50 protein-coding genes and 1 pseudogene (2 of these 51 only partly in view) are annotated in these 56,533 nt (G+C 72.2%); 26 read left to right on the top strand and 25 right to left on the bottom strand.

What is annotated here, in order from left to right:
- The 4 genes from ACFWWR_RS24635 to ACFWWR_RS24650 form a co-directional block, all read left to right on the top strand.
- Positions 1-578, top strand: the 3' portion of a protein-coding gene (locus ACFWWR_RS24635) for a PHP domain-containing protein (RefSeq protein ID WP_384305320.1). 460 nt of this gene lie to the left of the window's left edge; the window shows 578 of its 1,038 coding nt (coding positions 461-1,038); the start codon falls outside the window, past its left edge; its stop codon occupies positions 576-578.
- Between the two features lie 46 nt (positions 579-624).
- Positions 625-1,281, top strand: coding sequence for an HAD family hydrolase (locus ACFWWR_RS24640; RefSeq protein WP_383863232.1), 657 nt, complete (start codon positions 625-627; stop codon positions 1,279-1,281).
- Between the two features lie 45 nt (positions 1,282-1,326).
- A complete protein-coding gene (locus ACFWWR_RS24645; RefSeq protein ID WP_383863081.1) occupies positions 1,327-2,505 on the top strand; it encodes an aromatic acid exporter family protein in 1,179 nt (392 codons plus the stop codon).
- A 429-nt stretch (positions 2,506-2,934) separates the two neighbouring features.
- A complete protein-coding gene (locus ACFWWR_RS24650; protein WP_384305323.1) occupies positions 2,935-3,963 on the top strand; it encodes an SDR family oxidoreductase in 1,029 nt (342 codons plus the stop codon).
- Positions 3,964-4,068: 105 nt separating this feature from the next.
- On the opposite strand, the gene ACFWWR_RS24655 is transcribed toward ACFWWR_RS24650, so the two are convergent.
- The 4 genes and pseudogenes from ACFWWR_RS24655 to ACFWWR_RS24670 form a co-directional block, all read right to left on the bottom strand.
- Positions 4,069-4,350 (bottom strand): hypothetical protein, encoded by a 282-nt coding sequence (locus ACFWWR_RS24655; RefSeq protein ID WP_383863086.1) that lies wholly within the window; start codon positions 4,348-4,350, stop codon positions 4,069-4,071.
- Between the two features lie 62 nt (positions 4,351-4,412).
- Positions 4,413-4,790: pseudogene (locus ACFWWR_RS24660) on the bottom strand (ROK family protein); the annotation flags it as partial.
- A 150-nt stretch (positions 4,791-4,940) separates the two neighbouring features.
- Positions 4,941-5,921, bottom strand: coding sequence for a phosphotransferase family protein (locus ACFWWR_RS24665; RefSeq protein WP_383863089.1), 981 nt, complete (start codon positions 5,919-5,921; stop codon positions 4,941-4,943).
- A gap of 35 nt (positions 5,922-5,956) precedes the next feature.
- Complete coding sequence (locus ACFWWR_RS24670; RefSeq protein WP_384305325.1) at positions 5,957-9,133, bottom strand: bifunctional cytochrome P450/NADPH--P450 reductase; 3,177 nt, start codon at positions 9,131-9,133, stop codon at positions 5,957-5,959.
- 150 nt (positions 9,134-9,283) lie between these two features.
- Here ACFWWR_RS24670 and ACFWWR_RS24675 point away from each other — a divergent pair, with 150 nt between their 5' ends.
- The 5 genes from ACFWWR_RS24675 (at position 9,284) to ACFWWR_RS24695 (ending at position 14,458) form a co-directional block, all read left to right on the top strand.
- Complete coding sequence (locus ACFWWR_RS24675; protein WP_384305327.1) at positions 9,284-9,931, top strand: PAS domain-containing protein; 648 nt, start codon at positions 9,284-9,286, stop codon at positions 9,929-9,931.
- 134 nt (positions 9,932-10,065) lie between these two features.
- Positions 10,066-10,560 carry an FBP domain-containing protein gene (locus ACFWWR_RS24680; RefSeq protein ID WP_384305330.1) on the top strand — a complete coding sequence of 165 codons (495 nt, stop codon included), beginning with the start codon at positions 10,066-10,068 and terminating at the stop codon, positions 10,558-10,560.
- A gap of 195 nt (positions 10,561-10,755) precedes the next feature.
- Positions 10,756-12,018, top strand: a complete 1,263-nt coding sequence (locus ACFWWR_RS24685) for an aromatic acid exporter family protein (protein WP_383863101.1) — start codon at positions 10,756-10,758, stop codon at positions 12,016-12,018.
- A 54-nt stretch (positions 12,019-12,072) separates the two neighbouring features.
- Positions 12,073-13,113, top strand: a complete 1,041-nt coding sequence (locus ACFWWR_RS24690; protein ID WP_384305334.1) for a hypothetical protein — start codon at positions 12,073-12,075, stop codon at positions 13,111-13,113.
- A gap of 136 nt (positions 13,114-13,249) precedes the next feature.
- The gene (locus ACFWWR_RS24695; protein ID WP_383863107.1) at positions 13,250-14,458 is read left to right on the top strand and encodes a lactonase family protein; all 1,209 of its coding nucleotides are present in this window, start codon (positions 13,250-13,252) and stop codon (positions 14,456-14,458) included.
- Here the strand turns inward: ACFWWR_RS24695 and ACFWWR_RS24700 are convergent.
- On the bottom strand, positions 14,426-15,151 hold the full coding sequence (locus tag ACFWWR_RS24700; RefSeq protein ID WP_383863110.1) for a DUF2470 domain-containing protein: 726 nt from the start codon (positions 15,149-15,151) through the stop codon (positions 14,426-14,428). The two genes, ACFWWR_RS24695 and ACFWWR_RS24700, sit on opposite strands and share 33 nt — an antisense overlap.
- Positions 15,152-15,262: 111 nt before the next feature.
- Positions 15,263-15,865 carry a TetR/AcrR family transcriptional regulator gene (locus ACFWWR_RS24705; protein WP_383863113.1) on the bottom strand — a complete coding sequence of 201 codons (603 nt, stop codon included), beginning with the start codon at positions 15,863-15,865 and terminating at the stop codon, positions 15,263-15,265.
- A 105-nt stretch (positions 15,866-15,970) separates the two neighbouring features.
- On the opposite strand from ACFWWR_RS24705, the gene ACFWWR_RS24710 reads away from it, so the two are divergent.
- The gene (locus ACFWWR_RS24710) at positions 15,971-17,491 is read left to right on the top strand and encodes a cytochrome P450 (RefSeq protein WP_384305337.1); all 1,521 of its coding nucleotides are present in this window, start codon (positions 15,971-15,973) and stop codon (positions 17,489-17,491) included.
- Here ACFWWR_RS24710 and ACFWWR_RS24715 read toward each other — a convergent pair.
- Positions 17,453-18,283, bottom strand: coding sequence for a pentapeptide repeat-containing protein (locus tag ACFWWR_RS24715; protein ID WP_383863119.1), 831 nt, complete (start codon positions 18,281-18,283; stop codon positions 17,453-17,455). The two genes, ACFWWR_RS24710 and ACFWWR_RS24715, sit on opposite strands and share 39 nt — an antisense overlap.
- A 201-nt stretch (positions 18,284-18,484) precedes the next feature.
- Between ACFWWR_RS24715 and ACFWWR_RS24720 the strand changes: the two genes are divergently transcribed.
- Positions 18,485-18,685 carry a DUF5999 family protein gene (locus ACFWWR_RS24720; RefSeq protein WP_383863122.1) on the top strand — a complete coding sequence of 67 codons (201 nt, stop codon included), beginning with the start codon at positions 18,485-18,487 and terminating at the stop codon, positions 18,683-18,685.
- 1 nt (position 18,686) lies between these two features.
- Here ACFWWR_RS24720 and sigJ read toward each other — a convergent pair whose 3' ends face one another.
- The 10 genes from sigJ to ACFWWR_RS24770 form a co-directional block, all read right to left on the bottom strand.
- The gene (gene sigJ, locus ACFWWR_RS24725; protein ID WP_383863125.1) at positions 18,687-19,580 is read right to left on the bottom strand and encodes an RNA polymerase sigma factor SigJ; all 894 of its coding nucleotides are present in this window, start codon (positions 19,578-19,580) and stop codon (positions 18,687-18,689) included.
- Positions 19,581-19,662: 82 nt separating this feature from the next.
- Positions 19,663-20,280 (bottom strand): FxLYD domain-containing protein, encoded by a 618-nt coding sequence (locus tag ACFWWR_RS24730; RefSeq protein ID WP_384305340.1) that lies wholly within the window; start codon positions 20,278-20,280, stop codon positions 19,663-19,665.
- Positions 20,281-20,359: 79 nt separating this feature from the next.
- A complete protein-coding gene (locus ACFWWR_RS24735; protein WP_383863129.1) occupies positions 20,360-21,661 on the bottom strand; it encodes an alpha/beta fold hydrolase in 1,302 nt (433 codons plus the stop codon).
- A gap of 101 nt (positions 21,662-21,762) precedes the next feature.
- Complete coding sequence (locus ACFWWR_RS24740; RefSeq protein ID WP_384305343.1) at positions 21,763-22,788, bottom strand: LacI family DNA-binding transcriptional regulator; 1,026 nt, start codon at positions 22,786-22,788, stop codon at positions 21,763-21,765.
- A gap of 86 nt (positions 22,789-22,874) precedes the next feature.
- Positions 22,875-24,299, bottom strand: coding sequence for a BNR repeat-containing protein (locus ACFWWR_RS24745; RefSeq protein ID WP_383863135.1), 1,425 nt, complete (start codon positions 24,297-24,299; stop codon positions 22,875-22,877).
- A 63-nt stretch (positions 24,300-24,362) separates the two neighbouring features.
- Positions 24,363-24,683 carry an L-rhamnose mutarotase gene (locus tag ACFWWR_RS24750; RefSeq protein WP_383863138.1) on the bottom strand — a complete coding sequence of 107 codons (321 nt, stop codon included), beginning with the start codon at positions 24,681-24,683 and terminating at the stop codon, positions 24,363-24,365.
- Between the two features lie 28 nt (positions 24,684-24,711).
- Positions 24,712-25,797, bottom strand: coding sequence for a rhamnose ABC transporter substrate-binding protein (gene rhaS / locus ACFWWR_RS24755; RefSeq protein ID WP_383863141.1), 1,086 nt, complete (start codon positions 25,795-25,797; stop codon positions 24,712-24,714).
- 13 nt (positions 25,798-25,810) lie between these two features.
- Positions 25,811-26,836: an ABC transporter permease gene (locus ACFWWR_RS24760; RefSeq protein ID WP_384305346.1), complete on the bottom strand. Its 1,026-nt coding sequence runs from the start codon at positions 26,834-26,836 to the stop codon at positions 25,811-25,813.
- On the bottom strand, positions 26,829-27,911 hold the full coding sequence (locus tag ACFWWR_RS24765) for an ABC transporter permease (protein WP_383863147.1): 1,083 nt from the start codon (positions 27,909-27,911) through the stop codon (positions 26,829-26,831). The genes ACFWWR_RS24760 and ACFWWR_RS24765 overlap by 8 nt, the downstream gene beginning before the upstream one ends.
- 40 nt (positions 27,912-27,951) lie before the next feature.
- A complete protein-coding gene (locus tag ACFWWR_RS24770; RefSeq protein WP_383863150.1) occupies positions 27,952-29,469 on the bottom strand; it encodes a sugar ABC transporter ATP-binding protein in 1,518 nt (505 codons plus the stop codon).
- 249 nt (positions 29,470-29,718) lie between these two features.
- On the opposite strand from ACFWWR_RS24770, the gene rhaI reads away from it, so the two are divergent.
- From rhaI to ACFWWR_RS24800, 6 genes are all read left to right on the top strand, one after another.
- Positions 29,719-30,888: an L-rhamnose isomerase gene (rhaI, locus tag ACFWWR_RS24775; protein ID WP_383863153.1), complete on the top strand. Its 1,170-nt coding sequence runs from the start codon at positions 29,719-29,721 to the stop codon at positions 30,886-30,888.
- A gap of 125 nt (positions 30,889-31,013) precedes the next feature.
- Positions 31,014-33,053, top strand: coding sequence for a bifunctional aldolase/short-chain dehydrogenase (locus tag ACFWWR_RS24780; protein ID WP_383863156.1), 2,040 nt, complete (start codon positions 31,014-31,016; stop codon positions 33,051-33,053).
- Positions 33,050-34,498, top strand: coding sequence for a rhamnulokinase family protein (locus tag ACFWWR_RS24785; protein ID WP_383863158.1), 1,449 nt, complete (start codon positions 33,050-33,052; stop codon positions 34,496-34,498). The genes ACFWWR_RS24780 and ACFWWR_RS24785 overlap by 4 nt, the downstream gene beginning before the upstream one ends.
- A gap of 73 nt (positions 34,499-34,571) precedes the next feature.
- Entirely contained in the window at positions 34,572-35,327 is a 756-nt protein-coding gene (locus tag ACFWWR_RS24790) for a (Fe-S)-binding protein (RefSeq protein WP_383863161.1), read from the top strand.
- A complete protein-coding gene (locus tag ACFWWR_RS24795) occupies positions 35,324-36,811 on the top strand; it encodes a LutB/LldF family L-lactate oxidation iron-sulfur protein (protein ID WP_383863164.1) in 1,488 nt (495 codons plus the stop codon). The genes ACFWWR_RS24790 and ACFWWR_RS24795 overlap by 4 nt, the downstream gene beginning before the upstream one ends.
- Positions 36,808-37,452: a lactate utilization protein C gene (locus tag ACFWWR_RS24800; protein ID WP_383863167.1), complete on the top strand. Its 645-nt coding sequence runs from the start codon at positions 36,808-36,810 to the stop codon at positions 37,450-37,452. Before ACFWWR_RS24795 ends, ACFWWR_RS24800 begins: the two co-directional genes overlap by 4 nt.
- A 74-nt stretch (positions 37,453-37,526) precedes the next feature.
- Here ACFWWR_RS24800 and ACFWWR_RS24805 read toward each other — a convergent pair whose 3' ends face one another.
- The gene (locus ACFWWR_RS24805; RefSeq protein WP_383863169.1) at positions 37,527-38,123 is read right to left on the bottom strand and encodes a hypothetical protein; all 597 of its coding nucleotides are present in this window, start codon (positions 38,121-38,123) and stop codon (positions 37,527-37,529) included.
- Between the two features lie 73 nt (positions 38,124-38,196).
- On the bottom strand, positions 38,197-38,832 hold the full coding sequence (locus ACFWWR_RS24810; protein ID WP_384305348.1) for a hypothetical protein: 636 nt from the start codon (positions 38,830-38,832) through the stop codon (positions 38,197-38,199).
- Positions 38,833-38,973: 141 nt separating this feature from the next.
- Between ACFWWR_RS24810 and ACFWWR_RS24815 the strand changes: the two genes are divergently transcribed.
- From ACFWWR_RS24815 to ACFWWR_RS24835, 5 genes are all read left to right on the top strand, one after another.
- Positions 38,974-39,759 (top strand): ABC transporter ATP-binding protein, encoded by a 786-nt coding sequence (locus tag ACFWWR_RS24815; protein WP_383863235.1) that lies wholly within the window; start codon positions 38,974-38,976, stop codon positions 39,757-39,759.
- A 3-nt stretch (positions 39,760-39,762) separates the two neighbouring features.
- Positions 39,763-41,073, top strand: coding sequence for an FtsX-like permease family protein (locus ACFWWR_RS24820; protein ID WP_383863174.1), 1,311 nt, complete (start codon positions 39,763-39,765; stop codon positions 41,071-41,073).
- 157 nt (positions 41,074-41,230) lie between these two features.
- Positions 41,231-42,088 carry an AAA family ATPase gene (locus ACFWWR_RS24825; RefSeq protein ID WP_383863177.1) on the top strand — a complete coding sequence of 286 codons (858 nt, stop codon included), beginning with the start codon at positions 41,231-41,233 and terminating at the stop codon, positions 42,086-42,088.
- Positions 42,085-43,446 carry a VWA domain-containing protein gene (locus ACFWWR_RS24830; protein WP_384305351.1) on the top strand — a complete coding sequence of 454 codons (1,362 nt, stop codon included), beginning with the start codon at positions 42,085-42,087 and terminating at the stop codon, positions 43,444-43,446. The genes ACFWWR_RS24825 and ACFWWR_RS24830 overlap by 4 nt, the downstream gene beginning before the upstream one ends.
- 122 nt (positions 43,447-43,568) lie before the next feature.
- On the top strand, positions 43,569-44,543 hold the full coding sequence (locus ACFWWR_RS24835; RefSeq protein WP_383863183.1) for an NAD(P)-dependent alcohol dehydrogenase: 975 nt from the start codon (positions 43,569-43,571) through the stop codon (positions 44,541-44,543).
- Between the two features lie 21 nt (positions 44,544-44,564).
- On the opposite strand, the gene ACFWWR_RS24840 is transcribed toward ACFWWR_RS24835, so the two are convergent.
- The 3 genes from ACFWWR_RS24840 to ACFWWR_RS24850 all read right to left on the bottom strand — a co-directional run bounded on the left by ACFWWR_RS24840 (position 44,565) and on the right by ACFWWR_RS24850 (position 46,786).
- A complete protein-coding gene (locus ACFWWR_RS24840; protein ID WP_383863186.1) occupies positions 44,565-44,924 on the bottom strand; it encodes a cupin domain-containing protein in 360 nt (119 codons plus the stop codon).
- A gap of 186 nt (positions 44,925-45,110) precedes the next feature.
- Positions 45,111-46,088 carry a pyridoxal-phosphate dependent enzyme gene (locus ACFWWR_RS24845; RefSeq protein ID WP_384305353.1) on the bottom strand — a complete coding sequence of 326 codons (978 nt, stop codon included), beginning with the start codon at positions 46,086-46,088 and terminating at the stop codon, positions 45,111-45,113.
- On the bottom strand, positions 46,085-46,786 hold the full coding sequence (locus ACFWWR_RS24850) for a transcriptional regulator (RefSeq protein WP_383863192.1): 702 nt from the start codon (positions 46,784-46,786) through the stop codon (positions 46,085-46,087). Before ACFWWR_RS24850 ends, ACFWWR_RS24845 begins: the two co-directional genes overlap by 4 nt.
- A 247-nt stretch (positions 46,787-47,033) precedes the next feature.
- On the opposite strand from ACFWWR_RS24850, the gene ACFWWR_RS24855 reads away from it, so the two are divergent.
- From ACFWWR_RS24855 to ACFWWR_RS24870, 4 genes are all read left to right on the top strand, one after another.
- Positions 47,034-48,152, top strand: coding sequence for an MFS transporter (locus ACFWWR_RS24855; protein ID WP_384305382.1), 1,119 nt, complete (start codon positions 47,034-47,036; stop codon positions 48,150-48,152).
- 56 nt (positions 48,153-48,208) lie between these two features.
- Positions 48,209-49,969, top strand: a complete 1,761-nt coding sequence (locus ACFWWR_RS24860; RefSeq protein ID WP_384305356.1) for a beta-galactosidase family protein — start codon at positions 48,209-48,211, stop codon at positions 49,967-49,969.
- Positions 49,969-52,356 (top strand): beta-galactosidase, encoded by a 2,388-nt coding sequence (locus tag ACFWWR_RS24865; RefSeq protein ID WP_384305359.1) that lies wholly within the window; start codon positions 49,969-49,971, stop codon positions 52,354-52,356. Before ACFWWR_RS24860 ends, ACFWWR_RS24865 begins: the two co-directional genes overlap by 1 nt.
- A gap of 114 nt (positions 52,357-52,470) precedes the next feature.
- The gene (locus ACFWWR_RS24870) at positions 52,471-53,535 is read left to right on the top strand and encodes a LacI family DNA-binding transcriptional regulator (protein WP_383863201.1); all 1,065 of its coding nucleotides are present in this window, start codon (positions 52,471-52,473) and stop codon (positions 53,533-53,535) included.
- A 5-nt stretch (positions 53,536-53,540) separates the two neighbouring features.
- Here ACFWWR_RS24870 and ACFWWR_RS24875 read toward each other — a convergent pair whose 3' ends face one another.
- From ACFWWR_RS24875 to ACFWWR_RS24885, 3 genes are all read right to left on the bottom strand, one after another.
- A complete protein-coding gene (locus tag ACFWWR_RS24875) occupies positions 53,541-55,205 on the bottom strand; it encodes a hypothetical protein (protein WP_383863204.1) in 1,665 nt (554 codons plus the stop codon).
- Between the two features lie 253 nt (positions 55,206-55,458).
- Positions 55,459-55,824 (bottom strand): DUF4333 domain-containing protein, encoded by a 366-nt coding sequence (locus ACFWWR_RS24880; protein WP_384305362.1) that lies wholly within the window; start codon positions 55,822-55,824, stop codon positions 55,459-55,461.
- Between the two features lie 342 nt (positions 55,825-56,166).
- Positions 56,167-56,533 carry the 3' end of a hypothetical protein gene (locus ACFWWR_RS24885; protein WP_384305364.1) on the bottom strand. The gene runs 2,564 nt beyond the window's last position, so 367 of the gene's 2,931 nt are visible here — the last part of the coding sequence; its start codon lies beyond the right edge, outside the window — the gene reads right to left on this strand; the stop codon is at positions 56,167-56,169.

Genomic DNA, 56,533 nt, shown 5'->3' on the forward strand with positions numbered 1-56,533 from the left:
AGCTGGAGGTGGTGGCGGAACTCAACGAGACGTGGGCGCCGTTCCGCCTCCTCACCGGCATCGAGTGCGACATCCTCGACGACGGCTCGCTCGACCAGGAGCCGGAGCTGCTGGAACGGCTGGACGTCGTGGTGGTGTCCGTGCACTCCAAGCTGCGGATGGACGCCCGCTCGATGACCCGCCGCATGGTGGCCGCCGTACGCGATCCGCACGCGGACGTCCTCGGGCACTGCACGGGGCGGCTGGTGACGGGACGGGGGCGGCCCGAGTCGCAGTTCGACGCGGACGAGGTGTTCGCCGCGTGCGCCGAGTCCGGTACGGCCGTCGAGATCAACAGCCGGCCCGAGCGGCTCGATCCGCCGCGGCGGCTGCTCAGCCGGGCCCTGGCCGCGGGCGTGCTGTTCTCCGTCGACACCGACGCGCACGCGCCCGGCCAGCTGGACTGGCAGATCCACGGGTGTGCGCGGGCGGAGGAGTGCGGGGTGCCCCCCGAGCGCGTGGTCACCACCTGGTCCATGGAGGAGCTGCTGGCCTGGAGCCGGGAGGACCGGGTACCGGACCGAGTGGCGATGCCCTGACGTGGTACTCGTGCGCCGACAGAGCACAGGAAGGGACGGACGAATGGTGGAACGGGCGGCCGTGTTCGACGTCGACGGGACCCTCGTCGACACCAATCACCTCCACGTCACGACCTGGTGGGAGGCCTTCCGCCAGACGGGCCACCGGGTGCCGATGCACGCCGTACACCGGGCCGTGGGACTCAGCTCCACCGACCTCATCGCCCATCTGCTCGGCGAGGACCGGGACAAGGACCGGGACGCGGAGCTGAGCGCCGCCCACAAGGCCCTGTACGGCCAGTACTTCGACCGGCTGCCCGCGCTCCAGGACGCCGGGCGGCTGCTGCGGCGACTGGACCAGCGGGGTTGGAGGGTGGTGCTCGCCACCTCGGCGAGCGGCGCGGAACTGGACGCCCTGCGGCGTGCGATCGGGGCGGACGACGCGATCGCCGCCACCGCGAGCGCCGACGACGTGGCGGAGGGCAAGCCCGCGCCCGAGCCCGTGGAACACGCCCTGGAACTGGCCGAAGTGCCCGCCGAAGGGGCCGTGTTCGTCGGCGACACGGTCTGGGACATGCGTGCGGGCACCAGGGCCGGGGTGCGCTGCGTGGGCGTCCTGTGCGGCGGCATTCCCCGTGCGGACCTGGAGGAGGCGGGTGCGACCGCGATCTACGCCGATCCCGCCGACCTGTTGGCATCGTTGGACCAGAGTCCCCTGGGCTGAGCCGCCCGGAGGTGAGAGGCCGGGCCACGCGGTTACTCACCCGGAATGATCCGTGTGACAGATGGCGTACGAGTGAGCTGCGCCCGCCCGGCCGACGCCCTGCGGCGGGAGGCACACGTCGTGGGGCAGGCGGTCCGGGCGGTCTGGCGAGGACCCGGGCGGGAACGTGATCTGGTCATCCAGTCGCTGAAGGCCGCGGCGGCGGCGCTGCTCGCCTGGTACGTGGCGAGCGACTGGATGGGCGATCCGATGGCCCTGATGGCGCCCTGGGTGGCGCTCGTGCTGGTGCAGGCCACGGTCTACAGCTCGCTCAGGCAGGCCGCGCAGCAGTTCACGGCGATCTGCGTCGGGGCGCTGCTGGCGTCGGCAGCCCAGTGGCTCACCGGCGACACGCTGGGTGCGCTGGCGCTGTGCGCGCCGGTGCTGATGCTGCTCTCGAACTGGCACCGCTTCGGCGACCAGGGCATCTACGGCGCGACCACCGCGGTGTTCACCCTCGCCACCGGTACGGTCACGGCGTCGGCGGTGGGGCACCGGGTGGGGCAGGCGGCGCTGGGCGCGGTCATCGGGGTCGCCGTCAACGCGCTCGTACTGCCGCCGATCCATCTGCGGAACGTACGGGAGAACCTGGCGGCGCTCGCCGCGGAGACGGGCGACCTGCTGCACAGCCTCGCCGGCGATCTGCGGGACAGCGAGTGGGACGCGCAGTCCGCCGCCGGCTGGTCGAGTGCCTCGTCGCGTCTGGAGCGACGGCTGGAGGCGTTGAGGTCGGCCCGCGGCTGGAGCCTCGAGAGCCTGCGCTTCACCTCCGGCCCGCTGCGGGCCCTGCACCGGGTGCCGCCGACCGTACCGCCCGTGGAGGAGGACGAGCGCTGGAGTCGTATCACCGGGCATGTCGGAGCGCTGACCCAGACCCTGGCGGTGGCGGCCGACGGCGACCGCACGCCCGCCCCGCCCGACGGCCCCGCGCTGTACTCGTACGCCCGTCTCCTGGAGCTGATCGGGGACGCGTGCCACGCGGAGAACCGGCGGCTGCTGGGTACCGACGAGGACACTCGCCCGGACGGCGAGGCCGACGCCAGGATGCGGAAGCTGCACGAGGAACTGCAGAGCGGGCTGCGGGAACACGCCGCGCAGGACGCGGGCAGGACGGCCGTTCTGGGGACTCTGCTGCTGCAGGCGGAGAACCTGTGGAACGAGACTCTGCCCGCTGACGCCCGGTGACCGTGACACGGAAGAGACCCTGCCCGCCGACGCCCGGTGACCGTGACACGGATCACCCCACGGGGCGTCAGACCGTGGAACATCCACAGGTGGTTGCCCGTTGAACAAACCGTGGGTGCGGATGGGACAGTGTCCCCGGGCCTCACCTTTTGCCCACAGGGACGATCGTTCGGCTGAAGCCCTGTGGAGCCGTTCGCCGAGAGGCGACCGCCATCCGCGCCCACACTGAGCCAGCCCCGACCGTGATTCCCCCGTCCGGTCGGGGCTTCCCCCTTTTCTGCCGGCACGTCTGCCCGCCCGGCAGGGCCACCGGTCACGCTCGACGTCGAGAGCACTCCCCTTCGCGCTCCCGAGCAGGGGGCCGCGTGCATCGCCGACGGCCGGGTACTCGGGCGGTCCCGTCGGACCCGCGGCCGAGAGGAGCCGAAGGTGAGCAGCACAACGGGCAGCAGGATCGTGGTCACGGGCGCCACCGGCAATGTCGGCACCAGCCTGGTGCGCCTCCTCTCCGAGGACGCGAAGGTCGAATCCGTGCGGGGGCTGGCCCGCCGGCTCCCCGACTGGGAGGCCCCGAAGACGGAGTGGTCGGCGGTCGACCTGGCGTCCGACCAGTCCGACCTGATCAAGGAGTTCGAGGGCGCGGACGCGGTGGTCCATCTAGCGTGGGCGTTCCAGCCGACGCACGACCCGGCGACGACCTGGCGCACGAACGTTCTCGGTTCCATCCGGGTGTTCGACGCGGTGGCCACGGCCGCCGTGCCGACCCTGGTGCACGCCTCGTCCGTCGGCGCGTACTCGCCGGGGCCGAAGGATCACGCGGTGGACGAGAACTGGCCGACGCACGGCTGGCCGGACGCCGCGTACTGCCGGGAGAAGGCCTATCTGGAGCGGGCCCTGGACACGTTCGAGCGCGACCACCCCGACATCCGGGTGGTGCGGATGCGACCAGCCTTCCTCTTCAAGCGGGAGTCGGCGAGCGAGCAGCGCCGCATCTTCGGCGGGCGCTTCCTGCCCGGCCAGCTGGCCCGACCGGACCTGCTGCCGTTCCTCCCCGACATCCCGGGCCTGCGCGTCCAGGCCCTGCACACCGACGACGCGGCCAAGGCGTACCGGCTCGCCGTGGGCACCAATGTCAACGGCCCCTTCAACCTCGCGGGCGAACCCCCCGTCGACGCGGAGCTGCTGGGTGAGATGCTCGGCGCCCGCCCGGTACGGCTGTCGCGCCCCGCGGCCCGCTCGGCGATCGCCGCCGCGTGGGGCCTGCACCTGCTGCCCGCCTCCCCGCACCTCTTCGACGCGGTCCTCCGGCTTCCCCTGATGGACTGCACCCGTGCCCGCACGGAACTCGGCTGGCACCCGGACCACACGGCCCCGGAGGTGCTGGAGGAGTTCCTGCTCGGCATGCAACAGGGGGCGGGCGCGAGGACGGAGCCCTTGCAGGGCCACAAGGTCGGCTGACCGGCCCGGCATCGGCTGATCTTGTGATCCTGATCGGCTGAGGGGCCCTGGGTTCGGCGGCAGTACGCGGCCGGGCCCAGGGCCCCTCAGCTCAGCGGATGCGGATCACGCGGATGGTTCGTCCGGTACCGGGTGTTCGGGGTGGACGGCGCCCGATCGCGGGGCGCCTCGCCTGCCCGTTCCCGACTCGTCCGTGTCGGGAACGTCGGCGGTGGGCTCGTCGGACTCCGCGGCGTCCGCGGCCTCGTCGGTGTCGAGGGTGTCGCCCCGGGCGCGACCGGCGCCGACCTCCCAGGGGTCCTCGCCGTCGTGCGCCTGCTGGTCCGGCAGGTCCCGGGGCAGGGGCGCCCCGTTCTCGCCGGGGCCTTCGTCGCGGTGCTCGGCCACGGTGTCCTCCCTTCGCGTGGTGCGGGCGCCACGCGAGTACCTCCCCGGTGACCGGCGAAACGTCAGGACGGAGTCCGCTCCTCCAGGGCCGTGCGCCAGGCCGGCGCCGGTCCCTCGGGCGCCGGCTCGGGGCGCCGGCTCGGGGCGCCGGCCTCCGCGGGCGAAGCAGTCGGCGAGCGGGAGGACCGCGGCGCCGACGGTGACCGCGTCGGGCCCGAGCCGGCCGAGCTCGACGGTGACCTTCTCGGCCGGTGGCGCAGGGCGTACGACACTGCGTGCCGTCGTACGGCGGGCAGGAACCGCGCGCCCATCTGGAGCCCGGCCCAGCCGCCGATGAGGATGCGCTCGGGCTGGAAGAGGTTGATCAGGTCGGGGGACAGGCCCGCGCCCAGGTACTCGGCGGTCTCCTCCAGCACGGCGACGGCGACCGGGTCGGCGTCGCCGTGCTGGAGGAGACCGGAAAGGCGGCGGCCTCGCGCCCCGCCATGTGGCTCCTCCCGAACCCTGCCCGACCTGCAACGCACCCGGCGGGACCACCGGACGGGCGTTTCCTCGCTGCTTGATGCACGACCTGAACCAAGCGTTCCGGCCTAGTGAGGGGCCAGTTCCTCGATCTCCTCCAGGGCCGCGACGAGTTCCGGGGCGACCGCCTCCTGGACCCAGCGCTCGCGGTCGGCGTCGACCGCCCGCGGAACCGTCTCGCTGAGCATGATCAGGTAGAGGTAGGCGCGGTAGGAGGCGAGACGGACCCGGGCCGGGGTGTCGAACTCGACCCGCCCGCCGGCTTCCCGGTAGCCCGCGAGGAACGCCTCGTCCTTCCTGATGTCGCCCAGCAGTGCGAGGGAGACGAAGTCCGCGAGGGGGTCGCCCCAGAACATGCGCTCGCCGTCGATGAGACCGCCGATACGGGGCTCCTTCCCCGCCGGACGGTCCAGGAGGATGTTCCCCTCCCACAGGTCGAAGTGGACCAGGCGGGGAACGGTGACCTCGTCGAGGGCGGGGAGGGCGGCCCCGATCGTCCGTGCCACCTCGTCGGCGGGCCGGGGCAGTCGGGCGCGGTAGCGGCGGGCGTCGTCCAGAACCGCCGCGACCATGGCGCCGAAGGCCGTCCGCCAGTCGGGGGCGAGCGGTCCGAGGGCGCCGGACGGATAGCCGAAGCCCGGCCCGGTCACGGTGTGCAGCCGAGCCACCTGGCGGCCCAACTCCGCGCGCAGAGGTGTGCGTTCGGATTCGGTGAGGGAACCGTTCCACGGTTCGCCGGGGCAGGCCGTCATCAGCAGATGCGGTACGGCGGTGTCGCCGCCGACCGCCACGACGTGCGGCGCCGTCACACCGGCCTCGGCGGCCGCCCGGTAGAACTCCGCCTCGGAGACCAACAGACGGCTCTCGTGCCGCAGGCCCGGCACGGTCGGCGCGGGGGGGACCTTCAGCACGTAACGGCTGCCGTCGGAGAGGAGGAGTTCCTCCACGGTGTTGTAGGTGCCCCCGGCCAGCGGGCGGACGCGGGTGAGGCGGCCGGCGGGCAGGCCCGCCTCCTCCAGAACGCGTCGGGCCCGTTCCCCGGTGTGCATCGAGTCCCCCACCGCACCCGCCCCTTTCCCCGCGCTCAGCCCGCCGCGTACACGTCCTCGACGTAACGCCCGTTCCGCACCAGTTCGTCGAGCCACTGTTCGGCGGCCGCCTCGTCGGCGTCCGGCGTGCGCTCCCGGTACAGGGTACGGAACGCGTCCCGCACGCCCGGCGCCATCCGCGTACCGTCGCCGCACACGTGGATCCGGGCGCCCGCGTCCAGCAGTTCCCCCACCTCGTCGGCCTCGGCGGCGATCCGGTGCTGCACGAAGGCCACCCCGCCCTCCGGGGCCGCGCTGAAGGCCGGGCGGAGCCGGACGGCACCGGCGGTCTCGGCGGCGCGCAGTTCGTCGGCGTGCAGGAAGTCGGCGTCCGGGGCGTCACAGCCGAAGTAGCAGATGGCGGGCGGGAGTTGTTCGCCGCGTGCCAGTGCGGCGACCCGGTCGGCGACAGCTCCGCGGAAGGGGGCCAGACCGGTGCCCGCCGCGATCATGACGACCGGCCGGGAGTGGTCGACGCGGAAGGCATCCCGGCAGGGCTGGACGCGGGCGAGGACGGTGTCCCCGGGCTGCACGCCGGCGAGGTACCCGGAGCCCACGCCCTGGTAGGTGCCCGCGCCGGAGCGCGAGGGCGCCTCCAGCAGGGAGACCATCAGGTCGATGCGGTCCGGGTCGGCCGCCGGGGACGAGGACACCGAATAGTGGCGCGGTCGCAGCGGCGCGAGGAGGTCGAGCAGGGCGGACCAGTCGAGGGCGCCGCGCAGGGCGGGGTACGACTCCAAGACCTCCACGAGGGTGCGCGGGTCGTCGGTGAGGGTGGCCAGCTGGGCGCGTTCCGGCGGGCAGGGGTTGGCGGCGGCCAGCGCGGACAGCTGGTCGGGCGTCGGCCGCTGCTGCAACTCGACGTGGTATGTGAGAAGTTGACGGACCGTCAAGGGTTGGTTCACGGCGAGGCCGTCGCGGCGCGGGCGGGTGGGGCGAATGTCCAGTACGGCGTCCAGGTCGACGCCGAGTGCGGCGGCGGCCCGCTCGACGAGGGCCTTGCCGTTGACCGGGAGGACACTGACGTGGTCGGCGGTCCGGTAGGTGGTGCCGGCGGGCAGGGCGAGCCGTACGAACCGCTTGAGGCGGGGGTGGCCGGGGGCGGTGAGGTCGTAGGACTCGGTCACGGTCATCGGGACCAGCTCGTGGCGCTCGGCCAGGGCGTCCAGCGGTCCCCCGGTCAGCGTCCGGACCTCATACGCGGCGGTCGGCGCCGCCCCGGTGGCGGCGACGGCGTCCGGGTCGCCGTACGCCTGGAGGAGCGCGGTGCGCAGCCCGGCGGCGAAGGCGCGGACGGTGCCGGTGAGGTCGCCGGAGGCGTCACCGGCGGCTCGCTCCAGGAGGCGGGTGCCGCCCAGGCCGGCGAGGCGTTCGTCGATGCGGGTGGGGAAGTGCTGGTAGGTGGCGGCCCAGTTGCGGTCGCCGACGCCGAGGACGGCGTAGGTGACGCCGGTCGCGTCCGTGGCGTCGTCCAGCCAGGCCGCGAACTTCCGTGCGTCGTCCGTCGGCTGGCCGTTGTAGGAGGCGGCGGTGATCACGACCACCCGGTCGGTGGGCAGACCGCCGGCGTACGCGTCCAGGGGCGCGACCTCCGCCTCGCAGCCCATGGCGGCGGCCTCGTCGGCGAGTCGGCCGGCGAAGTCGCGGCAGGTGCCGTAGTTGCTGCCGTGCAGGAAGAGGGCACGGGTGCCGGGGCGGACGCGGGCCGGGAGCTCGGTCTCGGCGGCCGTGGCATCCCCGCGGACGGGCGCCGCACCCGGCAGAGGTGCGTGGGTGCGGTCGGCCGTGGTGCGCGGGGTCAGGGTGAGCGTGAAGCCGTCCGGCTTGAGGGTGAGCGCCTCCTTGATGGCGAGCCGGTAGTCGGCGTGGTCGTGGAGGCGGTAGCGGTGGACCAGCAGCGCGAGCAGCATGGTCGCCTCGTGGAGGGCGAACTGCCGTCCGATGCAGGCGCGTTCACCGGTGCCGAAGGGCTTGAAGGCGTGCGGCGAGCGGGCGGCCTCCGCCTCGGGGGTGAAGCGGGAGGGGTCGAACAGCTCGGGGTTGTCGCCCCAGACCGGCTGGCGGTGCAGCATCGGGGAGACCACGGTGAGGGTCTGGCCTGCGCGCAGCGGGATCCGGCCGCCGAGCAGGGTGTCCTCGCGGGCCTGGCGGCTGAAGGCGGCGGCCGTCGGCCACAGCCGCAGTGCCTCGTTGACGACCTGGCGGGTGTAGGTGAGCCGTCCGACCTCGTCGAACGTCGGCTCGGGGTCGGCCGTGTCGCCCCACAGGGCGTCCACCTCGCGCTGCACGAGCTGCAGCACGGCTGGGTCCTTGGCGAGGTGGTACATCGCGAAGGACATCGCCCCGGAGGTGGTCTCGTGCCCGGCGATCAGGAAGGTGATCACCTGGTTGCGGATGTTGGTGGTGTCGAGGGTGGTGCCGTCGGCCGGGTGCGTGGCGGAGAGCATGAGGCCGAGGAGGTCGTCGGAGCCCGTCTCGCCGGAGGCCGCGCGGGCGCTGATCACGTCGTCCACGACCTGCGCGAGATACCCGGCGTCCGCGCGGAAGGCCTCGTCCGCGGCCGTGTGGTCGCCGTCCGGGGTGCGGGCCAGGCGGGTCATCGCCCATTCCAGGCAGCGCACCATCGACTCGACGAAGGGGTGCGGTTCGGCGCGGTCGAAGGAGCCGAAGTCGTAGCCGAACCCGGTGAGGCCGATGGTGTCGAGCGTCATCCGGGTCATGTCGTCGGGGATGTTCACCGGCTGCCCGGCACGGGCGGCGCGGTCCCAGGAGCCGATGAGCCGGCGGGCGACGTCCAGCATCACCGGGTGGTAGGTGCGCATCGAGCCCAGCGCGAAGGCGGGCATCAGGATGTCGTGGGCCTTGGCCCAGTTGGGCTCGTCGTTGTACGCGGTGAACAGTCCGTCGGCGGCGAACTCCCGCACGTTCTCCAGGGCGGGTCCGACGGCCTTGGCGAACCGGCTCTCGTCGGCGAGTTCGGTGACCAGGTCGAGATCGGCGACGAAGGTGGCGTCCCGGCCGTGCAGCCGCCGCACCAGCAGCGGGCCGTGCTCGCGCATCAGCCCCATGATCTGCTGGAGGGGTGTGCGGCCGGGGCCGGTGGCGGAGATGTCGACGAGGGGGACTCCGGCGAGGGAGGGGAGGACGGGTGCGGTCTGCGCGGTGGGGGGCATGGCGCGACAACTGCCTTTCGCGGTACGGAACTACTGCTTCCAGGTTCATCCACCGGCCCCCCGGGTCCGCGCCGCCCGACTACATGATTGTGTAGTACATGTAGACGCGTGGGCCTTGCGCCGGGCGGCCCACCGTGGCAGGAGGTGCGGATGGAAGGGGACCGGCGGGAGGCCGTGGTGTGGCGCAACCGCGCCCTGATGCTCTTCGACCGGGTCTCGGTGCCGGTCGCGGTCTGCGACGTGTACGGCGCCGTCCTGCTGGCCAATCCCGCGATGGCGGCGGAGTGCGGGACGCCCCCGGGGCGGCTGCGCGGCCGGGACGTGCTGGAGCTGTTCCGGCCGCAGGAGGCGACACAGGTGGAGCGGATCGCGCAGGCGCTGCGACTGCGCCACCGGTCGCGCTACCAGGTGGCGGTGCGCTGGGAGGCGCCCGGCGGTGTGCGGCGCTGCGGAGAGCTGACGGCGGACCCGGTGAGCGACAGCGTCGAGGTGACACCCGCCCTGCTGGTGATGCTGCACGTACGGGGCGAGCGCGAGTCGCCCCCGCCCGAGGCGGCGCCGGCGCCGGCCACACCGGTCGAGGCCCGCATCCTGGCGCTGCTCGCGAGCGGTGCGACCACGGCCCGGGCGGCCCGCGGGACCGGCCTCACCGTGGACGGCGTCACCTATCACCTGCGGCGCCTGTCCGCACGCTGGGGCGCGGCGAACCGTACGGAACTGGTCGCCCGGGCCTACGCGCTGGGCGTGCTGGTCGCCGGGGCGTGGCCGCCGAGGGCCGCGGACACGTCGGGGGAGTGAGCCCCGTCGGTGGAGCGGCCGTGCGGCCGCATCGCCGACGGAAATTGGCTGGCCCCTCCCCCTCACGCCTGCCTACCCTGGCCGTCAACCTAATACCCCTAGGTTTCAGAGCGCGACCACCCAGGAGGCTCCCCATGAACCCCCTCACCGAGCACGACATCCGCAACTCCTTCGTCAACTGCTCGAAGGGAGAGGCCAAACGCCTGCCCCTCCCCCGGGACCTCGACCAACGCCCGTGGGACGACCTGGACTTTGTGGGCTGGCGGGATCCCGGAGCACCCGACCGCAGTTATCTGGTCACCGAGCGGGAGGGCCGACCGGTCGGCGTCACCCTGCGATTTCCCTCGTCCAAGCGCGGCTTCCTGCACCGCAGCATGTGCTCGCTGTGCCTGACCACCCACCCGGGTGGCGGCGTCTCCCTGATGACCGCCCGCAAGGCCGGCCCGGCGGGCCGCGAGGGCAACTCGGTTGGCCTGTACATGTGCACCGACCTGGCGTGCTCCCTCTATCTGCGCGGCAAGAAGGCCCTGGAATCCGGGTCCCGCTTCGAGGAGAGCCTGACCCTGGAGGAGCAGATCGTCCGGACGAGGAGCAATCTGACCGCCTTCCTGGACAAGCTGCGCGCCTGACCTGGCCGGCCACTGGTCCCGCGGCCGAGCCGCCTCCAGCCCCTCCCGGGCCGGCGATCCGGCGGACCGCAGGTCGAGTGCGTCGCCCTGCGGACGGGATCACCTCAGGCGGAATGACAAACTACGTTTCCTTACGGACAGTTTCAGTCCTCAATGAGTACCTTCGGTACATCGGTGGAAAGGGACAGCCCGAGGATGCGAGACGTACGGGAGTGGACGACGTCCCTGGTGCGCTTGGTGAAGCGGCACCGGGACCCGGTCGTCGTACAGGCGCTGCGGTCGTCGGCCGCGGCGACGATCGCGTATGTCATCGCGCTGCGCCTCAGCCCCGAGGCGGCTCCGCTCACCGCACCGCTGACCGCGCTGCTGGTCGTCCAGGTCACCCTCTACTCCACGCTCACCACCGGTATCCGCCGGGTGAACTCGGTGGTGGCGGGGGTCTTCGTCGCCATCGCCTTCAGTCTGCTGGTGGGTCTGACCTGGTGGAGCCTCGGGCTGCTGATCATGGCCGCGCTGGCCGTCGGGCATCTGGTGCGGGTCGACGAGTTCGTGCCCGAGGTGGCGATCAGCGCGATGCTGGTGCTCGGGGTCACGACCGTCGGGGACACGGCGTGGGCGCGGGTGCTGGAGACGCTGATCGGCGCGGTCGTCGGCCTGGGCTGCAATCTGCTGTTCGCCCCTCCGGTGTGGGTGGGCGAGGCCGGGGAGTCGATCGAGGGGCTGGCCCGCCGGGTGCGGCAGTTGATGCTGAGCATGGGCGAGGAAGCGGCGGGCCGGACGCCCGTCGAGCATGCGACGGCCCGGCTGCACGAGGCGCGCCGGCTCGACCACGACATCGTCGAGGTGGACGCTGCCCTCAGGCAGGCCGAGGACAGCCTGCGGCTCAACCCGCGCGTGAAGGAGGGCCTGCTGCACCGCGTGGTGCTGCGCACCGGCCTGGACACGCTGGAGATCTGCACGGTCGTGCTGCGGGTGCTCGCGCGCACCTTCACCGACCTCGCGAAGGAGCGCGACTCCGAGCCCCTTCCACGCTCCTTCGCGTCGGAGACGGGCGCCGCCGTGGAGCGGCTGCTGTCGGAGATCGCGGATGCCGTGGTCAGCTTCGCGGTCCTGGTCACCACACCGGTGAGCCTGAACGCCGATGCGGCGGAGTCCCGGCTGACCGCCGAGTTGCGACAGGCCGCGGCCACCCGCGACAAGCTGGCCCAGCTGTTGCTGGAAGAGGTCCAGCGCGACGCCCGCCAGTGGCAACTGCTCGGTGCCGTCCTCACCGAGGTGAACCGGATCCTCGACGAACTCGACACCGAGCACCGCTCGCGCCGCCTCCTGGAGGAACTGGACCGCGTCTCCCGCGAGCAGCGCGAACGCATGCCGCGGCTCACCCGGCTGCGGGAGGGTCTGCGCGTGCCCGAGCAGCTGCGCCGGAACCGCACGGACGCCGAGCGGCGTTCAAGGTGAAGAAGTCACCTTGAGGCGGCGTGCCTCCGGGGCCGGGACGAAGGGGGCGGGTCGATGACCGACACCACCGTGCGGATCGACGGGAACACACTGCGGCTGCCGGGCGGTGCGGCGGTGCGGTTCGTGCGCACGCTGCGGCTGCCCGAGACGGGCACGCATCCGCTGCCGCCGGGGCTCGGCGGGTTCCCCGTCCGGCGGGTCTCCGACTACCCGGACACCGTCCCGCAGCAGTGGCGGGCGCGCGGCGGGGTGATGCTGCCGGTGTACCTGCGCGAGGCGATGTGGCTCAGCTTCTCGGGCACGAGGGAACCGGCCGCGTTGCAGGTCGGGGTGGGCAAGGTGTGCGCCGTCTCGGGCAGGCCCTGGAGTGACCGGCTCGCGCGCGATCCGCAGAACTACGTCGTGCTGCCGCGTCAGCCGTGGCTGGACGGCATCAACTCCGGGAAGGGCACGGTCCGCCAGTTCGTGGCGGTGCCGCTGGGCCTCGGCGCGACCGTCGAGGGCCAGGTCACGGGCGAGGAGGTCTGGGGCGGCGTACAGCTGCAGTCGTTCCCGCTGAACGACGGGCCGCTGGCCCGGTGGCGGGAGGAGGAGCGGCTCCGGGCCGAGCGGGCGCGGGCGATGCCGACGCCCGGCATGAGCTACGGGGCGGCCATGCCGATGGCGATGGCGCCGGCAGCTCCCGCCGCGACCGCGGGCCCGCCGCGGGCCGCGGCCGCCATGGGCCTCGGCGTGGGCGGTTCGATGCGCCAGGAGGTCTACCGGGACGACCGGCCGCTCACCGACTGGGCGGAGCAGCCCGCGGGGCGGGTGTTCGTGCACCTGGTGACGCCTCCCGAGTGGCGCCGCATCACCGGCGAGGCTCCCCCGCCCTCGCCCGTGGACCGCGCCGCGTACACCCGTGCCGGACTGCCCTGGTTCGACTACTACGACCAGGACGCCGAGGACCTCACGGCCACGGACACCCTCCAGGGCGTCAAGCCGGTCGGCGACTGGCTGGGGGACGACCACGAGCCCTGGCAGGAGCCTTCGCCGCAGCAGGTGCAGCCGCTGAAGGACGCGCCGGGGAAGCCGGTCGCGGACGGCGACTGGTGACCCCGGGGCAGCGGACCGGCGGGACTCCGGAAACTGTTGCGCCTTGCGCAACGCACGATGCCGTTGTTGCACCTGACCGGTGATCCGCGTCAAGGTGGCTGTCGCGACGGAACGAGCGACGACCTGAGGTGTGCACATGGGCAGTGAGGGCTGGAGCAGGCGCCGATTCGTCGGCGCCCTGGCCGGGGCGGGTGCCGCGGCCGTACTGCCCGGGTGCGACGACGCGCCGCCGCCCACCGACCCGGCGGCCGCCGAGACGCGTACGGGCGCCGCCGAGGCGAGCCCGAGCGCTCCGGCCGAGAGCCGCACGCCCTCCGGCCCCCGCCCGCTCTACCTCGGCACCTACACCTCGGTGGAGGGCGGCGGCACCGGCATCGGCCTCGCCACCTACGACGCCACGAGCGGCCGTGTCAGCGGATCCGGCACGCTCACCGGCGTCGGCGACCCGTCGTACCTCGCGGTGCATCCGAACGGGCGCACGCTGTACGCGGTGAACGAGCGCGAGGCGGGAGCGGTGACTGCTGTGCGGCTCGCCGACCGCAAGGTTCTGGGCAGCCGCGGCACCGGCGGCGCGGGCCCCTGTCATCTGTCCGTGCATCCGGGCGGGCGCTGGCTGCTCAGCGCCAACTACACGTCCGGCAGCGTGGCCGTGCACCCGATCGACGCCTCGGGCGCGCTCGGGGAACGTGCCGAGCTGGTCACGCACTCCAGTCCGGCGCCCGGGCCGGGCCAGCAGGGGCCGCACGCCCACCAGTTCGTGACCAGTCCCGACGGCGGCCATGTGCTCGCCGTCGACCTGGGCACGGACACCGTGTACACCTACCGCCTGGACGAGAAGACCGGTCGGCTCCGCGAGGTCGCGCAGGCGCACACCCGGCCGGGCGCCGGACCGCGCCATCTCACCTTCCACCCCGGAGGGCGGTACGCCTATCTGGCCAACGAGGTCGACAACACGGTCGCGGTCTGCGCGTACGATCCGGACGGCGGCCGGCTGACCGTCGGTGCGGCGCAGTCGACGGGCACGGGGTCGGGCACCAACTACCCGGCGCAGATCCTGGTGACGTCGAACGGCCGCTACGCCTATCTCGCCAACCGGGGCCACAACAGCCTCACGCGGTACGCGGTGGAGGCGGACGGCGCCCGGCTCCGGCTGCTCGACACGGTTGCGGTCTCCGGTGACTTCCCGCGGCAGATCGCCTTCTCGCCCGACGGGACGCTGCTGTTCGCGGCGAACCAGAAGTCCGGCACGGTGAGCGTCTTCCACGTGGACGAGGAGAGCGGTGACCTGCGGCTCGCGGGCGAGCCGTTCGCGTCACCCGTCGCCGTCTGTGCGCTGCCGCTGTAGCGCCCGTGGGCAGGTGGCGGTGCCGGCCTGGGTGAGCAGGACGTGCATGCGCTCGGTGAGCTGGGAGACGTCGTCGGCGGGCCGGTGGAAGGACAGGCGTACGTCGCCGTGGGCCCGGGCGCGCTCGATGCGCAGCGTCAGCCCGTGCCGGTCGACCGCCAGGGGCTGGACGCGGACCGCGCCGTGCAGGCTGTCGGAGTCGACGAGGCGGGTGAGCCGCTCGACCGCGTCGGCGTGGCAGTCGGCGAGGTGCGTGAGCAGCCGGGCCTCGGCCGTGGCCAGCGGGTCGGGTGCGGCGGCGGCGAACTCGTCGAGGGCGACGACCACCGCGCCGGACGCGAGGCGCAGCACCACACGTGTCGCCTGGAAGGCCAGGTGGCCGTCGTCGAGGACGAACCATCCCGCCATCCACAGCCGGGCGCGGATCCGGTTGCCCACGGGGACGGGCGCGACGTCGGCGAACTCCAGGACGGCGGACGGCTCCCCGCGGGGCGCGCAGATGGCGGCCGTGAGCAGGGTGCTGTCCTCGGGCACGTGCAGGAGCACCCGTCCGTCCTCGGTCACGGTGTGCGCGCCGACGAACTCCTCGCGTCCGCCCTCCGCGGTCACCGCGCAGGACCACGCGGCGGCGAGCACCGACCGGGCCCGTTCCGCCGCGGAAGGCGCGGCCGTCCAGGTTTGGCTGTCACCCATCCCGAAACCTCCTTAGGTAAGCCTTGCCTAACCTATCGAAGATCAGGGCTGAAGCCAACCAGGGGCGGCCACGAATGTCCCGGGAGGGGCCGAAGGGCCGGACCGGGCGGATCAGATGACGCCCAGCAGCGCCCGGGCGCACAGGTCCCGCACCTGTTCCCGGGAGAGGTCCGAGCCACGCAGCCACTCCAGACTCACGGCGGTGATGAACCCCAGCCAGCCCCGGACGGCCAGTTGGAGTTCGGGCCGCGTCTGCGCGAGCGCGCCGAACTCGGGATCGGCGGCCAGGGTCGCGAGGATCTGCCGCTCCTGCGCGGCCAGCGCCCGCCGGTAGACCCTGCGCACGGACTCGTCGCCCGAGGCGTCGGCGCGGTGGAAGGCGCGGTAACCGTGCGCGTGGGCCCGCACGTACTCCAGATACGCGTCGAGGCCGGCGGCGAGCTGCTCGCGCACCGGCACCCCGGGCACGGCCGCCGACATCCGCAGCATCCGCTCGCTCTCGCGCTCCACGACCGCCGCGAAGAAGTCCCGCTTGGTCGGGAAGTAGTGGTAGAGCAGTCCGCGCGAGACTCCGGCGATCTCGGCGACCTGCTCGATCCACACCTCGTCGTACGGGCTCTCCGAGAACAGCCGCTCCCCCACCGACAGCAGCTGCTCCCGGCGCTCCTCGGTGCTGAGCCGACGGCGTGCGCGTGCGCCCTGGTTCGCGGCCATGCCCGCACTTTACTTGACGTCGGTTCAACAGCGGGACCAGACTGGAACGCGCTGTTGAACCGACGTACAACAGGCGCAACCTGCTGCATCAAGGGAGATGGGGCCATGGCCCAGACCACGACCGAGGCCGGGCTGCCCGCCGGATTCCGTGGCGCCGAACAGGGCTGGCCGGAGCTGCACCGCATCCCGCACCCGCCGCGCCGGATCCCCCTGCTCGGTGACGTGATCGGCGTCGACAGGCGCACACCCCTCCAGGACACCCTCCGGTACGCCCGGCAGCTGGGGCCGATCTTCCGCCGCAAGGCGTTCGGCCGGGAGTTCGTGTTCACCTGGGGCGCCGACCTCGTGGCCGACCTGGCGGACGAGTCCCGGTTCGCCAAGCATGTGGGGCTCGGGGTCGCCAATCTGCGGCCGGTCGCCGGGGACGGACTGTTCACGGCGTACAACCACGAACCCAACTGGCAGCTGGCGCACGACGTCCTGGCACCGGGCTTCAGCCGGGACGCGATGGAGGGCTACCACGCGATGATGCTGGCGGTGGCCGGCCGGCTCACCGACCGCTGGGACCGCGAACTGGTGGCGGGCCGGGCGGTGGACGTGCCCGGCGACATGACCAAACTGACCCTGGAGACGATCGCGCGAACCGGTTTCGGGCACGACTTCGGCTCCTTCGAACGTGACCGCCCGCACCCCTTCGTGACCGCGATGATCGGCACGCTCACCTACGCGCAACGGCTGAACAGCGTGCCCTTCCCGCAGTTGCTGCACCGGGCCGCGCGTCGCAACGAGGCCGACATCGCCCACCTCAACCGAACGGTCGACGACCTGGTCCGCGCCCGGCGTACGGCGGGCGCGGACGGCGGCTCGGACCTGCTGGACCGGATGCTGGACACGGCCCACCCGGAGACCGGGGAACGGCTGTCGGCGAAGAACGTCCGGCGTCAGGTCATCACCTTCCTGGTCGCCGGCCACGAGACCACGTCGGGCGTGCTCTCCTTCGCCCTGCACTACCTCGCCCGGCACCCGGACGTCGCCGCCCGCGCCCGCGCCGAGGTCGACCGGGTCTGGGGCGACACGGCACTTCCCGGCTACGACCAGGTGGCCAGACTGCGGTACGTACGCCGGGTGCTGGACGAGACACTGCGGCTGTGGCCGACGGCGCCCGCCTTCGCCCGGGAGGCCCTGCAGGACACGGTGCTGGCCGGGTCGCATCCGATGCGGCGGGGCGCGTGGACGCTGGTGATCACGCCGATGCTGCACCGCGACCGGGCGGTCTGGGGTGCCGACGCCGAAGAGTTCGACCCGGACCGTTTCGAGGCGTCGGCCGTTCGGTCGCGTCCCCCGCACACCTTCAAGCCGTTCGGGACGGGAGCGCGGGCGTGCATCGGGCGGCAGTTCGCGCTGCACGAGGCCACGCTGGTCCTCGGCCTGCTGCTGCGCCGCTACGAGCTGCGGCCCGACCCGGACTACCGGCTGCGGGTGACCGAGCGGCTCACGCTGATGCCGGAGGGGCTGCGGCTGCACCTGGAGCGGCGGGCGGCCACCACCGCGGACTCGTCTGCCACGACCGCCGTCGACGCGGCTCCCTCAGAGCCGCGCTGTCCAGTGCACGGGGCGGGTGACTGACTGCGGCAGCCGGGTTCCCGCGCTGCCCCTGGCCGCGTTCAGCTGGGGCTGGGTGAGGAAGAAGGCGTCGGTCAGGTCCGCGTCCGTGAGGTCGGCGTCGCGCAGGTCGGCGCCGATCAGGTCCGCGCCGCGCAGGTCGGCGCCGGTGAGGTCGGCGGCGATGAGGTAGGTGCCGCGCAGGTTGGCGCCCCGCAGGTCGGCGCCCTTGAGGCGGGCGCCCATCAGGTCCGCGCCACGGCGGTTCTTCTTCTTGCCGGGTATGCCCGCCCGGGCCAGCTCGCTCGTCCTGAGCAGGAGCACGTTGACCTCCTGCCGGTGTGCGCCGACGTCCAACGCGCCGAGTTCCGCGGGGGTTTGCCGGGTGAGCGCCTCGGTCCGCTCCAGCACCCGGCCGAGGTCGGCGTGGATCGGGCGGGCGGCCGGCAGGGCGAGTGCCTCGGTGAGGTACCAGAGCAGTTCGTGGAGCTGACGGACGACCGGGAAGACGTCGGCCATGCGGCGGGCGTCCTCGCGCGGGCCGGTGCGCCAGTCCCGGCCGCCGAAGGTGACCTGCGAGACCTTCTGGCCGGCGCCGAAGCAGTCGTAGACCGTGCAGCCGCTGAAGCCCTCGGTCCGCAGCCGGGCGTGGATGCCGCAGCGGTGGTCGCCCCGGAGGTTGGGGCAGGGTTTCCCGGCCTCCTTGTCGATGGCGAAGTCCGCCGAGGCGGCGAAAGGCAGGGCGACGCAGCACAGGCCGAAGCACTGCTCGCAGTCGCCGCGCAGCCCGGCCCGGTCGGTCGTATGGTCTGACATGGCCTCCAGCCTACTTTCCCGCAGGTCATGCCCGGTCCGCGTCCGTCCGGCGCCGGGCGGACGCGGACCGGGCCGGAAAACTCACCGAGGGGATTCCGGCCCTGTGGGGGTCTCCTCATCCAACGGAAAACAAGCTCGGCTACCACAGTGATACGAGCCGAACCCGGCGCAGGATCCGTCCCCGGACCGAGGAGAGACGTCATGTGCAGCCACCAGCCGCCGTGCCCTTCCGCCGACAGCCCCGACCACCAGTCCGCCGTGATCGTGTCGGCCCACCCCGAACAGGGCTGGAGCCTGTTGTGCAACGGCACCATCGTCTTCGACGACACCGGTGAACTCCTGCCCGACGGACGGGTCGTGAGCCCGCACCGCGTGCCGGGCACGCCGGCCCTGGCGGCCTGACTCAGCCGGTCGCGTCCGGTACTTCGAGGCCGGAGAGGCGCTCGGGGTCGGCCAGGATCTGCATCGCGACGATGCGGCCGTCGGCGACGGTGATGCCCATGACCGACTGGAGTTGTCCGTCGTGGGCGTGGAGCAGGCCGATCTCGCCGTTGACGAGCGCCAGTTGGGCGATCGGGGCGAACTGCCGGAAGAACATGGCCTGTTCGGCCACCGCCTTCGCACCGCGCACCAGCTTCGAGGCGGCCGCACCGCCGACCAGCACACCGGAGTCGACCCGCAGCAAGATGTCGGGGTGGAGCACGGCGAGCAGGGCCTCGAAGTCCCCGGCGCGGCTGGCGGCCAGGAAGGCGTCGACGACCTGTCGTTGCCTGCCGAGGTCGGGTTCGGCGGAGGGCGCGGCCCCCTGTACCCGGCGTCGGGCCCTGCTGGCCAGCTGACGGGTGGCGGCCGGACTGCGCTCCAGGATCGAGGCGATGTCGTCGAACGGCACCGTGAACATGTCGTGCAGCACGAACGCGAGCCGCTCCGCGGGCTCCAGGGTCTCCAGGACCACGAGGAGGGCGAGACCGACCGAGTCGGCCTGGAGCACCTCCTGTTCCGGGTCGGTCCGCGGCAGGGGCCGGATCACCGGGTCGGGAACGAAGGTGTCGTCCAGGGGGTCCTCGCGGCGCACGGTGCGCGAGCGCAGCAGGTCGAGGCAGACCCGGCCGACGACGGTGGTCAGCCAGCCGCCGAGGTTCTGGATGTCGGCCGCGTCGGTGCGGCTCAGCTTGAGCCAGGTCTCCTGGACGGCGTCCTCCGCCTCGGCCAGCGAGCCGAGCATGCGGTAGGCCACGGCCCGCAGATGTCCGCGGTGCTCTTCGAAGCGCTCCGCGAGAAGCTCCGTGTCGTTCATGCCGTCCCCCCAAGACGTCCGGTGCCGTGTGAAGGCGTGAATGATCCAAGCACGCCCGCGCCGGGCTGTGAACGTCTCCTCCTCAATACCGCTGCGCCTTCGCCAGCTTCGGCGTCAGCACCGGCTCGGCCGGCTTGCGGCTGACGGCGAGCGGCTGGGCCCTCTCACCGGGTTCGAGGTCCTCGGCACCGACGTACCGGGTCTCGACGACCTTGCCGGAGTCGTCGAGGAAGTCGACCTGGACGGCGTACGACGCCTTCTTGTCGGTCTTGTTGGTGATGGTGACGACGACGGCGAGCAGCCCGCCGGTCTCGGAGCGCGGTTTGCCCGTCATGGAGACGTCGGACAGGGCGTTGCCCTGCCCGTCGACGTCCTCGAGCTGCTTCTCGGCGGCCTTGTTGGCGCGCTCCACCTCGGCCGACACCGAGGCCTCGAAGGCGGACGCGGCGGCCGAGGCGGAGGACGCCGCCGCGGAGGCCGCGGCACGCGCCGACTCGACGGCCGAGGCGGCCCTCGATTTCAGCGGGGTGGGCGGTGTGCCCGAGAAGGAGGCCGTGTCGGGGGCGGTCGGCCGTGCGGTGGACGGCTCGTCGCCACTGTCGCTGTCCGTGCCGCACGACACCAGCGTGAGGGCGGCGGCCACCGCCAGTGCGACACCGGCCGACCGGGACCGGACGAGAGGGACAACGGGTTCGGGCATCGAGCCTCCTGAGCCGCCTAGCCAACGAAACGCACCTTATGCCGGAATTCTCGGCCCGGCATGTCGGCTCGGCCCGGCCTCAGACCTCGTCGCGGGTGAGTGCCAGCAGCCGGTCCAGCACGCGCGGGCCGCCCGCCCGTACGCCGTCGTGTTCGAACTCGTCGGTGACCCAGGTACGCAGGCCGCGGATGGTCCGGGCCGTCTCCAGGGAGTGGGTCGCGTCGACGTACATGTCGTCGTGGTAGACGGCCGCCGCGACCGGCACCTCGTTGGCGGCGAGGCGGGCCGGGTCGTACAGCGGGGTCCAGTCGGTGCGGGCGGCGAGGATTTCGGCGGTCTCACGCAGGGGACGCAGCGCCGGGTCGCAGTCGAACATCCAGGGGTGCACCGACTCGCCGGTGAACAGCAGCGGCCCGTCGCCCGCGAGGGTCTTGGCGGCGTCGAAGCCGGGGAACTCGGCGCGGACGCGTTCGGCCGACCAGGCGGTGGGGCGCCGGTCCTGGCCGTAGATCGCCTCGTGGACGAGGGCGTACAGGGGGTGGCCCGCGTACGACAGGAGGGACTGGACCTCTTCCTGGAACGCGTCGGACAGGGCCGGGCCGTGCGGGGTGCGGACGAAGGCGCCTTCCAGGAGGAAGTGCAGACGGTGGCTGCCCTCGCCGCCGCCGAGGAGGATGCCGAGGGACTGGAAGGCCTCGATGGTGAGCCGGTAACCGCCCGGCAGGACCGGCTCGTGCCGCAGCACGTACTCGGCGATCCGGCGGGCGCGGTCGACGTCCTGCGGGTAGCGCTCGTAGTGCGCGGTGACTTTGCGTTCGATGCGCGGGTAGGCGGCCCGGTAGACGTCGTCGGCGTGCGCGTCGAGCGAGGGCAGACCGCCGGTGATGAGGACAGCGCTCAGCCCTTCGGGGGCGGTGGACAGGTAGGTCACCGCGCAGAAGCCGCCGAAGCTCTGGCCGAGGACGGTCCAGGGGGCGCCGCCGGTGACGGAGGGGCGGATCGCCTCGCAGTCCCGGACGATCGAGTCGGCGCGGAAGCGGGTGAGGTGGTCGGCCTGTTCGGCGGGGCCGCCGCGCAGCGGGAGGGTCTGGCGGTTGGCGGGGGTGGAGTGGCCGGTGCCGCGCTGGTCGAGGAGCAGGACGCGGTACTCCTTCAGGGCGCGTCCGAGCCAGGCCGGCTTGCCGATGAAACGGTTCGCCCCGAAGCCGGGGCCGCCCTGGAGGTAGAGCAGCCACGGCAGGTCCTGGCCCGCCTTGTCGCTCGCGACGACCTCGCGGGCGTAGAGCTCGATGCTCTCCCCCGCCGGGTCGTCGTGGTCGAGGGGCACGGTGAAGTGGCGGTCGGTGAGGACGACGCCGGGCTGACGGTAGGTGCGGGTCAACGGGGCTCCCGGGACGGACGGACTGCGGGCCGCGTCCCAGTTCAGCACATGTTCGTCCGGCCACCGGCGACCGGGATCATGAAATCGTACTGAAGGTGTGGTCAGCGCGCCGAGAGGCTGGAGCGGCGCACCACGAGCTCCGGCTGGAGCACGACCCGCCGGTGTTCGTGGCCCCGCGGCGAGGTCTCCTCCTCCGTCTCCTCCAGCAGGAGCTCGGCGGCCAGGGCGCCCATGGTGACGGCGGGCTGGCGGACCGAGGTGAGCGGGACGGCCGCGGCGGCCGCGAACTCGATGTCGTCGTAGCCGACGATCGCCAGCTCGTCGGGGACGCCGACACCGGCCGCGTACATGGCCTGCAGGACACCCAGGGCGAGCAGGTCGTTGGCGCAGAACACGGCGGTCGGGCGGTCGGCGAGGCCGAGCAGGCGGGCGCCGGCGTCCCTGCCGGCGGCCACGTCGAGACGTTCGGTGGGCAGTTCCCGCAGGGCTTCGGGGCCGAGTCCGGCCTCGGCCAGCGCGTTCATCGCGCCGGTACGGCGGTCGCGGACCTGGTTGAGGCCGGGCGGGCCGCTGACGTAAGCGATGGAGCGGTGTCCGGCGTCGACGAGGTGGCGTACGGCGAGCGCGCCGCCCGCCACGTCGTCGACGGACACCGAGCACTCGGTGGTGCCCTCGGCGACCCGGTCGACGAGGACGAAGGGGATGCCGTGGCGCCGGAAGGAGCCGATGTTGCGACCGGTCGCGTCGGCGGGGGTCAGCAGGACACCCCTCACCCGCTGCTCGGCGAAGAGCGAGAGATAGTCCGCCTCCTCGCCCGGGTTCTGGGCGCTGTTGCAGACCATCACGCCCAGGCCGGCCTCGCGCGCGGCCCGTTCGGCACCGCGCGCGACGTCGACGAAGAAGGGGTTGCCCATGTCGAGGACGAGCAGGCCCATGATCCGGCTGCGGCCCGCACGGAGCTGGCGCGCGGACTCACTGCGGACGTAGCCGAGCCGGTCTATCGCGGACAGCACGCGCGCCCGGGTCTCGGTGGCGACCGTGTCCGGACGGTTGATGACGTTCGAGACGGTGCCGACGGAGACTCCGGCGGCACGGGCGACGTCCTTGATACCCACCGACTGGGCCATCAGGCAGAGACCTCCAGGGGAACGAAAGGGAGCGGCGCGGCGGGAAGAGCTTCACATTACGTCATCCCGCCGCACTGCAGACCGGGTCAGGCGGGCAGTCGGAAGTCGACGACATGGAGCGCCGAGGGGGTCGTACCGCTCGACTTCTCCTGGTACAGAATCGACAGGACGTTGTCCTGCGCGATGCGCGTCTCGTCGATGACGACCTCGCCGAAGGCGTTGAGACCGCTGCCGTCGAAGAGCACCGTCCAGTCGGTGTACCCGGAGGCCGCCGAGGCACCGGCGATCCGGCCGAACGGGAAGATCGCGTACGCGTTGTCGTACTTGTCGAGCGCCAGCTTGGTGCGCTGGCTGGAGTTCAGCGGCACCGGTATCTCGGTCTTCTGCCAGGTGCCGGAGGCGTTCTTGCGGACGTGGAAGGCCCGGCCGTTGGCGGTGCGGTTGGCGACGTAGTTCGTGGTGCACTGGCCGAAGCGGCCCGGCACGTAGCTGATGACGGCGTGCGGCCGGCCCGCCGAGTCGGTGAACTGGCTCTCCTGGTTCATCAGGGAGTGGTCCGGGTTGAGCGGGTCGACGACCAGGCCGCTGTCGGTGACCGCCACCTTGTCGGAGCCGCCGGTGGTGCCGACCAGGGTGCCCGCGTTGTTGCGCCAGGTGCGGCCGCGGTCGTCGGAGTAGACGTAGCCGGTGTCGTGGTTGGTGATACCGCCGCTGTTGCACATCACGGCGCCGTTCTGCTCGCGCCAGGTGAAGAAGGAGTGCAGGCGCCCGTTCCGGTCGTAGTCGATGCCGTGCAGGTACATGTTGCGGGCCGTGCTGGAGCCGTGCTCGCTGGTGTAGGTGCCGGTGGAGCTGGACCACTCGCCGAGGTTCGTCCACTTGGTGCCGTCGTACTCGGCGAGGGCGTTGCGGCCGTTGCCGGACACGGCGACCCGGTAGCTCAGCTGGAGCTTGCCGTCGGGGGTGGAGACGAACTGGGGGTAGGTGAACTGCGAGGTGAGCGCCAGTCCGTCCAGGGTGGACTGGGGGGCGCCGAAGCGGCTCGTGGTCCAGCTCAGCCCGGCCGGGTTGTCCATGAGGCCGGCCACCGACTTGACGTAGGTGAAGCCGTCGCTGTGGGAGTCCATGTTGAGGTGGAGGCGGCCGTCGACCTTGGAGACGCCCATGGAGATGACGTTGTGGGAGTCGTTGTAGCGGAGCGTGTGGCCGACCTTGACGGTGGACCACGTGGTGCCGCCGAGGACGCGGCGGCCGACGACGGCGTTGCGGTCGGCGGTGTACCAGACGGCGTACTGGTAGCCCTTGTAGGTCAGCAGCCCGTTCTTCTGGAAGGAGTTGTTGTTGACCAGGCCGTCGTACGACACGAAGAAGAGGGCCTGGCCGTCGAGCGTGGTGTTGCCGGTCTGGGTGACCGAGGGGCCGGGGTCGGCGGCCCGTGCGGTGCCTGCGGCGAATACGGGGGTCATCACGGCTCCGGCGAGGGCGGCGCCCAACAGCGTACGTCTGTTCATCTCGGGGGGACTCCATTGTCGGCGAGGTGAGAACGGGGGATCAGGCGGGGCGAGCGGGGACGATCAGGCGAGGTGGAACACCTCGGTGAGCGGTTTCATGGCCTCGTCGGGCCGGGCGCCGTCGAGAGATTCGAAGAAGGCACCCATCTCGGCCTGCCAGCGGGCGTTGACCTCGGTGGCCTCCATGCCTGCCTTGGCGGCCTCGAAGTCCTCGGTCTCCAGGTAGCCGACGAGCAGTCCGTCGTCGCGCAGGAAGAGCGAGTAGTTGTGCCAGCCGGTGGCCGAGAGTGCCTGAAGCATCTCCGGCCACACGGCGGCATGGCGTTCGCGGTACTCGGCGAGCCGGTCCTGACGGACCTTGAGCAGGAAACAGACGCGCTGCATGAAGTACCACTCCCGCGGGTGAAAAGGCTCAGAAGTTGAACTGGTCGATGTTCTTGGCGTCGAACACGGTCGGCTTGCCGAGGCTGATCACGCCGTCCTTGCCGATGGTGTACTCGCCCATGGCGCCGGCCTTGAAGGTCTCGCCCTCCTTGCCGGTGATCTGGCCGGAGACCAGGGCGACGGCGGTGCGGGCGGCCAGCTCGCCGAGCTTCGCCGGGTCCCACAGCTCGAAGCCCTCGACGGTGCCGTTCTTGACGTACTTGCGCATGTCGTTCGGGGTGCCGAGGCCGGTCAGCTTGACCTTGCCCTTGTACTTGGAGCCCGACAGGTACTGGGCGGCGGCCTTGATGCCGACCGTGGTCGGGGAGATGATCCCCTTCAGGTTCGGGTACTCCTGGAGCAGGCCCTGGGTCTGCTGGAAGGACTGCTGGGCGTCGTCGTTGCCGTACGCGACCTTGACCAGCTTGATGTCCTTGTACTTCGCGTCCTTGAGTTCGTCCTTCATGAACTCGATCCAGGTGTTCTGGTTGGTCGCGGTCTGCGCGGCGGACAGGATCGCGATCTCGCCCTTGTAGCCGATCTGCTCGGCGAGCAGCTGCACCTCGGTGCGGCCGAGGTCCTCGGCGCTGGCCTGCGAGACGAAGGCGTTGCGGCACTCGGGGTTGGTGTCCGAGTCGTAGGTGACGACCTTGATGTCGTTGCTCATGGCCTGCTTGAGCGCGGTGCACAGGGCGCCCGGGTCCTGCGCGGACACGGCCATCGCGTCGACCTGCTGCTGGGTGAGCGTGTTGACGTAGGAGACCTGGCCGGAGGTGTCGGTGGCGCTGGAGGGGCCGACCTCCTTGTAGGTGGAGCCCAGCTCCTTGACGGCCTTCTCGCCGCCCTTGTCTGCGGAGGTGAAGTACGGGTTGTTGACCTGCTTGGGCAGGAAGCCGACGGTGAGGCCCTTCTTGAGGGCGGCGTTCGGGTCGGCCTTGCCGGCGGAGGCGGCGGAGCCGGTGCTCTCGCTCTTCACGTCCTCCTTGGTGGTGCCCCCACAGGCGGTGGCGGCCAGGGCGAGGGAGGTGACGGCGGCGAAGGCCACACAGGTGCGGCGGAGGGTCGACTTGCGCATGGCGAGGGTTCCTTTACGAGGGTGAACTGAGGGACGAGGGCGGGGTCGAGGCGGCTCTGCGGCCCGCCCTCGCCACGGCGATCTGCCGTGCGACCCGGGGGCCGAGCACGGAGAGGACGAGCAGAACGCCGGTGACGACGATCTGCGACTGGGCGGAGACGTCCTGGAGGCTCATCACGTTCTGCAGGGCGCCGAGCAGGAAGACTCCCGCGATCGCGCCGCCGAGCGTGCCTTTGCCGCCGTCGAAGTCGATTCCGCCGAGCAACACGGCCGCCACGACCGAGAGTTCGAGGCCGGTGGCGTTGTCGTAGCGGGCGCTGGCGTAGTGCAGCGCCCAGAAGATGCCAGTGAGGGAGGCCATCAGGCCGGTCACCGTGAACAGGACCAGCTTCTGCCGCTTGACCCGGATGCCGGCGAAGCGCGCTGCCTCCTCGTTGGCGCCGATCGCGAACAGCGACCGCCCGAACGGGGTGGCGTGCAGGGCGACCACGGCGATCGCGAGCAGCACCAGGAAGGGCAGGAACGCCTGCGGGACGAAGGTGTCCCCGACGCGTCCGGCGGCGAAGTCCAGGTACTGGGTGGGGAAGTCGGTCACGGCGTCGGAGCCGAGGACGATCTGCGCGATGCCCCGGTAGGCGGCGAGGGTGCCGATGGTGACGGCGAGGGAGGGCAGTCCGAGCCGGGTGACGAGCAGGCCGTTGATCAGCCCGCAGACGACACCGAGCAGCAGACAGATCGGGATGATCACCTCGATCGTCATGCCCTGGTTCCACAGGGCGCCCATCACCGCGCCGGACAGGCCGGCCGTGGAGGCGACCGACAGGTCGATCTCGCCGGAGACGACCAGGAGCGTCATCGGCAGGGCGATCAGCGCGATGGGCAGGGTGTTGCCGATCAGGAACGACAGGTTGAGGGCGTTGGCGAAGCCGTCCACGGAGGAGAAGGACAGCAGGAGCAGGACGATCAGCAGCGCGCCGACCGCCCCGTCCCACCTCAACGAGGCGGACCAGCGGATGGCGCGGGTGAGGGACTCAGGCATGACCGGCGTCTCCCTTCTTCACGGGGGCAGCGGTGGTCCTGGCCGCGGCCGACTTCTTCTTCAGGGCCGAGGCCACCCGCAGGGCGACGATCCGGTCGACCGCGATGGCGAGGATGAGCAGGATGCCGTTGATGGCGAGCACCCATACGGAGCTCACGCCGAGGGCCGGCAGCACGCTGTTGATGGAGGTGAGGAGCAGGGCGCCGAGAGCGGCGCCGTAGACGCTGCCGGAGCCGCCGGTGAAGACCACGCCGCCGACCACGACCGCGCTGACGACGGTGAGTTCGTAGCCGTTGCCGGTACCCGAGTCGACGTTGCCGAACCGGGCCAGGTACATGGCGCCCGCGAGGCCGGCGAGGCCTCCGCAGAAGGTGTACGCGGCCAGGATCCGCTTGCGGACGGGGATGCCGGCGAGGCGGGCGGCCTCGGGGTTGGAGCCGAGGGCGTACATCTCGCGGCCGCTGCCGAAGTGCTTGAGGTAGTACGCGGTCGCCACCAGCACGACGAGGGCGATCATCGCCAGCCACGGCACGGCCGCGAGGCCGCCGGAGCCGAAGTCCACGAATCCGCCGGGCAGGTCGGCCGCGGTGATCTGGCGGGAGCCGACCCAGATGGAGTCGATGCCGCGGATGATGTAGAGGGTGCCGAGGGTGACGACGAGGGCGGGCACCTGGCCGAGGCTGACGAGGAGGCCGTTCAGCAGGCCGAAGCCGATGCCGAGCAGGACCGCCAGGACCACGGCGACGACCGGGTTGCCGCCGCCCTGGAGATAGAGGCCGGTGGCGAAGGCGCTGATGCCGAGGGTGGAGCCGACGGACAGGTCGACGTTGCGGGTGATGACGACCATGGACTGGCCGGTGGCGACCAGTACCAGGATGGTCGCGTTGAGCAGGAGGTCCTTGATGCCCTGCTCGGACAGGAACTGGCTGTTGCCCGCCTGGGTGATGGCGATCATCACCAGGAAGACGGCCAGGATGGCGAGTTCGCGCATCTTGAAGACGCGGTCGACCAGCCGGGTGCCGCTGGACTTGGGCACCTCGGTGGCGGGGGCGGGATTGGGTGCGGTCACCGTCATGCGGCGGCCCTCCGAGGGGGATTCGCGGTCGTACGGCCTGTCATGCGGCGGCCCTCCCGGTGGCTGCGGCCATCACGGACTCCTCGGTTGCCTCGGCGCGCGGGATCTCGGCGGTGAGCCGGCCCTCGTGCATCACCAGCACGCGGTCGGCCATGCCGAGGATCTCGGGCAGGTCGGAGGAGATCATGAGGACGGCGACGCCGTCGGCGGCCAGCTCGCTGAGCAGCCGGTGCACCTCGGCCTTGGTTCCGACGTCGATGCCACGGGTCGGCTCGTCGACGATCAGGACCCGGGGTCCGGTGGCGAGCCACTTGGCCAGGACGACCTTCTGCTGGTTGCCGCCGGACAGGGTGTTGACGGTGTCGGCGATCCGGGCGTACTTCACCTGGAGCTTGACGGCCCAGTCGAGGGAGCGGCTGCGTTCGGCGGCGCGGTCCACCAGGCCGGCCTTGACGCTCGTCCGCAGACCGGTGAGCCCGATGTTGCGCTCGATGGACATGTCCATCACGAGGCCCTGGGCGCGCCGGTCCTCGGGCACGAGGGCGAGTCCGGCGGCCATGGCGGTGGAGGGTGCGCCGTTGGTGAGGCTGCGTCCCTGGACCTCGACCTCGCCCGCGTCCCAGCGGTCGATGCCGAAGACGGCCCGGGCCACCTCCGTGCGGCCGGCGCCGACGAGTCCGGCGAGACCGACGATCTCCCCGTGCCGTACGTCGAAGGAGACGTCGGTGAAGACGCCCTCCCGGGTCAGCCGGCGGACGCTCAGGGCGACTTCACCCGGCTGGACGTCCTGCTTCGGGTAGAGCTCGTCGAGGTCGCGCCCGACCATGCGGCGTACGAGATCGTCCTCGGTCATGCCGTCGATCGGCTCGCTGGAGATCCAGGCGCCGTCGCGCAGGGTGGTCACCCGTTGGCAGATCCGGAAGATCTCCTCGAGTCGGTGCGAGATGAAGAGAACGGCGGCGCCCTGGTCGCGCAGGGTGCGGACGACTCCGAAGAGCCGGGCCACCTCGCTGCCGGTGAGGGCCGCCGTCGGCTCGTCCATGATCAGGACGCGGGCGTCGAAGGAGAGGGCCTTGGCGATCTCGACGATCTGCTGGTCGGCGATCGACAGGCCGCGGGCGGGACGGTCGGGGTCGAGCTCGACGCCCAGGCGCTGCATCAGGGCCAGAGTCGCGGAGTGGGTGGCCTTGTGGTCGATACGGCCGAGAGCGCGCCGCGGCTGGCGGCCCATGAAGATGTTCTCGGCGATCGACAGGTCGGGGAAGAGCGTGGGTTCCTGGTAGATCACGGCGATACCGGCGTCGCGGGCGTCGCCGGGTCCGTGGAAGAGGACGGGCTCACCGTCGAGGAGTACCTGACCGGCGTCCGGTCGGTGCACCCCTGCAAGGGTCTTGATGAGGGTCGACTTGCCCGCGCCGTTCTCACCGGCGAGCGCGTGCACCTCGCCGGGAAACAGCTCCAGGGACACGTCCCGCAGGGCGCGCACCGCTCCGAAGGACTTGGACACGTCCTTGAGCGACAGCACGGGGGCCGGACCCGCTTTGGACGGGTGGGTCATGAGGGCTCCTCGACGACGCCGGCGGAGTCCGTCTCAGCGTCGTGAAAGGTTTCAACTTGGTTGCCGGGACGTTAGGCGGGCCAGCCATGTCACGTCAATGGGTCCGCCTCGAAAAACTTTCGATAGCCAAAGGTCACGGTCAGGGCACGGCAGACAGGGTTTGCCGCAACTCTTGACACCCCTTCGGGGGACCCATAGTTTCGCCGTTTGAATCGATTCATAACCGCACGGCTGACAGAGGAGCCCCAAGTGACCGACCTCGCTGCGGTGAAGGCCGCTCTCAAGACCCAGGCAGTGGAGACGCCGTCGTGGGCGTACGGGAACTCGGGGACGCGTTTCAAGGTGTTCGCGCAACCGGGTGTCCCCCGTGATCCATGGGAGAAGCTCGCCGACGCCGCGAAGGTGCACGAGTTCACGGGCGTGGCACCGACGGTCGCCCTGCACATCCCCTGGGACAAGGTCGACGGCTCCGGCGGATACGCAGAGCTGGCGAAGTTCGCCGAGGAGCGCGGCGTGAAGCTGGGCGCCATCAACTCGAACACGTTCCAGGACGACGCCTACAAGCTCGGCAGCATCTGTCACCCGGACGCGGCGGTGCGGCGCAAGGCGCTCGATCACCTGCTGGAGTGCGTCGACATCATGGACGCCACCGGTTCGCGGGACCTGAAGCTGTGGTTCGCGGACGGGACGAACTACCCCGGTCAGGACGACATCCGGGAGCGGCAGGACCGCCTCGCCGAAGGTCTGGCCGAGGTGTACCGGCGGCTGGGCGACGACCAGCGGATGCTGCTGGAGTACAAGTTCTTCGAGCCGGCCTTCTACCACACCGACGTGCCGGACTGGGGCACGGCCTACGCCCACTGCCTCAAGCTCGGCGAGAAGGCCCAGGTGGTCGTCGACACCGGGCACCACGCCCCGGGGACCAACATCGAGTTCATCGTCGCCACGCTGCTGCGGGAGGGGAAGCTCGGCGCGTTCGACTTCAACTCGCGCTTCTACGCGGACGACGACCTGATGGTGGGATCCGCGGATCCCTTCCAGCTGTTCCGGATCATGTACGAGGTGATCCGCGGCGGCGGGTTCACGCCCGAGGTCGCGTTCATGCTCGACCAGTGCCACAACATCGAGGCCAAGATTCCCGCGATCATCCGGTCGGTGATGAACGTGCAGGAGGCCACGGCGAAGGCGCTGCTCGTGGACCGGGAGGCGCTGGACGTGGCACAGCGGTCGGGGGACGTGCTCGAGGCGAACGCGGTGATCATGGACGCCTACAACACGGACGTGCGTCCGTTGCTTCGCGAGATGCGCGAGGAGATGGGGCTCGACCCCGACCCGATGGCCGCGTACCGGCGGTCCGGGTGGGCCGAGAAGATCGTGGCGGAGCGGGTCGGTGGCGAGCAGGCCGGTTGGGGGGCGTGAGCGGCTGCATTGCGTCTGCCGGGTAATACCGGTTGCAGGCTGCGGGCCGTATGTGGCTGGTCGCGCAGTTCCCCGCGCCCCTGGGGAAACGTACTCACCCTCTTTCATGTAAGGACTGAAAGTTCATGGCTCCGCACCCCGAAGCTGACGCTCTCCTCGCCCGGTCTCACCGACTCGGCGCCGATCCCCGTAACACCAACTACGCCGGCGGCAACACGTCCGCCAAGGGCACCGACACCGATCCCGTGACCGGCGGGGATGTCGAGCTGATGTGGGTGAAGGGGTCCGGTGGTGACCTCGGCACGCTGACCGAGGGCGGGCTGGCCGTGCTGCGGCTGGACCGGCTGCGCGCGCTCACCGGCGTCTACCCGGGCGTCGAGCGCGAGGACGAGATGGTCGCCGCGTTCGACTACTGCCTGCACGGCAAGGGGGGCGCCGCTCCCTCCATCGACACCGCCATGCACGGGCTCGTCGAGGCCGCGCACGTGGACCATCTGCACCCGGACTCCGGGATCGCGCTGGCCTGTGCGGCGGACGGGGAGAAGCTGACGGCCGAGTGTTTCGGCGACACCGTGGTGTGGGTGCCGTGGCGGCGGCCCGGTTTCCAGCTCGGGCTGGACATCGCGGCCGTGAAGGAGGCCAACCCGCAGGCGATCGGCTGCGTCCTCGGCGGGCACGGGATCACGGCCTGGGGCGACACGTCCGAGGAGTGCGAGCGCAACTCGCTGCACATCATCCGGACCGCCGAGACGTTCCTCGCCGAGCGTGGCAGGCCCGAGCCGTTCGGCCCGGCGCTCGACGGGTACGGGGCGCTGCCCGAGGACGAGCGGCGGGAGCGGGCCGCGGTGCTGGCGCCGTACGTCCGTGCCGTCGCCTCCCAGGACAGGCCGCAGGTCGGACACTTCACCGACGCCGACGTCGTCCTCGACTTCCTCGCCGCGGCCGAGCACCCGCGGCTCGCCGCGCTCGGCACCTCCTGCCCCGACCACTTCCTGCGGACCAAGGTCCGGCCGCTGGTCCTGGACCTGCCGCCGACGGCTCCCCTCGACGAGGCGATCGCCCGGCTCAAGGAGCTGCACGCCGAGTACCGCGAGGAGTACGCCGCCTACTACCAGCGGCACGCCGAGTCCGACTCCCCCGCCATGCGCGGCGCCGACCCGGCGATCGTGCTGGTCCCGGGCGTGGGCATGTTCTCCTTCGGCAAGGACAAGCAGACCGCGCGGGTGGCCGGCGAGTTCTACGTGAACGCGATCAACGTGATGCGCGGGGCCGAGGCGGTCTCGACGTACGCGCCGATCGAGGAGTCGGAGAAGTTCCGCATCGAGTACTGGGCGCTGGAGGAGGCCAAGCTCCAGCGGATGCCGAAGCCGAAGCCGCTCGCGACGCGCATCGCGCTCGTGACGGGGGCCGGCAGCGGGATCGGGAAGGCGATCGCCGAGCGGCTGGTCGCCGAGGGCGCGTGTGTGGTGATCGCGGACCTCGACGCCGAGAACGCCCGGGCCGTCGCCGAGGAGCTGGGCGGGGCCGACAAGGCCGTCGCCGTGACGGTGGACGTGACGTCCGAGGAGCAGATCGCCGCGGCCTTCAAGGCGGCGGCGCTGGCGTTCGGCGGGGTGGACCTGGTGGTCAACAACGCCGGGATCTCCATCTCCAAGCCGCTGCTGGAGACCTCGGCGAAGGACTGGGACCTCCAGCACGACATCATGGCCCGCGGCTCCTTCCTCGTCTCGCGCGAGGCGGCCCGGGTGATGATCGCGCAGGAGCTGGGCGGCGACATCGTCTACATCGCCTCGAAGAACGCCGTGTTCGCCGGACCCAACAACATCGCCTACTCCGCGACCAAGGCCGACCAGGCCCACCAGGTGCGGCTGCTGGCCGCCGAACTGGGCGAGCACGGCATCCGCGTGAACGGGGTCAACCCGGACGGGGTGGTGCGCGGCTCGGGCATCTTCGCGGGTGGCTGGGGTGCGAAGCGGGCGGCCGTGTACGGCGTGCCGGAGGAGAAGCTGGGCGAGTTCTACGCCCAGCGGACCATCCTCAAGCGCGAGGTGCTGCCCGACCACGTGGCGAACGCGGTCTTCGCACTGACCGGCGGGGAGCTGACGCACACCACCGGGCTGCACGTCCCGGTCGACGCCGGCGTCGCGGCCGCCTTCCTGCGATGAGCGCGAACGAGAAGTCGTACGCCGCGGTCGACCTGGGCGCGTCCAGCGGGCGCGTGATGGTCGGCCGCGTCGGCCCCGACAGCCTGGAGCTGACCGAGGCGCACCGCTTCCCCAACCGGCCGGTCCGGGTTCCCGAAGGGCTGCGCTGGGACATCCTCGGGCTGTACCGGGGTGTCCTCGACGGGCTGCGGGCGGCCGGCCGGGTCGACTCCGTCGGCATCGACAGCTGGGCCGTGGACTACGGCCTCCTCGACGCCGACGGGGCGCTGCTCGGCAACCCCGTGCACTACCGGGACGCGCGGACCGAGGGCGTCGCGGAGAAGGTGTGGGCGACCGTGCCCGCCGAGGAGCTGTACGCGGCGACCGGCTTGCAGTACGCGCCCTTCAACACTCTCTACCAGTTGACCGCGGCCCGCTCCTCCGACCAACTGGCTCATGCCAGACGGCTGTTGCTCATCCCCGACCTGCTCACCTACTGGCTGACCGGCGAGCAGGGCATGGAGCTGACCAACGCGTCGACCACCCAGCTGATCGATCCCCGCACGCGCGAGTGGTCGTACGACCTCGCCTCCCGGCTCGGCATCGACCTCGGCCTGTTCGCGCCGCTGCGGCAGCCCGGGGACGCGGCGGGCGTCCTGCGGCCGGAGGTGCTGGAGGAGGTCGGGCTGAGCGGGCCGGTGCCGGTGACGGCGGTCGGGTCGCACGACACCGCTTCCGCGGTGGCGGCCGTACCGGCCGGGGGCGAGCGGTTCGCCTACATCTGCACCGGCACCTGGTCCCTGGCGGGCCTGGAGCTGGACGCGCCGGTGCTGACGGAGGAGAGCCGCGCCGCGAACTTCACCAACGAGCTGGGGCTCGACGGCACGGTCCGCTATCTGCGCAACATCATGGGGCTGTGGCTGCTCCAGGAGTGCGTTCGGGCCTGGGGCGAGCCCGATCTGGGAGCGCTGCTGCTCGACGCGGCCAAGGTTCCGGCACTGCGGTCGGTGGTGGACGCGGGTGACGCGGCGTTCCTGGCGCCGGGCCGGATGCCGGAGCGGATCGCCGAGGCGTGCCGGGTCTCGGGGCAGCCGGTGCCCGGGTCCCCCGCCGAGATCACGCGTTGCATCCTCGACTCCCTCGCCCTGGCCCATCGCCGGGCCGTCGAGGACGCGCAGCGGCTGGCCGGCCATCCGGTCGACGTCGTGTACGTCGTCGGCGGCGGCACCCGCAACGCCCTGCTGTGCCAGCTGACCGCCGACGCCTGCGGGCTGCCGGTGGTGGCCGGCCCGACGGAGGCCGCGGCCCTCGGGAACGTCCTGGTGCAGGCGCGGGCCCACGGGCTCGTCGGCGACCTGGCGGGCATGCGCGGGCTGCTCGTCCGTACCCAGCCGCTGACGCGGTACGAACCACGGGGCGACACCGCACGGTGGCGTGAGGCGCAGGCCCGGCTCGCCGTGGGGTGACGGGGACTCCCCCGGGCTGCGGGCCCGGACTACCCTTCACTCATCCGATGACCGACCACCACAAGGAGCCGCGATGCGTGTCGCCCTGTTCCTGACCTGTGTCAACGACACGCTCTATCCGGACACCGGGCGCGCCGTGGTGAAACTGCTGACCAGGCTGGGCGTCGAGGTGGACTTCCCGATGGCGCAGACCTGCTGCGGGCAGGCGCACTACAACACCGGGTACCGGCATGAGGCGGAACCGCTGGCTCGGCATTTCTCCGATGTCTTCCGGGACTACGAGGCGATCGTGACGCCTTCCGGGTCCTGCGGGGCGATGGTGCGGGAGCTGTACCCGCGGATGGGTGAGCGGGCCCGGGCCGAGGGGCGCGGGGACACCCTCGCCGCCGCCCTGGCGCCGGTGGTCCCGAAGACGTACGAGCTCACCGAGTTCCTGGTGGACGTGCTGGGGGTGACGGACGTCGGGGCGTACTACCCGCACACGGTGACCTACCACCCGACCTGTCACGGACTGCGCGGTCTGGGGCTCGGCGAGCGTCCCCAGCGGCTGCTGCAGGCCGTGAAAGGGCTGGACCTGGTCGAGTTGCCGGGCGCCGACGAGTGCTGCGGCTTCGGCGGCACCTTCGCGCTGAAGAACGCCGACGTCTCGGCGGCCATGGGTGCCGACAAGGTGCGCAACGCCGAGTCGACGGGCGCCGAGGTGCTGTGCGCGGCCGACAACTCCTGTCTGATGCACATCGGCGGGACCATGACCCGGCTCCGCACGGGCATGCGGCCGGTGCACATCGCGGAGATCCTGGCGAGCACGGAGGAGGAACCGGCGGCATGAGCGGCACGTTCGTAGGGATGCCGGCCTTCCCCGAGGCCGCGCACGAGGCGGTGCGGAACAAGACCCTTCGGGGCAATCTGCGCCACGCCACGCACACCATCCGCACCAAGCGGGCCAACGCCGTGGCGGAGGTGTCCGACTGGGCCGAACTGCGGGAGGCCGGCAAGCAGATCAAGGACCACACCCTGCGTCACCTCGACCGGTACCTCGTGCAGGTGGAGGAGTCGGTCACGGCGGCGGGCGGCGTCGTCCACTGGGCGGCCGACGCCGACGAGGCCAACCGGATCGTCGCCGGCCTCGTCAAGGAGACGGGCGAGTCGGAGGTCGTCAAGGTCAAGTCGATGGCGACGCAGGAGATCGGACTCAACGAGGCGCTCGAAGCCGAGGGCATCCACGCCTACGAGACCGATCTCGCCGAGCTGATCGTGCAGTTGGGCAAGGACCGGCCCTCGCACATCCTCGTCCCGGCCATCCATCGCAACCGGGGCGAGATCCGGGACATCTTCGCGCGCGAGATGGGCGAGTGGGGCCGCCCGGCCCCCGAGGGCCTCACCGACACGCCGGCCGAGCTCGCCGACGCGGCCCGGCTGCATCTGCGGGAGAAGTTCCTGCGCGCCAAGGTCGGGATCTCCGGCGCCAACTTCATCGTCGCCGAGACGGGCACGCTGGTGGTCGTGGAGTCCGAGGGCAACGGACGGATGTGCCTGACCCTGCCCGAGACCCTCATCTCGGTCGTCGGCATCGAGAAGATCGTGCCGGCCTGGCGGGACCTGGAGGTCTTCCTCCAGACCCTCCCCCGCTCCTCGACGGCCGAACGCATGAACCCGTACACCTCCATGTGGACCGGCACCACCGACGAGGACGGCCCCCGGACCTTCCACCTGGTCCTCCTCGACAACGGCCGCACCGACACCCTCGCCGACGAGGTCGGCCGCCAGGCCCTGCGCTGCATCCGCTGCTCGGCGTGCCTGAACGTCTGCCCGGTGTACGAGCGGGCCGGCGGGCACGCGTACGGCTCGGTCTACCCGGGGCCGATCGGTGCCATCCTCAGCCCCCAACTCCGGGGCACGGGGAGCGAGATCGACGCCTCCCTGCCGTACGCCTCGTCGCTGTGCGGGGCCTGCTACGAGGTGTGCCCGGTGGCCATCGACATCCCCGAGGTGCTGGTGCATCTGCGGGAGCGGGTCGTCGAGGGCGGCCCGGTGACGCGGGACGGCAACAAGGTGGTCCTCAAACCCGCGAAGGGGCATGCCGCCGAGCGGGCGGCGATGCGCGCGGCACGCTGGGCGTTCGGACGTCCGGGGGCACTGCGCGCCGGCCAGCGGCTCGCCTCTCGGACCCGTCGCTTCCATCCGCGGACCCTGCCGGGCCCCGGCAGCGCGTGGAGCGGGACACGGGATCTGCCACCGGTGCCGGCGGAGCCGTTCCGCGACTGGTGGCAGCGGACGCAGGGTGGGAACGGCGACAAGGGGGCCGCGAAATGAGCAGCAGGGAGCGGATCCTGGGCCGGGTGCGGCGCGCGCTGGCGGACGTCCCTCAGGACGACACACCGTACGAGCAGGCCTTCTCCCGGGACTATGTGCGCGAGCACGGCGCCCGGAGTGTCGAGCAGACGGTGGAGTTGCTGGCCGAGAACCTGGCCGACTACCGGGCGATCGTGCACCGCTGCACCGCAGCCGACCTGACGGCGACACTCGCCGGGATGCTGGCCGCGCGGGGCTCGAAGACCGTGCTGGTACCGGCGGGCCTGGACGCGGAGTGGCTGTCCGCGTCCGAGGCCGAGCAGGTCCCCGACCGGGCGGAGAGCACCCCGCACGAACTCGACCGGGTCGACAGCGTGGTGACCGCGTGCGCGGTGGCCGTCGCCGAGACCGGCACGATCGTCCTGGACGGCAGCCCCGACCAGGGCCGCCGCCGCGTCACGCTCGTCCCCGACCACCACGTCTGTGTCGTACGGGTCCCCGATCAGGTCGTGTCGTCAGTACCGCAGGCCCTCGACCGGCTCGACCCCACCCGCCCGCTGACGTGGATCTCCGGGCCGTCGGCCACCAGTGACATCGAACTCGACCGTGTGGAGGGGGTGCACGGGCCGCGCACCCTGGAGGTGGTGCTGGTGACGGCCTGAGCCGCCTTCGTCAGGACGGCTGCCCGCCGGTGAGCGGCGGGCAGCGTCGGTGTGAGGACACCGGTCCCTCGCGCTCAGTGCCCGTAGGCGGGCTCCACGCAGCCGCCCTCCATGTACGGCCCGTGGGCCTCGATCGTGTTCTTTTGGGTCGGCACCAAGGTTCCCGTGACGCACACTCCGTCGAGGCCGATGACGAACTGGACGCCGTGGACCGCCTCCTGGACCTGCTCGACCTGGTAGCCGTAGCCGAGGCGGGACAGCGCGGCGTCGACCTCCGCCTTGTCCACGGGGACGCTCCTCAGGTTCTCGGTGAGCCGCCCGACGTGCACCTCGCCCCGGCAGACAGCCAGGCCCTTGAGGGGAAGGGTGCGCCGGTAGGCGTTGTTGTCGGCGTAGTTCGGCGGCCGGTCCTCGACGACCTCCGTCGAGGGCGAGGCGGAGGTCGCCCCGGCCGAGGGCGACGGCCGCGATGTCGTGGTGCCGCACGCCGAGTCCTCCACCTTCCGCAGCTCGGCGCTGAGGTGGCGCGGCCCGGGCGAGTCCGAGGACGCTGTCACCGAGGGACTCGTGGAGGCCGTGGACTCCGCTCCGGCGCGGACGTTGCCGCAGCCCGCCAGGATGAGGACGGCCATGCTCGCGACCGAGGTGCGGCCCACCGTGCTTCTTCGCATCCGCCGAGTCGATCAACACGAGCCGAGGGGCGCTGTGGTGGAAGCCACACCTCCGGTCACAGGCGCGTCACAGCTACCGCAGGAGCATCGTGGGGAGCGTCTGCTCCAGGATGCTCCGCCGGGGCAGGGTGAGGCCGAAGTGCCGCTCGACGACCTCCAGCGAGGTCCGGTGGACGACGCGCCGCTCCAGCTCGTGGCCGGGCAGTCCGGCGGCGGTCAGGCGATCCTGCACGGCGGACGCCACCTCGGGGTCCCCCTGGACGCCGTCGTATCCCCAGGACCCGTCCAGGTGCAGGTTGAACGCGCACATCAGGCGCTCGTCGTAGAGGTGCGCGAACGTCGGCGGCACCGGCTTTCCGTTCTCCTCCTCGAACTCCAGCAGGAAGATTTCGGCACCGCCGCGTGAGACCGGGGGCGTGGCACCGAACTCGGCCTGCCAGCCGCCGTACTTGACCACGTACGCCCATTCGCCGATCTCCCCGTGTCGCAGGGCGATGCCGTTGTGGACGTCGTCGAAGAGGCCTTCCAGCACGTCCTGCACCTGTCGGCCGGTGAGTTCTCCGATGGACCGCTTCTCCCGGCGCCGGTGCACGGTGTCGGCGACGCGCGAGGCGAGGGTCTCCGAGGCGAGGTCGCGGGCGATCACGATGCCGTATCCGCCCCAGGCTATGGACCGGGGCTCGGCGAGCCAGGCTATTCCGTCAGTCATGACGATCACCTTGGCGCATCGGGCCGTTGGGTGTCACTGGATACACCCTCGGATACGGGTTCTGCGCCCCATGTGCTCCGACGGCTCTCTCCGTAGCTTCTTGAGCGAGGCACACGGCGTGCCGGACGGAGAGTGATGACGATGTTTCGGGCAGGCTCGCGACGCACGCACGACACGACACCCGCCGCCGAAGCACTGCGGCTGGTCAAGGTCAGCAAGACGTACGGGAGCGACGACAGCGCCGTGACCGCCCTTGACGGGGTCTCCCTGACGCTCGGCCGCGGCACCTTCACCGCGGTGATGGGGCCGTCGGGCTCCGGCAAGTCGACGCTGCTGCAGTGCGCGGCCGGTCTCGACGTGCCGGACAGCGGCATCGTGCGGGTGGACGGCACGGAGCTGACCGGGGAGAGCGAGGCCGAGCTGACGAGGTTCCGGCGCGGCCGGATCGGGTTCGTGTTCCAGCAGTACAACCTGCTGGACACCTTGACCGTCGCCCAGAACACGGTGCTGCCGCTCAGGCTCGCCGGGCGGCGCGTGGACCGCGAGCGGGCCCGCGAGGTGCTGACGTCCGTCGGTCTGGGCGACCGCCTCGGCCACCGCCCCGACCAGTTGTCCGGCGGGCAGCGGCAGCGAGTGGCGATCGCCCGCGCACTGGTCACCGAGCCCCGGGTGATCTTCGCGGACGAGCCGACGGGAGCCCTGGACACGCGCAGCGCGCGGGACGTGCTGCGGCTGCTCCGGCAGGCGGTGCGGGTGCACGGGCGGACCGTGGTGATGGTGACGCACGACCCGGTCGCCGCCGCCTACGCCGACTCCGTGCTCTTCCTCGCCGACGGCCGGCTGGCCGGGCGGATGGACGCCCCCACGGCCGACGCCGTCGCCGAGCGGCTGGCGCACCTGGGCGACGACATGATGGCGGGGGTGTGAGCGATGTTCATGCTGGCGATGCGGTCGATCAAGCAGCGGCCCGGGCGGTTCCTCGCGACACTGCTGTCCGCCTTCCTGGGCGCGGCGATCATCATGACGTTCCACTCGATGCACGACACGGCCGCGCAGGACGGCGTCGACGCGGTGAGTTCGGAGACCCTGACCACCGCCGCGAGCGTGGTCGGCGGCTACGGCACCCTCCTGGTTTTCTTCGCCGTCGCCTCGACCCTCACGGTCAACGTCCGCCAGCGGGCGGCCGAGTTGCAGCTGCTGCGCTGCTCGGGGGCGACTCCGGGGCAGATCAAGCGGATGGTGGTCGGTGAGGCGGTGGCCGTGGCCCTGGTGGGCGCGGCACTGGCGACCGGGCCGGCCGTGCTCGGCGGGCGGGCGCTGCTGGCGGTGTTCCAGGACAGCGGTCAGGTCTCGCGGTCCGTCGACCACTCCTTCGGTTCCCTCGCGTTGCTGTCCGGGGTCGGCGTCACGCTGGTCGCGGCGGCGGGCGCCGCGTTCCTCGCCGTACGGCGGGCGACGCGCGGGCACCACCGGCGGGGCCGTGGGCGGACGTTCCTCGCGTACGCCGCGCTGCTCGCCGGGGCCGCGGCGGTGTGCTCCACCTTCGCGATGTCGGCGACGGACGCGGCGCTGATGGCGGCGCCCGCGTACGGGGCGATCCTGCTGTCCGTGGGCTTCGCGCTGCTGTCGCCACGGCTGCTGAAGGGCGTGCTGGACCGGCTGCCGCCGACCGGCGCGAGCGGCTGGCTGGCGGTGCGCAACCTGCGCCGCCGGGCCGACCACCTGGCCGGCATCCTGATGTCGCTCATCCTGTTCACGGCGGTCGCCACGGCCACGCTGTACATGCAGGCGGTGGAGAGCGACGCGGTCGAGGCCTCGGGCCTGACCAAGTCGGTCGACGCGAAGAACCTGGAGACGCTGAACTTCACGGTCGTCGGCATCATCGTGGTGTTCGTCTGCGTGATGCTGGTCAACTCCCTGTACGCGGCGACCACTTACCGCGGACGGGAGTTCGGGCAGCAGCGCCTGGCAGGAGCGACTCCGGGGCAGGTGCTGGGCACGGTGGGCACGGAGGGGCTGATCCTGACGGTCACCGGTCTGTTCCTCGGCACGGTGGCCGCGCTCGCCGGGATCATTCCGTTCACCGTCGTGCGCGCGGACTCGGTGCTGCCGGGCCAGGGCCTCGGCATCTGGCTCGCGGTCCTCGCGGTCGCGGCGGCGGCCACCCTGGGGACGAGTCTGGCGACGGCCCGGCGGGTGCTGCGCACTCCGGCGGTGGGGGCGGTCGCGGTGGCGGCGTAGGGCGCTCGCGGTGGCCGCGTGAGGCGTTCGACGGCGGGCGGCCGCTTCGACGGCCGCCCGCTGCTTTCGGATCACCGGTTTCCTGGTGACACGAGCGCTGAACAAGCGCTTAGATAGGTAACCGTCCAGGTAAACGCCGCCGAGCTGGAGGCCCCCGTTGTTCACTTCCGTCGACGACGTCTCCGCGCGTCTCGCCGACACCGGCTACCTCGCCTCGCCGGCCGTCGCCACGACCGTCTTCCTCGCCGACCGTCTCGGCAAGCCGCTGCTCGTGGAGGGCCCGGCCGGGGTCGGCAAGACGGAACTCGCGAAGGCCGTGGCCCAGGTCGCGGGGGCACGGCTGGTGCGGTTGCAGTGCTACGAGGGCGTCGACGAGTCCCGCGCGCTGTACGAGTGGAACCACGCCAAGCAGCTGCTGCGCATCAGCGCGGGCCGGGACGAGACGTGGGACGAGGCGCGTACGGACATCTTCAGTGAGGAGTTCCTGCTGGCCCGTCCGCTGCTGACCGCGATCCGCGGCGACGAGCCGAAGGTGCTGCTGATCGACGAGACCGACAAGGCGGACGTCGAGGTCGAGGGCCTGCTCCTGGAGGTGCTCAGCGACTTCCAGGTCACCGTGCCCGAACTGGGCACGATCACCGCGACCCGCCGCCCCTTCGTCGTCCTCACGTCGAACGCCAGCCGTGAGCTGTCCGAGGCGCTGCGCCGCCGCTGCCTGTTCCTGCACATCGGGTTCCCCGAAGAGGAGTTGGAGCGGCGGATCGTACGGCTGAAGGTGCCCGGTCTGGACGAGGCGCTGGCCGAGTCGGTGGTCCGGGTCGTCGGCGCGCTCAGGGCCATGGACCTGCGGAAGGTGCCGTCGGTCGCCGAGACCGTCGACTGGGCGCACACACTCCTCGCGCTGGGCGCGGACACGCTCGACGAGACCCTCGTACGCGACACCCTGGGCGTACTGCTCAAGCACCAGGACGACGTCCTGAAGGCCGGTGCCAAGCTGGACCTGGGAGCTCTGTGAGCACGCCGGCCGGAGTCGCGGACCGGCTGACGTCCCTGGTCGGGGCGTTGCGCGCGCACGGCATCCGCGTCGGCACCGGGGAAACCGTGGACGCGGCGCAGGCGGTGGCGGCCCTCGGGCTCGCGGACCGTGAGCTGCTGCGGGAGGGGCTGGCCGCGACGCTGCTGCACGGCACGTCCCAACGGCCGGTGTTCGACCCGGTCTTCGACCTGTACTTTCCGCGGGGCGTGGGGGCGTCGCAGACGCAGGCCGCGGACCGGGACGACCTGCGCGACCGGCTCGCGGCCGCGCTGGCCGCGAACGACCGGGCGATGATGGGCCGGTTGGCGGCCGAGGCGGTCGACGGCTTCGGCGGATACGGTTCCTCACCCGCGTCGGACGGCTGGTCGTCGTACCAGGCGCTGGACCGGCTGCGTCCGCAGACGCTGCTGGCCCGTGTGCGGGACGACGTGCGGGCGCAGGGCGGCGGCGGTCCGGGGTTCACGGACCGGCTGCTGGAGGACGAGATCCGGCGGCGCATCGAGGCGTTCCGCGCCCTGGTGGGCGCGGAGGCCCGGCGGCGGGTCGCCGAGCGGCGGGGCCGGGACGAGATCGCACGGCGGGCGGTGGCGCCGACCGCCGACCGGGTCGACTTCCTGTTCGCCGGGAAGGACCGGCTGGCCGAGCTGCGCAGGACGGTGCAGCCGCTGGCCCGCAAGCTCGCCACCCGGCTCGCCGCGCGTCGGCGGCGTGCCGCGCGCGGCAGCATCGACCTGCGGCGCACCCTGCGCGGGTCGCTGTCGACGGGCGGGGTGCCGATGCGGCCCGTGCTGCGCAGGCGGCGCCCCGCCCGGCCCGAACTGGTACTGCTGTGCGATGTGTCGGGCTCGGTGTCCGGGTTCTCGGACTTCACGATGCTGCTGGTGCAGGCGTTGCACGACCAGTTCAGCAAGGTGCGGGTGTTCGCCTTCGTCAACCGGATCGACGAGGTGACCCGGCTGCTCGTGCACGGCGCCGCCGACCCGGAAGGGCTCGGCGCCCGGATCCGCGCGGAGGCGACCCTCACGGGCTGGCACGGCAGCAGCGACTACGGCGTCGCGCTGGGCGAGTTCGCGGAGCGGTACGGCGACGCGGTCGGCCCGCGCACCACCGTGTTCGTCCTCGGTGACGCCCGTACGAACATGAGCGACCCGAACCTGCCCGCGGTACGGCAGATCACCGGACGGGCCCGCCGTGTCTACTGGTTGAACCCGGAGGCACGCCCCCAGTGGGGCACGGGCGACTCCGCCGCCCCCGACTACGCCGAGGTCGTCGAGATGCACGAGTGCCGCAACGCCCGTCAGCTCAGCGCCCTGGTGGGGCGTCTGCTGCCGGTCTGACGCACGGGGCCGGCCGCGGTCGACCCCCGGTGAGCAGGAGGTCATCCCGGAGACGTAGGGCTTGTCCCGGATGTCCGTCCCGCCTTCACGCCCTTACGCTCCGCAGGAACGAGGGGGAATCCATGAAGGCAGTGGTTCAGGACAGGTACGGCTCGGCGGACACCCTGGAAGTCAGGGAGGTCGACCCGCCCGTGCCCGCCGCCGGAGAGGTGCTGGTGCGGGTGCACGCGGCGGCCCTCAACGCCTACGACTGGCATCTCATGCGCGGCGATCCGAAGATCGCCCGGCTGGCGTTCGGGCTGCGCGCGCCGAGGGCGAGAATCCGGGGCCGGGACTTCGCGGGGCGGGTGGAGGCCGTGGGTGCCGGGGTCGAGGGACTGCGCCCCGGCGACGAGGTGTACGGCGAGGCCGACGGCGCCTTCGCGGAGTTCGTGTGCGCCGCCGAGGACGCGGTGGGCCCGAAACCGGCCGGCCTCGGTTTCGAGCAGGCGGCGGCGATCCCGCTGGCCGCGAACACCGCCCTCATCGGCCTGCGCGACCTGGCCGGGGTCGGGGCGGGCCGCACGGTACTGGTGAACGGGGCGTCGGGCGGGGTCGGCACGTTCGCGGTGCAGCTCGCCAAGGCGTACGGCGCGGAGGTGACCGGCGTGTGCAGCACGCGCAACGTCGATCTCGTCCGGTCGCTCGGCGCGGACCACGTCATCGACTACACGCGGGAGGACTTCACCCGCGGCGGACGTCAGTACGAGGTCGTCCTCGACCTGGTGGGCAACCACTCCCTCGGCGCGCTCCGACGCGTGCTGACCCCCGCCGGGACACTCGTCCTGTCCGGCGGGGGCGTGTTCGAGGGCGGCAGCCTGGTCGGTCCGATGGGGCTCCTCATCAGGCGGCACCTGGTGTCGCCGTTCGTCCGTCAACGCCTGCTCGAACTCCCCGCCAGGCCGAGCAGGGCGAACCTCGCGACCCTGCGGGAGCTCGTCGACTCCGGGAAGATCGCCCCGGTGATCGACCGCACGTATCCGCTGAGCGAAGTGCCCGAGGCGATGCGATATCTGGAGGTCGAGCACGCGCGCGCCAAGGTGGTCGTCACCGTGTGAGGCGCGCGCCCCCGACCGGTGTCAGTCGGCCTTGGCGTACTTCTGCGCCATGCCTCCGGCGAAGTCGTACAACACGACCTGTTCGTCGCCCACGACCCAGGCGTCGTGTCCGGGCGGGCACACGAAGGTGTCGTGGGGGCCCACTTCGACCTCGCCGCCGTCGTCCATGCGGATGCGCATGCGCCCCTGCACTACATAGCCGTTGTGGTGGATCTGGCAGCTGTCCGTGCCCGCGATCGGGGCCACGGACTCGGACCAACGCCAGCCTGGTTCGAAGGTGGCCACGGCGAAGTCGAGCCCACTCATGTGGACGGCTTCGAGGTGGCCCCGGGGGAAATCTCGGCGCTCGTCCGGCTTGTCGAGCGTCTTCACCTCGATCATGACGGCTCTCCCTTCCGGCCGGGCTCTGCACGGCCGGGGCCGGTCCCCGTCTCCCGCCCATCGCGAGCGGCACCGGCGGGGGTCGTGCCCCACCACTCCATCGTCCGCCCGTCCACCCGGGAACGCCATTCGGGTGAGGGCGGCGCCGACCCGGCCCCACCGGATGCGGCACCGGGGCCCACCCCCTCAGGCTGTGCCCCCGCACAGCTCGGCGAACCGCTCCGCGTCGACGTTCCCCCCGGAGATGATCACCCCGACCCGGCGTGGCAGCCGGCCCGCCCGGCCGGAGAGCAGGGCGGCCAGCGGGGTCGCGCCGCTCGGCTCGACGACGGTCTTCAGGCGCTCGAACGCGAACCGCATCGCCCCCCGGATCTCGTCGTCGGACACCAGGGCGATCGCGTCGACGAGCAGCCGGTTGATGGAGAAGGTCAGTTCACCGGGGATGTGCAGGGCCTGCCCGTCGGCGATGGTGTGCGGCACGGGGATCTCGATGCGCCGGTCCGCCGCCAGGGACCGCTTGGTGTCGTCCCCGGCCTCCGGCTCGACGCCGATCATCCGCAGGTTCGCGTACTGCCCCTTGGCCGCCGTGGCACTCCCGGCGATCAGTCCGCCGCCGCCGACCGGGGTCATCAGCGCGTCCAGCTCCCCGACCTCTTCGAGGAGTTCGAGAGCCGCCGTGCCCTGCCCGGCGATGACATGCGGGTGTTCGTAGGGCGGGATGACGGTGAGGCCGCGTTCGGCCGCCAGGGCCTCGGCGATGGCGACGCGATCGCCGGTGTAGCGGTCGTACGTCACGATCTCGGCGCCGTAACCGGCGGTGGCGGCCCGCTTCGAGGCCGGGGCGTCGTGCGGCATGACGATCACCGCGGTGGTGCCGAGCTCGCGGGCGGCGAGGGCGACGGCCTGGGCATGGTTCCCGGAGGAGTAGGTGGCGATGCCCCGGGCGAGCTGCTCCGGGCTCAGCCGCGAGGCCGCGTTGTAGGCACCTCGGAACTTGAAGGCGCCGACGCGCTGGAGGTTCTCGCATTTGAGGAAGACCTCGGCGCCGACGAGGGAGTCCAGGGTGCGGGAGCGCAGCACGGGCGTGCGGTGCGCGACGCCCTCGAGCCGGGCGGCCGCGTCCCGGACGTCGTCAAGGGTGACCGGCGGGGTGGTGGTCGTCACGCGTGTCCTCCAGTGGGGTCGGTGGCCTCGGGCGTCGCGTCCGTCGCGGCCCGGGCCTGGGAGAGGTAGCTGTACGCGGAGGCGCGGGAGATGCCGAGCCGGGCGGCCACCTGCTCGACCGAGCGGCGCACCGCGAACACCCCGCGCTCGTCGAGGCCGCGGAACAGCTCCAGGCGTGCCGCCCGGTCGAGGCCCGCCCATGCCCGGTCCTGTTTCAGGTGGTGGTCGTCGAGAACGACCTCGACGACGGAGTCGATGTCGTTGCCGAAGGTGGTGACGGGGAGTTCGGCGGCCGGCCGGGCCGCGCCGGCCAGTGCCCCGAGCAGGGTGTGAGCCCCGGCGAGCGCGGTGACGTCGAGGTTCACGCACACCGCGCCGAACACGGCGCCCGTGGAGTCACGCAGCACCATCGTGGACGACTTGACGGTCTGTCCGGTTCTGGTCCGGGTGACGTAGTTCAGCTCGTCGGCCGCCTCCTCGCCCCGGGCGACGATCCGCATGCCGATCTCACTCATCGCGCCGCCCACCGCGCGCCCCGTCACCGAGCCGGCGATGGCGACGACCGACTCCTCCGGCCGCCGGTAGTCGTGCAGCACCACCTCGCACACCGGACCGAACGTCGCCGCGATCCCCTCGATCACCGGAACCAGCGCGCCGATGACCGCGTCCCGCTCCGCCTCCACACCTGCCTCGCCCACCGGCACACCCTTCCTTCCGCCACCAGGGATCCTAGACTACACGTCCAGCACTTGGACCAAAAGTCCAATCGACCCCTTCGGAGCCATCTCTGTCCGAGATCTTGACGGGCGTGATGTTACCGGTAACATCACATCGGTCGGAGCGAACGAGAGGTGTGCTGTGCCGGGGGAAGAACGCGTTGTCGACAGCAGCACGAGGCCACCCACCCACGTACGACCGGACACGCCGGTCTTCAGCCCCGCCGCCGTGGTCGCCTCGTGCGTGGGCTTCGTCCTCATCGGCGCGCTCCAGGCGCTGTACGGACCGGCCATTCCGGCGTTCCGCGAGGAGTTCGGGCTGTCCCCTTCTGCCGCGGGGCTGGGACTGAGCGCCCACTTCGTCGGCGGGGTGGCCGGTGTGCTGCTGTTCGACCGGCTCTACGGGCGGCTCGGCAACCGGCAGATCCTCGGCGCCTCGTACCTGCTCATGGCGGTCGGCGCGGCGGGCTTCGCGCTGGCGCCGAACTGGCCGGCCGCACTGGCCGCGGCGCTGCTGGCGGGGCTCGGCTTCGGCGGTATCGACTACGGCCTCAACCAGCTGTTCGCGGTCGGATTCGGTCGCCGTTCGACCGCGATGCTGAACATCCTCAACGCGCACTTCGGGATCGGCGCGATCCTCGGACCGGCACTGGTCGGCATGATCGGCTCCGCGCACTACCCGGCGATCTTCCTCGGTTTCGCGCTCGCCAACCTGCCGTTGCTGCTGTGCCTGACAGGCGTACGCGACCGGGCGCCCGGGCCGGCCGACAGCGCCGGGGCCGACGACGGACGGGCCCTCGGCCGCAGTCTGAGCTCGGTGCTCGGCGTGTTCGTCGCGCTCTACGTGCTGCACGTGGGCATCGAGGCGGGCGTGGGCGGCTGGGAGCCGACCCACCTGGAGACCGTGGGATACGGCGCCGGAGTAGCCGCGACCGCGACCTCCGTGTACTGGCTGATGATGACCGTCGGCCGGTTCCTGGTCGCCCCGATCGCGCTGCGCTTCTCCGCCCAGGCCATCATCACCGTCTCCTGCGCGGGCATGACGGTCTGTCTGCTGCTGGCGTCGGTCCCGGCGCTCGCGCCGTACGCCTACGCCGGTGTCGGTCTGTTCATCGCCCCGATCTTCCCCACCGGCCTGCCCTGGCTGCACCGGGCGGCCCCCCAGGCTCGGCGGGCCGGCGCCCTGGTCATCGCCGCGTCCATGGCCGGCGGGGTCGCGGCGGGGCCGGCGCTCGGCAAGGCGATCGAGGCGTCCAGCGTCCGGGCGGTACCGCTCCTGCTGGGCGGTGTCTCGGCGCTGTGCCTGGCCGCCACGCTCTGGCTCGTCCGCAGCACCCGACCCCAGTGAACCCGGCACCGGCGCTGCCGCGTTCGAACCGAAGCGAACCGAAGGGAAGCACCCGCATGCCTGCTCTGACGACCTCGTCCGACGGTTTCCTCCTGCACGGCGAACCGTTCCGGATCATCTCCGGGGCGCTGCACTACTTCCGCGTCCATCCCGACCAGTGGACCGACCGGCTGCGCAAGGCACGCCTGATGGGCCTCAACACCGTCGAGACGTACCTGCCGTGGAACCTCCACGAACCCGCGCCCGGCACCCTCGTCCTCGACGGCCTGCTCGACCTGCCCCGATTCCTGCGGCTCGCGCAGGCGGAGGGCCTGCACGTGCTGCTGCGCCCCGGGCCGTACATCTGCGCCGAGTGGGACGACGGCGGGCTGCCCGCATGGCTGATCTCGGACCCCGACATCCGGCTGCGCACCAGCGACCCCCGCTTCACCGACGCCTTCGACCGCTACCTCGACCAGCTGCTGCCTCCGCTGCTGCCGCACCTCGCCACGAACGGCGGCCCGGTGATCGCCGTACAGGTGGAGAACGAGTACGGGGCGTACGGCGACGACACCGCGTACCTCAAGCACGTCGAACAGGCCCTGCGTTCCCGGGGCGTCGACGAGCTGCTGTTCACCTGCGACCAGGCCAACGCCGAGCACCTGACCACCGGGAGTCTGCCCGGCCTGCTCGCCACGTCGACCTTCGGCAGCCGGGTCGAGGAGAGTCTGGCCGTGTTGCGCACCCACCAGCCCGAGGGCCCCCTGATGTGCGCCGAGTTCTGGATCGGCTGGTTCGACCACTGGGGCGGACCGCACCACACCCGGTCGGCGGCCGACGCGGCGGCCGACCTGGACCGGCTGCTGTCCGCCGGCGCCTCGGTGAACATCTACATGTTCCACGGCGGTACCAACTTCGGCTTCACCAACGGCGCCAACCACAAGCACGCCTACGAGCCCACCGTCACGTCGTACGACTACGACGCCCCGCTCACCGAGAGCGGCGACCCGGGCCCCAAGTACCACGCCTTCCGCGAGGTCATCGCCCGCCACGCGGCGGTCCCCGACGAGCCGGCCCCGGCGCCTGGCCGCAAACTCCCGCCCACCGCCGTGCGGTTGGAGCACCGGGCGCCGCTGCTGCCGTTCCTGCGGACGCTGGAGGCCGCCGCGCGCACCGAGGACCCGGTGACGATGGACGAACTCGGGGTGCAGAGCGGCTACGTGCTCTACCGGACCACCCTTCCCGCCTCCGGCGACGGCCTGTTGCACTTCGCGGGCGGTGTCGGCGACCGTGCGCAGGTCTTCGTGGACGGAGCCTCCGTCGGCGTACTGGAGCGCGAACGCCACGACGAGACGCTGCCCGTCAGGGTGCCGGCGCCCGGTGCCGTCCTCGAGGTGCTCGTGGAGAACCAGGGCGGGGTCAACTACGGGCCGCGCATCGGCGCGCCCAAGGGGCTGCTCGGACCGGTGTCCTTCCAGGGCGCGGCCCTGCGCGGCTGGGAGTGCCGGCCCGTGCCGCTGGGGGACCTGGGCGCGGTGCCGTTCGTGCCGTCCGACGCCGCCACGGACGCCGTACCCGCCTTCCACCGGGGGACGTTCGAGGTGGCCACCCCGGCCGACACGTTCCTCGCCCTGCCCGGCTGGACCAAGGGCCAGGCCTGGGTCAACGGCTTCCACCTCGGCCGCTACTGGAACCGCGGCCCCCAGCACACCCTGTACGTCCCCGGCCCGGTCCTGCGCCCGGGCGCCAACGAACTCGTCCTGCTGGAGCTGCACGCCACCACCGGCACCCGCGCCCAGCTCACCGACACCGCCGACCTCGGACCGGAGAACGACTGATGCCCCACCCGCACCGCCTGCGCATCCCCTCCCCCGCAGGCCCACCGCTGGTCGGCCACGTGCCCTTCACCGACGCCCCGGGCGTGCCCGACCCGATCGCGGTCAACAGCCGTTGGCTCACCCGCGGCGGCCGCCCCTGGTTCCCGGTCTCCGGCGAGTTCCACTACTCGCGCTACCCCGCCGGGGAGTGGGAGGAGGAGCTGCTGAAGATGAAGGCGGGCGGAGTGACCGCCGTGGCCGCCTACATCATCTGGATCCACCACGAGGAGATCGAGGGCCGCGTCCGCTTCGACGGCGACCTCGACCTGCGCCGCTTCGCCGAGCTGTGCGCCCGCCACGGCCTGGACTTCATCCCCCGCATCGGCCCGTGGTCGCACGCGGAGGTCCGCAACGGCGGCCTGCCCGACTGGCTGGCGGCCCGCGACTGCACCCCGCGCACCGACGACCCCGCCTACCTGGAGCCCGTACGCGCCTGGTTCGCGGCGATCGCCGAGCAGCTGCGGGGCCTGGACCGGGCGCACGGCGGCCCGATCGTGGCGATCCAGATCGAGAACGAGCTCTACGACCAGCCCGGCCACCTCCTCACCCTGAAGCGCATGGCCCAAGAGGCCGGAATGAGCGCCCCGCTGTGGACGTCGACCGCCTGGGGCGGGGTCCAGCTCCCGCCCGACGAGCTCCTTCCGCTGTACGGCGGCTACACCGAGACCTTCTGGACCGAGGCGGACGGCGGCTGGCCCGACACCTGCCGCAAGCACTTCTTCTTCACCCATCAGCGGGACGACGAGGGCATCGGTGCCGATCTCAGGCCCACCACCGTGCGTGGCGGCGAGCCGGACGCCTTCGCGGACCGATTCCCCTGGGCCACCTGCGAGTTGGGCGGCGGCATGGCGGTGTCGTACCACCGCCGGCCACGCGTCGACGCCGACGACATCGGCGCGCTCGGCCTCACCAAGATCGGCTGCGGTTCGGTCTGGCAGGGCTTCTACATGTTCCACGGCGGCACCAACCCGGCGGGGGAGCTGACCACCCTGCAGGAGTCCCACGCCACCGGTTACCCCAACGACCTGCCCGTCCTGACGTACGACTTCCAGGCCCCGCTCGGCGAGTACGGCCAGTACCGGCCGACCTACCACGAACTGCGCCTGCAGCACCTGCTGCTGGCGGACTTCGGCGACCGGATCGCCCCCATGCGGTCCACGCTGCCCGAGCGACAGCCGGACGGACAGGGCGACCGGGGCACCCTGCGCTGGGCCGTGCGCGCGGACGGCACCTCGGGGTTCCTGTTCGTCAACAACCACCAGCCGCACGAGCCGCTGCCGGACCACCCGGACACCTCGTTCACGGTCGCGTTCCCCGACGGCTCGGGCGAGCTGACTTGGCCGAGCGTCCCGGTCACCGTCCCGCGCGGCGCCTACTTCTGCTGGCCGCTGCGGCTCGAGGTGGCGGGGCTCAGGCTGGAGTGGGCGACCGCCCAGCCGGTGTGCACGGTCGACGTGGAGGGTCGTACGGTCCTGGTGCTGGCCGCGACCGACGGCATCGCTCCCGAACTCGCCCTGGACGCGGCGACGGTGTCGTCGGTCGGCTCGCCGACCGGGGACATCACACCCGTCGGCGGCCGCCTGCTGGTGACCGGGCTGCGCCCCGGCACCGACGCGCTGGTCGAGGTGGAGACGGCGGACGGGGGCCGTGCGGGCCTGCTGGTCCTCGACGCGGCGACGGCCCGTACCGCCTACCGGGGTGAGGCGTGGGGTGCCGAGCGGCTGGTGCTGTGCGGGGACGGGGTCGTCTTCGACCGCGACGAGGTACGGCTGCACGGGTCGCGGGAGGCCGTCTCGTTCGCGGTGCTGCCCGCGCCGGAGCGGGCGCCGATGGTGGACGGGGTGACGGTGAGCCCCGAGGCGGACGGGGTGTTCACCCGTTACTCGAGCCAGTCCGGCGAACGCGGAGAAGTCACTCCCCAGGTCCAGGTCACCCTCCTGCGGCCCGCCGGTCCGGCGCCCGCGACCCCGACCGGTGTGCAGGGCCGGGCGAGCGCGCCCTCGGACAAGTGCTTCGACACCGTCGCCGCCGAGTACCGCGTCGACGTGCCGGACGACCTGCCGCCGGGGACCCTGCTGCGCCTGCACTGGACCGGTGACGTGGGGCGTGCCTACGTGGGAGACACGCTGGTCGCGGACCAGTTCTTCTCGGGGCGGGTCTGGGACATCGGCCTCGACCGGCTGCCCGCCGACGCCCTGCGTGCGGACGGCCTGCTGCTGAGGGTGCTGCCCCTGCACGCCGACGCCCCGGTGTACCTGCCGGAACATGCGGGCGGTGCCGGGGAGACGGCGGCCGTCGTACGCGCCGAGTGGGTCACCGCCCGCACCCGGACCGTCCGGGCACGCTGAACCACCGTGCGCCCCGGGGGCCCGAAGCACCCGGACCCTCGGGACACACCCGCCTATGCTGTGGTTCTGCCGGGCGGACCAGACCGCCGTATCGACGTCGAGGAAACTGCCACCATGACCCGAAGCGCCGCCGACGGGGCCGTTCCGAAGGGGCGCAGCAGACGGAACTTCGCGGGCTCGCGTCCCGTGATGGACGACGTGGCCCGGTTGGCCGGTGTGTCCAAGCAGACCGTCTCCCGGGTGCTGAACGACCACCCCTCCGTCCGCCCGGAGACCCGCGAGGGGGTCCTGGTGGCCATGCGCACGCTCGGCTACCGGCCCAGTCGCAGTGCCAGATCGCTGGCGAGCGGCCGGACCCGGATGCTCGGAGTCATCTCGTTCGACGCCGCCCGCTACGGGCCCGCCTCCATCCTCACCGCGATCAACACCGCGGCCCAGAAGGCCGGATATCTGGTCAGCTCCATCGCCCTCGACACGGCCGACCACGACACGGTCGTCGAGGCCGTGAACCGACTGTCCGCCGAGGGCGCGGACGGCGTGATCGCCATCGCCCCGCAGCTGTGGGTGGGCCGCGCCCTGGCCGACACCCACCTCGACACACCGCTGGTGGTGCTGGAGAACGGCCTCGACGACGCCACCGAACTGGTCACCGGAGACTCGCGGACCGGTGCTCGCAAGGCCACCGAGTACCTCCTCGGGCTCGGCCACGACACGGTGTGGCACATCGCCGGGCCGACCGGCTGGACCTCCGCCGACCACCGGCTCGACAGCTGGCGGTCGACCCTGAGGGCGGCCGGTGCCGAGGTCCCCGAGCCACTGGTCGGTGACTGGAGCGCCGACTCCGGGTACGAGCTGGGCCGGCGCCTCGCCGCGCGCCCAGAGGTCACGGCGGTGTTCGCCTCCAACGACCAGATGGCCCTCGGCGTCCTGCACGCCCTCCACGACGCCGGCCGCTCCGTGCCCGGCGAGGTCAGCGTCGTCGGCTACGACGACATCCCGGAGGCCGCGCATCTGCTGCCGCCGCTGACCACCGTGCGCACCGACTTCGCGGAGATCGGCACCCGCTCCCTGCGGCTCCTGCTCGACCGCATCGACGGCCCCGCCGAGCCCGCGCAGCCCGAGTCGCTCGTCCCGGTCGACCTCGTCGTCCGCCGCAGCAGCGGGCCGGCGCCGCGCTGAAAGGGTCAGCAACCGTCCGCACCCGAGGAGCCCGAGGAGGAAGAGGACGAGGGTGAGGAGGGAAGGTACGACGACCCGATCCGGTACACACCCGCGCCGGCGACCGTCAGCCGCGTGAACTCGCCCTCCTGGCTCAGGCAGCCGCCCTCGACGCGCAGCCACGGCGAGTACGCGATCCGTACGGTCACCGAGCCCGGTCCGGGTGTCCGCACCGCGAGTTCGGCATCGGTCGTCCGGACCACGGTGGCGGGGGCCGACACCAGCGGTACGGCGTCCCGCACCCGGTAGACCCTCCAGTGTGTGTCCCTCCACACCGGTTCCAGCCAGGCGGTCCCGCCCCGCACCAGCCGCGCCTCTGCCTCCCCGTGGCGGTCGGGCTCGGTCGAGGGCAGCACCACGAAGCCGACGGCCCATCGGTCCAGCCATGCGCGGTAGGTCGTCGGCGTGAGTGTGCCGTCGTAGAAGAGCCGGCCACGTGTGACGTCCAACTGGGTGTTCCAGCCGCGGGCCAGGTTCACGTACGGGGCCAGCAGGGCGGCCTCGCGGTGGTCGTGAGCGGGGACGACCTCCACGCGGGCGCGGTCCGCGCCGAGCCGGTCCAGGGCCCGGACGACACCGTGGACGTCGGCGGCCCATGCCGGGACCTGCCCGGTCCCGCGCAGGAAGGAGGTGGGCGTGCCCGACCCCAGCCAGAACAGCGACCCGGCGAGGGCCAGGGCGAGCGCACCGCGCCGGTACCGCGCGCGCCGCTCCGTCGAGAGCACGGCTGCCAGGAGCACGGCCGGCGCGAACAGCAGCGCGAGCCGCTCCACGTTGGCACCGATCGGCGAGGGGATCAGGTACGTCAGGACGACACCCGCCGCGTACACGGCGCCGGCCCGCCGCACGACCCGCCACCCGCGCGGCGCGCACACCGCCACGGCCACGCCCAGCAGGGCGGGCCACGGGATGCGCCCCGCCGCCATCGGTTCCTCGCCGTGGAAGGGGAACAGCAGCGTCGTCACCCCCACCACCAGGAACGGCGGGATGGTCAACGCGGCGGCCCGCCGCCAGTCGCGGAGCAGGGCGTAGGCCCCGCCCGCCACGACGAGGAACAGGCCGGCCACCGGGCTCCCCATCGTCGCGAGCATCGCGTACCCGGCCGCCGGCGCGACCCGCCGCTCCCCCACCAGCAGCACACAGGCCGCCAGCGCGAGGGCGACGCCGAGGGCGAACGTCACCCGGCCCGCCGCCACGTCGACCCACAGCCCGAACGCGGCGAGCAGCGCCGGCGGCAGTGGGCGCCGGATCCCGGACCGGACGAACAGGACCGCGGCCAGCCACCCGGCGCCGAGTCCGGAGACGACGGCGATCGTGCGCACGCCGAAGAAGCCCATCAGGTACGGCGAGATCACGCTGTAGTTCGCCGTGTGGATCCCGCCGAACCAGAACAGTCCGTACGCCGAACCGCCGTGCTCGGTGGCGAAGCGCGCCCATGTCTCCTGGGCCGCGAGGTCACCGCCGCCGTTGGCGCGGAAGAACGCCCACACCACGTACAGCGGAAGCATGGTGAGGGTGGCGAGGGGGACGCGGTGGCGACGCGCGAACACCCGGATCCGCTGGTACGGCGGCTTGCCCGGCGGGATGGCGGCCTCCGCCGGCGCGGGGGCCAGCACGGCAGGAGCTGTCATGAGGGCGGCGTCTCCGATCGGGAACGAGGCGCAGCCTGGCCGGTGCCGGACACCCGGGCGTGACCGGCCGGGACACCACGGCGCCCGTGCCGTACGCGGATGTCACCCCATCGGGGATCCCGTCGGCTGCGATCTCATTCTTCGGCGGCGGGCAGAGGCCCGGCATCGGCCGAACGGCCGGAGACACGGCGGGGGGACGGGCGGAAACCGGCCTTTCGGCCGAGGCACCAGGGGCCTGTGTCCGACACCGGCCCTAGCGGTCGAACTGCCAGGTGATGGAGTCGCCGGTCACGCTGAGAACCGTCACGGGGACATCGATCAGCGACCCGTCGTTCCTGGTGCCGTGGCAGGTGAGCCTGGTGCCGGTGACGGCCTTCAGGCCGGTCGGGCAGGACATGTCCTTCACGGGGGTGCCGACCCAGGGCAGCGGGTGGTACATGCTCAGCGTCCGCCCCGCCACGATGTCGGGTCTGAGCGCCTTGTGGCCGTCGATCGTCTCGGCGCTGTGCCGGTCCAGCCCGGTGGTCGACTCCGTGCGGCTGATCCGGTGGGTGAACAGGAGCAGGGGCACGAGCACGGCGGCGGCGCCCACGACGACACCGAGGATCCTGCTCCGCACCTGAGACTCCTGACCACAACCCCGTAGTGGGCCGCAGCGTACTGAAGGAAGCATCCGGGGGGCCATGCCGTACGACACACCGTCCCGGGCGCACGGGCATCGTTGCGCGGGCAGGTCGGTCCCGCGGCCCGCTCCCGCGGCTTCAACTCCTGCCGCCTCGCCCTCGTGGGCGGTCGTACCCGCAGCCGCGCACGCCGTCCTGCCCTGGTCGGGTCTGACCAACCAGCTCTGACCGGCTCCTTCGGGATCTTTCCGGCCGCATGAAGTCTTCGGCGGTCGGCAGGGGCTCTCGCTCCCGCCAGGCGGCGGTGCCGGGGCGGCCGTCGCCCCGGCACCGCTGCGTCACTCCTCGTCGCGCAGCCGGGCCGCCAGGGAGATCAGCGGCTCGGTCTCCTCGGTGTGGCCCAGGCCGGTCAGGCGGGAGACCGCCGCGTCGAGGCGGACGAGGGCGGGGGCGGGACGCTCCAGGTAGATGCCCTCCACGGCACCCGCGAGGCGGACGCACTCGGCCCACTCTCCCGCGCGGTCGTCTCCCGGCCCCGGCTCGCCGAGCAGGGCGAGGGTCTTCTCCAGGGCGCCGAGGGCGTCCTCGTACGCGCCGGCGTGGGCGTTGACCCGCCCGTGCTCGTAGGCCAGGGCCGAGTCCAGGGAACGGCCGTGGGCCTCGTACCCGGCGGCACGGGCCTCATCGGCGATCCGGCCGGCGTCG

The sequence above is a fragment of the Streptomyces sp. NPDC058678 genome (assembly GCF_042714835.1).
GTDB lineage: Bacteria > Actinomycetota > Actinomycetes > Streptomycetales > Streptomycetaceae > Streptomyces.

What these genes read in the sequence shown, in the direction of transcription:
- ACFWWR_RS24645 (WP_383863081.1), top strand. Translation starts at nt 1,327, where the DNA reads ATGATCCGTGTGACAGATGGCGTACGAGTGAGCTGCGCCCGCCCGGCC.
- ACFWWR_RS24665 (WP_383863089.1), bottom strand. Translation starts at nt 5,921, where the DNA reads ATGCACACCGGGGAACGGGCCCGACGCGTTCTGGAGGAGGCGGGCCTG.
- ACFWWR_RS24670 (WP_384305325.1), bottom strand. Translation starts at nt 9,133, where the DNA reads ATGCCCCCCACCGCGCAGACCGCACCCGTCCTCCCCTCCCTCGCCGGA.
- ACFWWR_RS24675 (WP_384305327.1), top strand. Translation starts at nt 9,284, where the DNA reads ATGGAAGGGGACCGGCGGGAGGCCGTGGTGTGGCGCAACCGCGCCCTG.
- ACFWWR_RS24680 (WP_384305330.1), top strand. Translation starts at nt 10,066, where the DNA reads ATGAACCCCCTCACCGAGCACGACATCCGCAACTCCTTCGTCAACTGC.
- ACFWWR_RS24685 (WP_383863101.1), top strand. Translation starts at nt 10,756, where the DNA reads ATGCGAGACGTACGGGAGTGGACGACGTCCCTGGTGCGCTTGGTGAAG.
- ACFWWR_RS24690 (WP_384305334.1), top strand. Translation starts at nt 12,073, where the DNA reads ATGACCGACACCACCGTGCGGATCGACGGGAACACACTGCGGCTGCCG.
- ACFWWR_RS24695 (WP_383863107.1), top strand. Translation starts at nt 13,250, where the DNA reads ATGGGCAGTGAGGGCTGGAGCAGGCGCCGATTCGTCGGCGCCCTGGCC.
- ACFWWR_RS24700 (WP_383863110.1), bottom strand. Translation starts at nt 15,151, where the DNA reads ATGGGTGACAGCCAAACCTGGACGGCCGCGCCTTCCGCGGCGGAACGG.
- ACFWWR_RS24705 (WP_383863113.1), bottom strand. Translation starts at nt 15,865, where the DNA reads ATGGCCGCGAACCAGGGCGCACGCGCACGCCGTCGGCTCAGCACCGAG.
- ACFWWR_RS24710 (WP_384305337.1), top strand. Translation starts at nt 15,971, where the DNA reads ATGGCCCAGACCACGACCGAGGCCGGGCTGCCCGCCGGATTCCGTGGC.
- ACFWWR_RS24715 (WP_383863119.1), bottom strand. Translation starts at nt 18,283, where the DNA reads ATGTCAGACCATACGACCGACCGGGCCGGGCTGCGCGGCGACTGCGAG.
- ACFWWR_RS24720 (WP_383863122.1), top strand. Translation starts at nt 18,485, where the DNA reads ATGTGCAGCCACCAGCCGCCGTGCCCTTCCGCCGACAGCCCCGACCAC.
- sigJ (WP_383863125.1), bottom strand. Translation starts at nt 19,580, where the DNA reads ATGAACGACACGGAGCTTCTCGCGGAGCGCTTCGAAGAGCACCGCGGA.
- ACFWWR_RS24730 (WP_384305340.1), bottom strand. Translation starts at nt 20,280, where the DNA reads ATGCCCGAACCCGTTGTCCCTCTCGTCCGGTCCCGGTCGGCCGGTGTC.
- ACFWWR_RS24740 (WP_384305343.1), bottom strand. Translation starts at nt 22,788, where the DNA reads ATGGCCCAGTCGGTGGGTATCAAGGACGTCGCCCGTGCCGCCGGAGTC.
- ACFWWR_RS24745 (WP_383863135.1), bottom strand. Translation starts at nt 24,299, where the DNA reads ATGAACAGACGTACGCTGTTGGGCGCCGCCCTCGCCGGAGCCGTGATG.
- ACFWWR_RS24750 (WP_383863138.1), bottom strand. Translation starts at nt 24,683, where the DNA reads ATGCAGCGCGTCTGTTTCCTGCTCAAGGTCCGTCAGGACCGGCTCGCC.
- rhaS (WP_383863141.1), bottom strand. Translation starts at nt 25,797, where the DNA reads ATGCGCAAGTCGACCCTCCGCCGCACCTGTGTGGCCTTCGCCGCCGTC.
- ACFWWR_RS24760 (WP_384305346.1), bottom strand. Translation starts at nt 26,836, where the DNA reads ATGCCTGAGTCCCTCACCCGCGCCATCCGCTGGTCCGCCTCGTTGAGG.
- ACFWWR_RS24765 (WP_383863147.1), bottom strand. Translation starts at nt 27,911, where the DNA reads ATGACGGTGACCGCACCCAATCCCGCCCCCGCCACCGAGGTGCCCAAG.
- ACFWWR_RS24770 (WP_383863150.1), bottom strand. Translation starts at nt 29,469, where the DNA reads ATGACCCACCCGTCCAAAGCGGGTCCGGCCCCCGTGCTGTCGCTCAAG.
- ACFWWR_RS24780 (WP_383863156.1), top strand. Translation starts at nt 31,014, where the DNA reads ATGGCTCCGCACCCCGAAGCTGACGCTCTCCTCGCCCGGTCTCACCGA.
- ACFWWR_RS24785 (WP_383863158.1), top strand. Translation starts at nt 33,050, where the DNA reads ATGAGCGCGAACGAGAAGTCGTACGCCGCGGTCGACCTGGGCGCGTCC.
- ACFWWR_RS24790 (WP_383863161.1), top strand. Translation starts at nt 34,572, where the DNA reads ATGCGTGTCGCCCTGTTCCTGACCTGTGTCAACGACACGCTCTATCCG.
- ACFWWR_RS24795 (WP_383863164.1), top strand. Translation starts at nt 35,324, where the DNA reads ATGAGCGGCACGTTCGTAGGGATGCCGGCCTTCCCCGAGGCCGCGCAC.
- ACFWWR_RS24800 (WP_383863167.1), top strand. Translation starts at nt 36,808, where the DNA reads ATGAGCAGCAGGGAGCGGATCCTGGGCCGGGTGCGGCGCGCGCTGGCG.
- ACFWWR_RS24805 (WP_383863169.1), bottom strand. Translation starts at nt 38,123, where the DNA reads ATGCGAAGAAGCACGGTGGGCCGCACCTCGGTCGCGAGCATGGCCGTC.
- ACFWWR_RS24810 (WP_384305348.1), bottom strand. Translation starts at nt 38,832, where the DNA reads ATGACTGACGGAATAGCCTGGCTCGCCGAGCCCCGGTCCATAGCCTGG.
- ACFWWR_RS24815 (WP_383863235.1), top strand. Translation starts at nt 38,974, where the DNA reads ATGTTTCGGGCAGGCTCGCGACGCACGCACGACACGACACCCGCCGCC.
- ACFWWR_RS24820 (WP_383863174.1), top strand. Translation starts at nt 39,763, where the DNA reads ATGTTCATGCTGGCGATGCGGTCGATCAAGCAGCGGCCCGGGCGGTTC.
- ACFWWR_RS24835 (WP_383863183.1), top strand. Translation starts at nt 43,569, where the DNA reads ATGAAGGCAGTGGTTCAGGACAGGTACGGCTCGGCGGACACCCTGGAA.
- ACFWWR_RS24840 (WP_383863186.1), bottom strand. Translation starts at nt 44,924, where the DNA reads ATGATCGAGGTGAAGACGCTCGACAAGCCGGACGAGCGCCGAGATTTC.
- ACFWWR_RS24860 (WP_384305356.1), top strand. Translation starts at nt 48,209, where the DNA reads ATGCCTGCTCTGACGACCTCGTCCGACGGTTTCCTCCTGCACGGCGAA.
- ACFWWR_RS24865 (WP_384305359.1), top strand. Translation starts at nt 49,969, where the DNA reads ATGCCCCACCCGCACCGCCTGCGCATCCCCTCCCCCGCAGGCCCACCG.
- ACFWWR_RS24870 (WP_383863201.1), top strand. Translation starts at nt 52,471, where the DNA reads ATGACCCGAAGCGCCGCCGACGGGGCCGTTCCGAAGGGGCGCAGCAGA.
- ACFWWR_RS24875 (WP_383863204.1), bottom strand. Translation starts at nt 55,205, where the DNA reads ATGACAGCTCCTGCCGTGCTGGCCCCCGCGCCGGCGGAGGCCGCCATC.